General features: G+C 71.7%; 53 protein-coding genes (2 of these 53 running past the window's edge). 26 read left to right on the forward strand and 27 right to left on the reverse strand.

Annotation, left to right across the window (positions count from 1 at the left end; all coding sequences use genetic code 11):
* Window positions 1-954 carry the 3' portion of an acyltransferase family protein gene (locus G3I54_RS23465; RefSeq protein ID WP_164616843.1) on the forward strand. Its footprint begins 126 nt before the window's first position, so 954 of the gene's 1,080 nt are visible here — the last part of the coding sequence; its start codon lies beyond the left edge, outside the window; it ends in the stop codon at window positions 952-954.
* Window positions 955-1,175: 221 nt separating this feature from the next.
* Here the strand turns inward: G3I54_RS23465 and G3I54_RS23470 are convergent, their stop codons facing one another.
* Both G3I54_RS23470 and G3I54_RS23475 read right to left on the reverse strand, forming a co-directional pair.
* A complete protein-coding gene (locus G3I54_RS23470; protein WP_164616844.1) occupies window positions 1,176-2,540 on the reverse strand; it encodes a polysialyltransferase family glycosyltransferase in 1,365 nt (454 codons plus the stop codon).
* Window positions 2,537-3,520, reverse strand: coding sequence for a glycosyltransferase family 2 protein (locus G3I54_RS23475; RefSeq protein WP_164616845.1), 984 nt, complete (start codon window positions 3,518-3,520; stop codon window positions 2,537-2,539). The genes G3I54_RS23470 and G3I54_RS23475 overlap by 4 nt, the downstream gene beginning before the upstream one ends.
* 208 nt (window positions 3,521-3,728) lie before the next feature.
* Here G3I54_RS23475 and G3I54_RS23480 point away from each other — a divergent pair, with 208 nt between their 5' ends.
* From G3I54_RS23480 to G3I54_RS23500, 5 genes are all read left to right on the forward strand, one after another.
* On the forward strand, window positions 3,729-5,111 hold the full coding sequence (locus tag G3I54_RS23480) for a DUF6716 putative glycosyltransferase (RefSeq protein WP_164616846.1): 1,383 nt from the start codon (window positions 3,729-3,731) through the stop codon (window positions 5,109-5,111).
* Window positions 5,112-5,164: 53 nt separating this feature from the next.
* The gene (locus G3I54_RS23485) at window positions 5,165-6,409 is read left to right on the forward strand and encodes an N-acylneuraminate cytidylyltransferase (RefSeq protein WP_164616954.1); all 1,245 of its coding nucleotides are present in this window, start codon (window positions 5,165-5,167) and stop codon (window positions 6,407-6,409) included.
* 12 nt (window positions 6,410-6,421) lie between these two features.
* Window positions 6,422-7,354: an N-acetylneuraminate synthase family protein gene (locus tag G3I54_RS23490; protein ID WP_164616847.1), complete on the forward strand. Its 933-nt coding sequence runs from the start codon at window positions 6,422-6,424 to the stop codon at window positions 7,352-7,354.
* 10 nt (window positions 7,355-7,364) lie between these two features.
* On the forward strand, window positions 7,365-8,396 hold the full coding sequence (locus G3I54_RS23495) for a hypothetical protein (RefSeq protein WP_164616848.1): 1,032 nt from the start codon (window positions 7,365-7,367) through the stop codon (window positions 8,394-8,396).
* A gap of 171 nt (window positions 8,397-8,567) precedes the next feature.
* The gene (locus G3I54_RS23500; protein WP_164616955.1) at window positions 8,568-9,797 is read left to right on the forward strand and encodes an amidohydrolase; all 1,230 of its coding nucleotides are present in this window, start codon (window positions 8,568-8,570) and stop codon (window positions 9,795-9,797) included.
* Between the two features lie 181 nt (window positions 9,798-9,978).
* Here G3I54_RS23500 and G3I54_RS23505 read toward each other — a convergent pair whose 3' ends face one another.
* A complete protein-coding gene (locus G3I54_RS23505) occupies window positions 9,979-10,305 on the reverse strand; it encodes a hypothetical protein (protein ID WP_164616849.1) in 327 nt (108 codons plus the stop codon).
* Window positions 10,306-10,331: 26 nt separating this feature from the next.
* The gene (locus G3I54_RS23510; RefSeq protein WP_164616850.1) at window positions 10,332-10,652 is read right to left on the reverse strand and encodes a hypothetical protein; all 321 of its coding nucleotides are present in this window, start codon (window positions 10,650-10,652) and stop codon (window positions 10,332-10,334) included.
* Between the two features lie 641 nt (window positions 10,653-11,293).
* On the opposite strand from G3I54_RS23510, the gene G3I54_RS23515 reads away from it, so the two are divergent.
* From G3I54_RS23515 to G3I54_RS23545, 7 genes are all read left to right on the forward strand, one after another.
* Complete coding sequence (locus G3I54_RS23515) at window positions 11,294-12,331, forward strand: BMP family ABC transporter substrate-binding protein (RefSeq protein WP_164616851.1); 1,038 nt, start codon at window positions 11,294-11,296, stop codon at window positions 12,329-12,331.
* A gap of 298 nt (window positions 12,332-12,629) precedes the next feature.
* Window positions 12,630-14,225 carry an ABC transporter ATP-binding protein gene (locus G3I54_RS23520; RefSeq protein WP_164616956.1) on the forward strand — a complete coding sequence of 532 codons (1,596 nt, stop codon included), beginning with the start codon at window positions 12,630-12,632 and terminating at the stop codon, window positions 14,223-14,225.
* Window positions 14,222-15,334 carry an ABC transporter permease gene (locus G3I54_RS23525; protein ID WP_164616852.1) on the forward strand — a complete coding sequence of 371 codons (1,113 nt, stop codon included), beginning with the start codon at window positions 14,222-14,224 and terminating at the stop codon, window positions 15,332-15,334. The genes G3I54_RS23520 and G3I54_RS23525 overlap by 4 nt, the downstream gene beginning before the upstream one ends.
* Window positions 15,331-16,620: an ABC transporter permease gene (locus G3I54_RS39700; protein ID WP_164616853.1), complete on the forward strand. Its 1,290-nt coding sequence runs from the start codon at window positions 15,331-15,333 to the stop codon at window positions 16,618-16,620. The genes G3I54_RS23525 and G3I54_RS39700 overlap by 4 nt, the downstream gene beginning before the upstream one ends.
* Window positions 16,617-17,033 (forward strand): cytidine deaminase, encoded by a 417-nt coding sequence (locus G3I54_RS39705; protein ID WP_164616854.1) that lies wholly within the window; start codon window positions 16,617-16,619, stop codon window positions 17,031-17,033. The genes G3I54_RS39700 and G3I54_RS39705 overlap by 4 nt, the downstream gene beginning before the upstream one ends.
* Before the next feature lie 115 nt (window positions 17,034-17,148).
* Entirely contained in the window at window positions 17,149-18,426 is a 1,278-nt protein-coding gene (locus G3I54_RS23540; RefSeq protein ID WP_164616855.1) for a thymidine phosphorylase, read from the forward strand.
* Between the two features lie 104 nt (window positions 18,427-18,530).
* A complete protein-coding gene (locus G3I54_RS23545; RefSeq protein ID WP_164616856.1) occupies window positions 18,531-19,121 on the forward strand; it encodes a Uma2 family endonuclease in 591 nt (196 codons plus the stop codon).
* A gap of 80 nt (window positions 19,122-19,201) precedes the next feature.
* Here the strand turns inward: G3I54_RS23545 and G3I54_RS23550 are convergent, their stop codons facing one another.
* The gene (locus tag G3I54_RS23550) at window positions 19,202-22,486 is read right to left on the reverse strand and encodes a S8 family serine peptidase (RefSeq protein ID WP_164616857.1); all 3,285 of its coding nucleotides are present in this window, start codon (window positions 22,484-22,486) and stop codon (window positions 19,202-19,204) included.
* Between the two features lie 260 nt (window positions 22,487-22,746).
* On the opposite strand from G3I54_RS23550, the gene G3I54_RS23555 reads away from it, so the two are divergent.
* A complete protein-coding gene (locus G3I54_RS23555) occupies window positions 22,747-23,121 on the forward strand; it encodes an STAS domain-containing protein (RefSeq protein WP_164616957.1) in 375 nt (124 codons plus the stop codon).
* 85 nt (window positions 23,122-23,206) lie between these two features.
* Here the strand turns inward: G3I54_RS23555 and G3I54_RS23560 are convergent, their stop codons facing one another.
* The 3 genes from G3I54_RS23560 to G3I54_RS23570 all read right to left on the reverse strand — a co-directional run bounded on the left by G3I54_RS23560 (window position 23,207) and on the right by G3I54_RS23570 (window position 26,564).
* The gene (locus tag G3I54_RS23560; RefSeq protein WP_164616858.1) at window positions 23,207-24,232 is read right to left on the reverse strand and encodes a sigma-70 family RNA polymerase sigma factor; all 1,026 of its coding nucleotides are present in this window, start codon (window positions 24,230-24,232) and stop codon (window positions 23,207-23,209) included.
* 169 nt (window positions 24,233-24,401) lie between these two features.
* Window positions 24,402-25,118 carry a L,D-transpeptidase gene (locus G3I54_RS23565; RefSeq protein ID WP_164616859.1) on the reverse strand — a complete coding sequence of 239 codons (717 nt, stop codon included), beginning with the start codon at window positions 25,116-25,118 and terminating at the stop codon, window positions 24,402-24,404.
* A gap of 135 nt (window positions 25,119-25,253) precedes the next feature.
* Window positions 25,254-26,564 carry an MFS transporter gene (locus tag G3I54_RS23570; protein WP_164616860.1) on the reverse strand — a complete coding sequence of 437 codons (1,311 nt, stop codon included), beginning with the start codon at window positions 26,562-26,564 and terminating at the stop codon, window positions 25,254-25,256.
* A 62-nt stretch (window positions 26,565-26,626) separates the two neighbouring features.
* On the opposite strand from G3I54_RS23570, the gene G3I54_RS23575 reads away from it, so the two are divergent.
* Both G3I54_RS23575 and G3I54_RS23580 read left to right on the forward strand, forming a co-directional pair.
* Complete coding sequence (locus tag G3I54_RS23575; RefSeq protein WP_164616861.1) at window positions 26,627-27,580, forward strand: LysR family transcriptional regulator; 954 nt, start codon at window positions 26,627-26,629, stop codon at window positions 27,578-27,580.
* 98 nt (window positions 27,581-27,678) lie between these two features.
* Window positions 27,679-28,434, forward strand: coding sequence for a hypothetical protein (locus tag G3I54_RS23580; RefSeq protein ID WP_164616862.1), 756 nt, complete (start codon window positions 27,679-27,681; stop codon window positions 28,432-28,434).
* 24 nt (window positions 28,435-28,458) lie between these two features.
* Here the strand turns inward: G3I54_RS23580 and G3I54_RS23585 are convergent, their stop codons facing one another.
* Complete coding sequence (locus G3I54_RS23585; RefSeq protein WP_164616863.1) at window positions 28,459-29,220, reverse strand: dienelactone hydrolase family protein; 762 nt, start codon at window positions 29,218-29,220, stop codon at window positions 28,459-28,461.
* Between the two features lie 103 nt (window positions 29,221-29,323).
* Between G3I54_RS23585 and G3I54_RS23590 the strand changes: the two genes are divergently transcribed.
* A complete protein-coding gene (locus G3I54_RS23590; RefSeq protein ID WP_164616864.1) occupies window positions 29,324-30,478 on the forward strand; it encodes an adenosine deaminase in 1,155 nt (384 codons plus the stop codon).
* A gap of 134 nt (window positions 30,479-30,612) precedes the next feature.
* Complete coding sequence (locus tag G3I54_RS23595) at window positions 30,613-30,915, forward strand: hypothetical protein (protein WP_030084645.1); 303 nt, start codon at window positions 30,613-30,615, stop codon at window positions 30,913-30,915.
* 183 nt (window positions 30,916-31,098) lie between these two features.
* Here G3I54_RS23595 and G3I54_RS23600 read toward each other — a convergent pair whose 3' ends face one another.
* From G3I54_RS23600 to afsQ1, 5 genes are all read right to left on the reverse strand, one after another.
* On the reverse strand, window positions 31,099-31,308 hold the full coding sequence (locus tag G3I54_RS23600) for a PspC domain-containing protein (protein WP_164616865.1): 210 nt from the start codon (window positions 31,306-31,308) through the stop codon (window positions 31,099-31,101).
* Between the two features lie 94 nt (window positions 31,309-31,402).
* Entirely contained in the window at window positions 31,403-31,975 is a 573-nt protein-coding gene (locus G3I54_RS23605) for a VanZ family protein (RefSeq protein WP_164616866.1), read from the reverse strand.
* Window positions 31,976-32,046: 71 nt separating this feature from the next.
* Window positions 32,047-32,685, reverse strand: coding sequence for a hypothetical protein (locus tag G3I54_RS23610; protein WP_164616867.1), 639 nt, complete (start codon window positions 32,683-32,685; stop codon window positions 32,047-32,049).
* Window positions 32,682-34,211: a HAMP domain-containing sensor histidine kinase gene (locus G3I54_RS23615; RefSeq protein WP_164616868.1), complete on the reverse strand. Its 1,530-nt coding sequence runs from the start codon at window positions 34,209-34,211 to the stop codon at window positions 32,682-32,684. Before G3I54_RS23615 ends, G3I54_RS23610 begins: the two co-directional genes overlap by 4 nt.
* Window positions 34,208-34,885 (reverse strand): two-component system response regulator AfsQ1, encoded by a 678-nt coding sequence (afsQ1, locus tag G3I54_RS23620; protein ID WP_006127084.1) that lies wholly within the window; start codon window positions 34,883-34,885, stop codon window positions 34,208-34,210. Before afsQ1 ends, G3I54_RS23615 begins: the two co-directional genes overlap by 4 nt.
* Before the next feature lie 182 nt (window positions 34,886-35,067).
* On the opposite strand from afsQ1, the gene G3I54_RS23625 reads away from it, so the two are divergent.
* A complete protein-coding gene (locus G3I54_RS23625) occupies window positions 35,068-35,874 on the forward strand; it encodes a SigE family RNA polymerase sigma factor (protein WP_164616869.1) in 807 nt (268 codons plus the stop codon).
* 332 nt (window positions 35,875-36,206) lie between these two features.
* On the opposite strand, the gene G3I54_RS23630 is transcribed toward G3I54_RS23625, so the two are convergent.
* Complete coding sequence (locus G3I54_RS23630; RefSeq protein WP_164616870.1) at window positions 36,207-36,917, reverse strand: uridine kinase; 711 nt, start codon at window positions 36,915-36,917, stop codon at window positions 36,207-36,209.
* A 62-nt stretch (window positions 36,918-36,979) separates the two neighbouring features.
* On the opposite strand from G3I54_RS23630, the gene G3I54_RS23635 reads away from it, so the two are divergent.
* A complete protein-coding gene (locus G3I54_RS23635; RefSeq protein WP_103512210.1) occupies window positions 36,980-37,399 on the forward strand; it encodes a hypothetical protein in 420 nt (139 codons plus the stop codon).
* A 78-nt stretch (window positions 37,400-37,477) separates the two neighbouring features.
* Here the strand turns inward: G3I54_RS23635 and G3I54_RS23640 are convergent, their stop codons facing one another.
* From G3I54_RS23640 to deoC, 3 genes are read right to left on the reverse strand one after another with little or no spacing between them, the layout of a single operon-like run.
* On the reverse strand, window positions 37,478-38,395 hold the full coding sequence (locus G3I54_RS23640; protein WP_164616871.1) for an aldehyde dehydrogenase family protein: 918 nt from the start codon (window positions 38,393-38,395) through the stop codon (window positions 37,478-37,480).
* Window positions 38,388-39,824, reverse strand: a complete 1,437-nt coding sequence (locus G3I54_RS23645) for an aldehyde dehydrogenase family protein (RefSeq protein ID WP_164616872.1) — start codon at window positions 39,822-39,824, stop codon at window positions 38,388-38,390. The genes G3I54_RS23640 and G3I54_RS23645 overlap by 8 nt, the downstream gene beginning before the upstream one ends.
* Window positions 39,825-39,829: 5 nt before the next feature.
* A complete protein-coding gene (gene deoC, locus G3I54_RS23650) occupies window positions 39,830-40,777 on the reverse strand; it encodes a deoxyribose-phosphate aldolase (RefSeq protein WP_164616958.1) in 948 nt (315 codons plus the stop codon).
* A 134-nt stretch (window positions 40,778-40,911) separates the two neighbouring features.
* Between deoC and G3I54_RS23655 the strand changes: the two genes are divergently transcribed.
* Complete coding sequence (locus G3I54_RS23655) at window positions 40,912-41,550, forward strand: PH domain-containing protein (RefSeq protein ID WP_164616873.1); 639 nt, start codon at window positions 40,912-40,914, stop codon at window positions 41,548-41,550.
* Window positions 41,551-41,670: 120 nt separating this feature from the next.
* Here the strand turns inward: G3I54_RS23655 and G3I54_RS23660 are convergent, their stop codons facing one another.
* The 3 genes from G3I54_RS23660 to G3I54_RS23670 form a co-directional block, all read right to left on the reverse strand.
* Complete coding sequence (locus G3I54_RS23660; RefSeq protein ID WP_164616874.1) at window positions 41,671-43,311, reverse strand: phospho-sugar mutase; 1,641 nt, start codon at window positions 43,309-43,311, stop codon at window positions 41,671-41,673.
* A 161-nt stretch (window positions 43,312-43,472) separates the two neighbouring features.
* Window positions 43,473-44,297 (reverse strand): purine-nucleoside phosphorylase, encoded by an 825-nt coding sequence (locus tag G3I54_RS23665; protein WP_103512216.1) that lies wholly within the window; start codon window positions 44,295-44,297, stop codon window positions 43,473-43,475.
* A gap of 105 nt (window positions 44,298-44,402) precedes the next feature.
* The gene (locus G3I54_RS23670; protein WP_015610940.1) at window positions 44,403-44,840 is read right to left on the reverse strand and encodes a gamma-glutamylcyclotransferase; all 438 of its coding nucleotides are present in this window, start codon (window positions 44,838-44,840) and stop codon (window positions 44,403-44,405) included.
* A 294-nt stretch (window positions 44,841-45,134) separates the two neighbouring features.
* On the opposite strand from G3I54_RS23670, the gene G3I54_RS23675 reads away from it, so the two are divergent.
* Both G3I54_RS23675 and G3I54_RS23680 read left to right on the forward strand, forming a co-directional pair.
* Window positions 45,135-46,574, forward strand: a complete 1,440-nt coding sequence (locus G3I54_RS23675; protein WP_164616875.1) for an NAD(P)H-quinone dehydrogenase — start codon at window positions 45,135-45,137, stop codon at window positions 46,572-46,574.
* Window positions 46,575-46,760: 186 nt separating this feature from the next.
* A complete protein-coding gene (locus G3I54_RS23680; RefSeq protein WP_164616876.1) occupies window positions 46,761-47,723 on the forward strand; it encodes a DeoR/GlpR family DNA-binding transcription regulator in 963 nt (320 codons plus the stop codon).
* A 105-nt stretch (window positions 47,724-47,828) separates the two neighbouring features.
* Here the strand turns inward: G3I54_RS23680 and G3I54_RS23685 are convergent, their stop codons facing one another.
* On the reverse strand, window positions 47,829-48,425 hold the full coding sequence (locus G3I54_RS23685; protein WP_164616877.1) for a TetR/AcrR family transcriptional regulator: 597 nt from the start codon (window positions 48,423-48,425) through the stop codon (window positions 47,829-47,831).
* A 119-nt stretch (window positions 48,426-48,544) separates the two neighbouring features.
* Complete coding sequence (locus G3I54_RS23690; protein WP_164616878.1) at window positions 48,545-50,299, reverse strand: biotin carboxylase N-terminal domain-containing protein; 1,755 nt, start codon at window positions 50,297-50,299, stop codon at window positions 48,545-48,547.
* A gap of 353 nt (window positions 50,300-50,652) precedes the next feature.
* On the opposite strand from G3I54_RS23690, the gene G3I54_RS23695 reads away from it, so the two are divergent.
* The gene (locus tag G3I54_RS23695; protein WP_164616879.1) at window positions 50,653-51,090 is read left to right on the forward strand and encodes a hypothetical protein; all 438 of its coding nucleotides are present in this window, start codon (window positions 50,653-50,655) and stop codon (window positions 51,088-51,090) included.
* A gap of 23 nt (window positions 51,091-51,113) precedes the next feature.
* On the opposite strand, the gene G3I54_RS23700 is transcribed toward G3I54_RS23695, so the two are convergent.
* From G3I54_RS23700 to G3I54_RS23710, 4 genes are all read right to left on the reverse strand, one after another.
* Window positions 51,114-51,725: a nucleoside triphosphate pyrophosphatase gene (locus tag G3I54_RS23700; protein ID WP_203687070.1), complete on the reverse strand. Its 612-nt coding sequence runs from the start codon at window positions 51,723-51,725 to the stop codon at window positions 51,114-51,116.
* 73 nt (window positions 51,726-51,798) lie between these two features.
* Window positions 51,799-51,927 (reverse strand): hypothetical protein, encoded by a 129-nt coding sequence (locus G3I54_RS40020; protein WP_010058523.1) that lies wholly within the window; start codon window positions 51,925-51,927, stop codon window positions 51,799-51,801.
* A gap of 75 nt (window positions 51,928-52,002) precedes the next feature.
* Complete coding sequence (locus tag G3I54_RS23705; RefSeq protein WP_137232025.1) at window positions 52,003-52,209, reverse strand: acyl-CoA carboxylase epsilon subunit; 207 nt, start codon at window positions 52,207-52,209, stop codon at window positions 52,003-52,005.
* Window positions 52,210-52,238: 29 nt separating this feature from the next.
* Window positions 52,239-53,819, reverse strand: coding sequence for an acyl-CoA carboxylase subunit beta (locus tag G3I54_RS23710; protein WP_030086854.1), 1,581 nt, complete (start codon window positions 53,817-53,819; stop codon window positions 52,239-52,241).
* A 155-nt stretch (window positions 53,820-53,974) separates the two neighbouring features.
* On the opposite strand from G3I54_RS23710, the gene G3I54_RS23715 reads away from it, so the two are divergent.
* The gene (locus G3I54_RS23715; RefSeq protein ID WP_164616881.1) at window positions 53,975-54,883 is read left to right on the forward strand and encodes a biotin--[acetyl-CoA-carboxylase] ligase; all 909 of its coding nucleotides are present in this window, start codon (window positions 53,975-53,977) and stop codon (window positions 54,881-54,883) included.
* A 178-nt stretch (window positions 54,884-55,061) separates the two neighbouring features.
* Window positions 55,062-56,218: the 5' portion of an adenylate/guanylate cyclase domain-containing protein gene (locus G3I54_RS23720; protein WP_164616882.1), read on the forward strand. Its footprint extends 43 nt past the window's final position; only the first 1,157 of its 1,200 coding nucleotides appear in the window; it begins with the start codon at window positions 55,062-55,064; its stop codon lies off the right edge, out of view.

Below are 56,218 nucleotides of genomic sequence, written 5' to 3' on the forward strand. Positions count from 1 at the left end.
CACACCGGCTCGGCGTTCGTGAACACCGTGGGCCGGACGGCGTCGCAGGGGCCCGGCACCTACTGGGCCGGGCTGGTCGCCGACTCCGCGGGCCGCTTCGCCGTGCCGCTCTTCTTCGCCATCGCCGGCTGGGTGGTCCTGGTCGGGGCCCCGCCGAAGGACGGTGCGCGGCTGCGGCGGCGGATCGTGCGGATCGTGGTGCCGCTAGCCGTCTGGACCGCGCTCTACCTGGCCTGGGGCAAGCTGCGCGACACCAACGACGACCCGCTCCGCCGACTCGCCCTGGACTCCGTCTTCGCCTCGGTCCGCCCGGCCTACCACCTCTGGTACCTGTACGCCTACCTCCCCGTGATCATGGTCCTGGGCCTGGTCGTGCTGGTCCGGGCGGGCAGGCGGCCGTGGGGGCTCGGCGCGGTCCTGCTGGTCCTGGCCGCCGCTCCGTCGCTCCTCGGCGACCTGGCCGGGGCCACCGGCCGTGAACTGCCCCGCTTCGGCTGGGCGTTCGCCCCGTACCAGCTGATCTACGCGGTGCTCGGGGCGCTGCTGCTCGCCGCTCCGGCCGGTGCGTTCGGCCGACGGCGGTGGCCCTGGCTGCTGCTCGCGGCGGGCGGGTTCGCGGGAGTGATCGCGTACCAGCACGAGGTGCACTACGCGATCCCGTACGCCCACATCCTGGTGGGCCTGTTCAGCTGCGGAGTCCTGGTCTCGCTGCACGGCCTGCGCGTCCCGGAGCGGATGCGGCCCACGCTGACCCGGCTGGCCGACGCGTCGTTCGGGGCCTACCTCGTGCACGTGCTCGTCCTCGGCGTCCTCGACGACGCCTTCGTCCGGGCGGACCTGAGCGGCCCGGCCGCCGGAGCCCTGGTGATCGGTATGACGGCGACCACGACGGCCCTGTCGTTCGGCGCGGCCATGCTGTGGGGCCGCGCGGGGGCGAGCAAGGTGCTGGGCTGAACGCCCCGCAGACCCCGCCCCGGCCCCCGTGGCGCACCTGGCTCCGCCCGGCCCCGCCGCTCGCCCGGCCCCCGCTGCTCACCTGACTCCCCCCGGGCCCCCGCAGCGCACCTGGCTCCGCGCCCGGCCCCGCCGCTCGCCCGGCTCCCGCAGTGCACCTGACTCCCGCCCGGCCCCTGCCGCTCACCCACCTGCCACCCCACCTGCCACCCCGCCGTGCCTCAGCCCCCGCCGCCCCGCAGCGCCCGGGCCCGCCGGGCCACCCGGCGCAGGGCCGGGTTGCTCCGCAGGAACGCCAGCCGTGCCGGGACCACCCCGGGAAGCGCGAGCGAGGCCAGGCGGCGGCGCTTGAAGTAGCGCCAGGTGCGGCCGTCCAGGTGTGCGGACAGATAGCGCTCGGCGGCCGGGCGCAGATCGGCGCGGACCTTCGGCCGCATCGCGAAGCCGACGGCGGCCAGCAGACCGTCCAACTCCGCCTCGCCGCCCGGCTTCTGCGCGGCGACCGCCTCCGCGTCGTCGAGAGCGGGCAGCACGGCGTCGGCGAGCGTCGCCGGTATCCGCTCGGCGTTCTCGTACGGGGTCAGGCGCTCCAGGAGCAGCCCCGTGCCGACGGTCGCCACCGGGAGGCCGTGGAACCGGGCCGCCCCGAACAGCGCGGCCGAGGTGCAGCCCACCACCAGCGCGGGCCGCAGCCGGTGCAGCAGCACATCGGCCGCGACGGGCCGCGGAGTGTCGAGCACGGTCAGCCCGACGCCCAGCCGGTCCGCCTCGGCGGGCAGCGCCGCCGGGCTCTCCCACGGCGCGTACGGATCCGGCGCGAACACCAGTCGGGTGTGGCCGAGGGCTACGGCCCCGCGCACCATCTCCAGCCGCAGCCGCGCCTCCTCGGCCGCCGGGATCAGCCCGGCCCCGGCGAGATCCTGCCCGAGCAGCAACGCGGGCGCCTCGCCGCCCGGCAGCTCCACAGCCGGCCGGTCCGCTCCGGACAACTCCGTTTCCTCGTGGGCCAGTTCACCCACCACCTTCATGATCGCCTCGGCCGGGACGATCTGCGGCTCCACCCCGTACTCGCCCAGCAGCAGCGGGCGCACCCCGGCCACCAGGTCCGGATGGAGCAGCCGCCGCACCCGGGTGCCGGTCAGCGGGGGGATCTTCTCCCCGGTCGGGCCGTAGCCGCCGGGCCCCTCGGCGTACACATCGACCGGTACCCCGGCGAACACCTGGGTGAGGGCCCGGGCGGGACCTGCGTGCGGGGAGTCCACGACCAGCTCCAGCTCCTCGTCGCCGAGCCCCCAGGCGCGCCGGAAGTGCCGCTCCCACAGCGGGGCGTCGTCGGCGCGGGGCAGCCAGCCGTCCGGGTGGAAGGGGAAGATCGCGTCGTTCCACGAGAGCACCTCGTCGAACCGGGCGCGCAGCCGCTCGAACCCGGCGGTCTCCGAGACGTCGGCACCCGCCTCCGGAGCCGGCCCGGTCCGGGACAGCAGCAGGATCCGGCGGTCGGGCTCGGTGAAGCAGCACGCGTCGATCGCCGCGGCGAGCAGCACCGCCGCGGCGGGCGAGGAGGCGTGGAAGATCCGGATGGTCATGCGGCCGAGGCCCCCTTCGCGGCGGCCGGGCGGCGGCGCAGCCTGCGCACCCGGGTCGCCCGTGTCACGTCCATGGAGTCGAGAGTCTCGTCCAGCAATGTCTGCGGCAGGCGTGCCAGGGCCGCCGCGCCGCGCGACTTCAGTTCGCGGGCCACGGCCGGTTCGAATTTGTCGGGATCACCGAGATGGTGGGCGATGACCGCGCAGTACGTGCGTACGGCCTTCGGCAGAAACAGTTCCGCGTCGCGGTCGGCGGCCGTATCGGCGATCACCTGGTCGAAAGCGCGCAGGAAATCGAGCTGGCGGACGTCGCCGATCTGGGTCAGCGACGTGGCGACGCCACGCCGGTAGAAATGGCCGAGCAGACCGAGGACGGCGAAGGATTCCGCCTCCCGGTGCAGCCGCCAGATCCACGGCCGGTCCTCGGCGGTGCGCAGCCCGTCGGTGAAGTGCAGCAGCCCCCGGTCCAGCAGCCGCCGGTGGTAGAGGCCGGCCCAGGCGAACGCGTAGTCCACCGACGTGGTGCGGTGGGCGGGCAGGATCGCGGCCCGGGGGTCGCTCACCACGCCGTGCGGCCCGTGCGGAACCCGGCGTACGGTCCGTGAACTGCCGTTCACCTGGACGTGGTCGGTGCGCACGAAGTCGCAGCCCAGCGCCTCGGTCCGGGCCAGCAGCCGCTCGTAGTGCCCGGGAGCCAGCCAGTCGTCGCCGTCCAGGAACGCGATGTACTCGCCGCGGGCGGCCTCCAGACCGGTGTTGCGCGCGGTCGCCAGACCGCCGTTCGCCTCGTGCCGCAGCAGCACGGCACCGGGAATCCCGGCGGCGGCCCGGTCCAGCAGTTCCCGTGTCCCGTCGGTCGAACAGTCGTCGACGAGAAGGAATTCGAAGTCCTCGCGGGCGTTGGCCCGCAGGCTTCTGAGGGTGTCGGGCGCGTAGGTCTGCACGTTGAAGAACGGCACGATGACGGAGAGCTTAACCACGCACATCACCTTAGGTGCGGCCCCGGACCCTTCCTTTTCCGCAATGCGCCCAGCAGGTGAACAACGCCCTACGCCCAGGTGAATCGCCTTTTCCGAACCGGGAATTGAGGGCGTATTCGGGGCCGCTCCCCAATCGTCGGCTCGCTGTTAACCATCTGTTGCCATCACGTTGGGCCGCGCATCGAAATGCCTTCCTAACTTCTAGGACGTGCCCCCACGTACCAGCAATGAGGCCGAACCGGCCGAAACCCCCGCCGCACTCCGACCGGCGCTGCGGGTCGCCGTCCTCGCCGACTCCGACACCCGGTGGAAATGGGGCGCGCTCACCGCGCGCCGCCTGACCGCCGAAGCGGACGGTCCGGACGCGCGTCCCGTCGAGGTCAGCGGGCTGCTGCTGCGCGGCCGGGCCACCCCGACGCCCCGCCAGCTCGCGGAGGTCGGCGAGGTCGGGATCGACGCCGAGCGGGTCCGCGAGGTCACCGCCGTCGAGTTCCTGCACACCGTGCGCGAGGAGGGGTACGACCTCGTCGTCCTCGCCCTCGTCGGCGGCGGCGTCCAGGCCATGCTCCACGGCCTCGCCGCCCTCGACCTGCCGCGCCGGCCCGTCGTCGTCACCGGATACGTGGGCGTCGTCTACGAGAAGCTCGCCGACGGGCTGCTGCTCCGCCACGGGGCGGACGTCGTCCTCGCCAACTCGGCCCACGACGCGGGGCGTTTCCGCGCGGTGTACGAGGGGGTGGGCGCCGACGCCTCGGCCGTCACGGAGGCCGCGCTGCCCTTCCTCGGCGGTGCCCCCTACCGCCCCGAAGAGGGCCGCGACACCGTGGTGTTCGCCGCCCAGCCCTCCGTACCGGCCTCCCGCGCCGACCGTACGTACCTGCTCCGCCGGCTCGTCGAGCACGCCCGGCTGCACCCGCGCCGCGAGGTGCTGCTGAAGCTGCGCTCCAAGCCCGGCGAGCACACCACGCACATCGAGGAACTGCCCTACCAGAAGCTCGCACAGAAGCTGCCCGGCGGTCTGCCGCCCAACTTCCGCCTGGTGTACGGGCACATGGGCGAGGTCCTGGACCGCACCGACCTCCTGGTCACCGTCTCCTCGACCGCCGCGCTGGAGTCCCTGCACCGCCGCATCCCGACCGCGATCCTCACCGACCTCGGCGTACGGGAGACCCTCGGCAACCACCACTTCGTCGGCTCCGGGCTCCTCACCTCCTGGGACCGGCTCGACGGCGGGATCCGGCCCCGGCCCGACGGCGAGTGGCTGTCCGGGCAGGGCGTCGCCGCCGACGGCTCGTACGGCACCGCCTACGACACCGCCCGCGCCAAGGTCACCGCCCTCCTCGACGGCGGTCAACTCCCGCCGCTCGCCCCCTACTACACCCCCGCCACCGCCCCCGGATACCTCCCCGGCATCCTCGCCCGCCACCACCTGGCCCCCGACGGCACGCCCCTGCCCGGGGCGGCCGCACCGCAGGAGGCGGGCCGGGTCCGGGGCGCGGTGCGCGAAACCGTCCGCAACGCGGCGCGCGGCGCCTACCGCCAGGGCGTCCAGCGCGTCGCGCCGGTGATCCGCCGGATGGGAGAGCTGTGACCACCCCAGCGGCCTCGACGACCTCAGGAACCGCCATGACACCAGGAGCAGCGATGCAGCCGCCCCCGACCCCGACCGTCCTCGCCGTGATCCCCGCCCGCGGCGGATCCAAGGGCGTCCCCGCCAAGAACCTCGCCGAGGTCGGCGGCATCCCCCTGGTCGCCCGTGCCGTCCGCGCCGCGCTCGGCGCCCCCGAGGTCACCGACGTCGTCGTCACCACCGACGACGGGGCGATCGCCGAGGCCGCCCGGAGCGCCGCCGCCGACCTCCAGGCCGCCCACCGGCTGCACTGCGTCGAGCGCCCCGCCGCCATCGCGGGCGACACGGCGACCAGCGAGGCGGCCGTGCTGCACGCCCTGGACGTCTACGAGGCCGAGCGCGCCCGCACCGTCGACGTGGTCCTCCTCGTCCAGTGCACCAGCCCGTTCGTCTCCCGCGAGGACATCGACGGCGTGGCCAGGGCGGTGGCCCACGAGGGCGCCGATACGGCCGTCACGGTCGCCCCGTTCCACGGCTTCGTCTGGCGCGACGGGCACGCGGTCGAGGAGGGCACGTACGGCGTCAACCACGACAAGTCCGTACGCCCCCGCCGCCAGGACCGCCCCCAGGACTTCCTAGAGACCGGCGCGGCCTACGCGATGGACGCGGCGGGCTTCCGTACCCACCGGCACCGCTTCTTCGCCCACACCGCGCTGGTGCCCACCGACCCGGCGCGGGTGCTGGAGATCGACGACCCGCACGACCTGGCCCGCGCCCGCGCGCTCGCCCCGCTCCTGGACCCCGCCCCGCTGCCCTCCCTCGCGGACGTGGACGCGGTCGTCCTGGACTTCGACGGCACCCAGACCGACGACCGGGTCATGATCGACTCCGAGGGCCGCGAAACGGTCGCCGTGCACCGGGGCGACGGACTCGGCATCGCCGCCCTGCGCAAGGCCGGCGTGCCCCTCCTGATCCTCTCCACCGAACAGAACCCGGTCGTCGCCGCCCGCGCCCGGAAGCTCCAGATCCCCGTCCTGCACGGCATCGACCGCAAGGACGAGGCGCTGAAGCGCTGGTGCGACGAGCACTCCATCGCACCCGACCGGGTCCTCTACGTCGGCAACGACGTCAACGACCTGCCCTGCTTCTCGCTCGCCGGCTGGCCCGTCGCCGTCGCGAGCGCCCATGACTCGGTACGCGCCGCCGCGCGCGCCGTGACGACCACTCCCGGGGGCTACGGCGCCATCCGCGAGATCGCGGCCTGGCTGCTGGGCCCCACCCTCACCACCACCAACACCCCTGCTGTCCCCACCAAGTAAGGAAGCACCACCATGAGCACCTCCCGCCTGCGCACCTTCGGCACCCGCACCGCCGGCCCCGGCAACCCCGTCTACATCACGGGCGAGATCGGCATCAACCACAACGGCGACCTCGACAACGCCATCTCGTTGATCGACGCGGCCGCCGAAGCCGGCTGCGACGCCGTCAAGTTCCAGAAGCGCACCCCGGAGATCTGCACCCCGCGCGACCAGTGGGACATCGAGCGCGACACCCCCTGGGGCCGGATGACGTACATCGACTACCGCCACCGCGTCGAGTTCGGCGAGGCGGAGTACACCGCCATCGCCGAGCACTGCGCCAAGCGCGGCATCGACTGGTTCGCCTCCCCGTGGGACACCGAGGCCGTCGCCTTCCTGGAGAAGTTCGACGTCCCCGCCCACAAGGTGGCCTCCGCCTCGCTCACCGACGACGAGCTGCTGCGCGCCCTGCGCGCCACCGGCCGGACGATCATCCTCTCCACCGGCATGTCGACCCCGAAGCAGATCCGCCACGCGGTCGAGGTCCTGGGCAGCGACAACATCCTGCTCTGCCACGCCACTTCCACGTACCCGGCGAAGGCCGAGGAGCTGAACCTCCGGGTCATCAACACCCTTCAGCAGGAGTACCCGAACGTCCCGATCGGCTACTCCGGCCACGAGACCGGCCTGCAGACCACCCTCGCCGCCGTCGCGCTCGGCGCCACGTTCGTCGAGCGCCACATCACCCTGGACCGCGCCATGTGGGGCTCCGACCAGGCCGCCTCCGTCGAGCCGCAGGGCCTGACCCGCCTGGTCCGCGACATCCGCACCATCGAGCAGTCGCTCGGCGACGGCGTCAAGAAGGTGTACGAGTCCGAGCTCGGCCCGATGAAGAAGCTCCGCCGCGTCGCGGGCGTCGTCGCCGAGACCGAGAACGCGCCGGCCCCCGAGCCGGTCGCGGTCTGAGCGCCGACCGGTGAACCTCGCCTTCGTCGAGAGCCCGGTCCAGCTCCTGAACGTCCTGGAGTGGGTTCACACCCAGGGGGGAGACGATCCGGCCGCCACCACGGTCGTCGTCCTCCCCCCGGTCGACCCGATGTCGCGCGGTCAGCTGCGCCGGATGGCGGAGCTGGCCCGCGACGAGGGCATCGCGGTCCGCTGGCAGGAGGCGCGCGGCGAGTCCGGCGCCCCCCTGAAGGCTTTGCGCGCCCTGGCCGGGCTGGTCCGGCGCGCGGACCACATCGTGATCGGGGACCCGTTCTCCCGGTACGTCCAGCTCCTGCTTACCCTGGTCCGCGCCGATCACCTCACCGTGGTCGACGACGGCACGGCCACCATGGAGTTCGTCGCCCAGCTGGCCCGGGGCGAGCGACTGACCCGCTGGCACCGCCGGGGCCGTACGGGACCGCGCGAACTGGTCCTGGCCCCGGTCACCGCCACGGCCCGCCGCCGCTTCACCCCGACGGCCCGCCACACGGTCGAGGTGTTCACCGCGATGCCGGTCGAGGCTCCGCCCGGCATCGCGGTCACCCCGAACACCTTCGCCTGGACCCGCGCCCGCTTCGGGCCGCCCAGCATCGGCAAGGGCGCGGACCTCGTCGGCACCTCCCTGGTCGAGACGGGCGTCGTCGACCCCGTCCCGTACCAGGAAGCGGTCACGGCCCTGGCCCGCACCCACGGAGCCACCCGCTACTTCGCCCACCGCCGCGAGTCCGCCGAGAAGCTCCACGCCCTGGAAGCCGCCACCGGCCTGGAGATCGTCCGCCCGGACCTCCCGCTGGAACTGATCGCCCGCCGCGGCCCCATCGGCCGCACGATCGTCAGCTTCCCCTCCACGGTCGTCCACACCCTCCCGCTGGCCCTGGCCGGCACGGGCGTGAACGTCGCGGTCTGCGACATCGCCCCGGAATGGCTCCGCGCCACGGCCTCGCCGCGCGCCCAGGGCTTCCTGAGCGGCGTCACGGAGACGGCGCGGGGGGTGCAGCGACTGTCGTCGGTGGCGACCTGAGGACCGTGTCCGCGCAGGCGCGGACCCCGGTGCGGAAGGCGAACGGGTATACCCGCAACCACCCTGCGTCACACGTCCTCACAGGAAATTTGTTCGCCTGAGCGGCTGAAGTTTTGTTGATCTGTGGCCAGTTGAGGGGGCAGGGGGCCTACGCTTCCTAAGGTGAACCAGTTGAAGTCCCGCGCCTCCCGCCCCCACCACCCGGCCGGCCAGCCCGGGGGAGGTGCGCTGCCCGGCAGGCTCTCCGACGAACTCCGTGCCGAGCTGATCGCCTTCCGCCGCGACCTCCACATGCACCCCGAGCTCGGCAACCAGGAGTTCCGCACCACCGCGGCCATCAAGGACCGGCTGGAGAAGGCCGGGCTGAAGCCGAAGGTTCTCGCGGTGGGGACCGGGCTCATGTGCGACGTGGGGGAGTGGGACGGGGTGACGCCGATGCTGGCGTTGCGGGCGGACATCGACGCGCTGCCGATCCCGGACACCAAGGCGGGCGTGCCCTACCGGTCCACCGTTCCCGACCGGGCACACGCCTGCGGGCACGACGTGCACACCACCACCGTGCTCGGGGCGGGCCTCGTGCTCGCCGGGCTCGACCGGCAGGGGCTGCTGCCCAACGCCGTGCGGCTGATCTTCCAGCCCGCCGAGGAGGTCCTGCCCGGCGGTGCGGTCGACGCGATCGAGTCCGGGGTGCTGGAGGGCGTCGGGCGGATCATCGGCGTGCACTGCGACCCGAAGGTGGACGTCGGGCGGATCGGGCTGCGGATCGGAGCCATCACCTCGGCCTGCGACCGGCTGGAGATCACGCTCGACGGCCCCGGCGGACACACCGCCCGGCCGCACCTGACCACCGACCTGGTCACCGCCGCCGCCCGGATCGCCGTCGACGTGCCCGCGCTGCTCGCCCGCCGGGTCGACGCCCGCTCCGGCCTCGCGCTGACCTGGGGCCGCCTGGAGACCGGACACGCCCCCAACGTCATCCCGCAACACGCCGAGCTGTCCGGCACCGTCCGCTGCCTCAACCTGGACGCCTGGCGCGAGGCCCCCGACCTGGTGCACGCCGCCGTGGACGAGGTGGCCGGAATGCACCGGGCCAAGACCGTCATCAACTACGTCCGCGGCGTGCCGCCTGTGGTGAACGACGCCGAGTCCATCGGCCTGCTGGACGCCGCGATGACCGAGCGCCGCGGATCGTATGCGATCGAGGACACCGAGCAGAGCCTGGGCGGCGAGGACTTCTCCTGGTACCTGGAGCAGGTTCCCGGCGCGATGGCCCGCCTCGGCGTCCGCACCCCGGGCGACACGCGCGGGCTCGACCTGCACCGCGGCAACTTCGACGTGGACGAAGAGGCCATCACCGTGGGGGTCGAGCTGTTCACCGCCTCGGCACTGCTGAACGGCTGATCGGGCGGGCCCGGGCCGGGCGGACCGGGTGCGTCGACGAGCGGTGAGGGCGCGCTTTAGTGAAACCGCACCCGCATATTTCCGGGGCGCCTTTCCCGCCGTACGTGAACGGCGAAACCCGGGCCGCGCGTCGGTGTGGTGCGACCGCGTGGCCCGGGCCCGTTTCGGCCTAACCGTTATTTCACATGCGGCTCCGCGTCAGCCCCACCTTGTAGATTCCGACGCTCGGATTGTCGGAGCACTTGGCGGTGGACGTCTTCCCGTTGCCCACACGGCTTCCGTTGACGTGCCACTGGCTACCGCGGGCGTCGATACACGTCACCCTCACCTGCACGCCTTCCAGCGGATACGGGAGCATTCCCGTGCACTTGGCGTACCCCTTGTACGGCGCGGTGCTCGACTTCCATGTGTCGCAGTCGACGCTGGCCGCGCTTGCGGTGGGTGCGGAGACGGCGACGGAGCCGGCGGCGAGGAGAAGCCCCGCGGCGATGCTCATGATCTTCTTCATGGTTCCCCCTGTGAGTGGTGCGGTCGTCAGGCGTTGAAAGAGACTCCGGCGTTGACAACACCCACGTTGGGGTTGTCGGAGCACTTCACGGTCGACGTCTGGGTGTTCTTCTTCCACGGCCCGTAGGCGACCCACTTGCTGCCCCGCGGGTCGACGCAGGTGACCTTCACACGGAACTTATCGAAGGCCGCGATGTTGCTGCAGTAGGCGGACCCGGTGTACGGCGCTCCGTTGGAGACCCAGGTCTTGCAGTTGCCCACCGGTACGGCGGACGCCGTCGGTGCGACGACGCCGGCGCCCACGAGTGCCAGAGCCGCGATCGAGAAGACGGAAAGCGCGCGCTTCATTGATTCCCCCATGTTTGGGCAGCGTCCTGCTCAAAAGGGAAAGGTGCCGCAATGCGGCGAGTGGCGAAAGGGCGCGGCAGAGCGCGAGTCCCCCTGTGGTGAAATGCCTGATTCCGCTGGTCGGCGGATTCCCCGTTCATGCAGTCGGCAGGACCGCTGCCGGTCAAATGCCTGGTCGATTTTTATCAGCGGTAGGTCGACATGGCAAGCATCGGGCAGTCGACGTGACCGGTAAAGGAAAGGTAATTTCGGCTGCTTGTGATGATTACGGGTACTGCTGGAACGCTTCAACCGGAACGCCCGCTACCGCCCGTGTACGCCCACCCCCGAGCCCACCGGCGCACGACTGTCCCGGGCCGGTCGGACCATCACGTCCCGAGCGCGTGGGACCGCCCGTCCGGCCCGCCCCGCGCATGCCCCGTGGATGCCCGGCGGGGCGGGCCGGGCCGTCGTAGGCTGACGGCGTGGACGGTCGTGCTCGCGTCGCCTTCCGAAGGCCGCCGATGTCCCTGGGTCGACCTCGCGCTTCGATCTGGTAACGACTCATGAACTGGGGCTAAACAGATATCTACGCGCGTTACGATCGCCGCGAAACCAGCGCCGGAAGAGGCGCTTTCGGCCAGTCTGAAGGGACCCTCCTCGTGCGCCGGGTATCCAAGATCACCGCCGCGTGTGCTGTCGCCGCGGCCCTCGCGCTCACCGCCACGTCGTGCGGCGAGTCGTCCACCGAGTCCAGTGACTCCGAAGGCAAGCTCAAGGTCGGCATGGCCTACGACGTCGGCGGTCGGGGGGACAACTCCTTCAACGACTCCGCGGCCCGTGGCCTCGACAAGGCCAAGGCCGACCTCGGCGCCGAGACCAAGGAGCTCACCGCCAAGAGCGGCGAGACCCCGGCCGACCGCGAGCAGCGCCTCAGCTCGCTCGCCGAGGGCGGCTACAACCCGGTCATCGGGGTCGGCTTCGCCTACTCGGACGCGATCGCGAAGGTCGCCAAGTCGCACCCGGACACCACGTTCGGTCTGATCGACTCGGTCTCCGACGCCAAGAACGTGGCCTCCATCGTCTTCACCGAGGAGCAGGGCTCCTACCTCGCCGGTGTCGCGGCGGCGCTGAAGTCCAAGGACGGTCAGGTCGGCTTCATCGGCGGCGTCGACCTGCCGCTGATCAAGAAGTTCGCCGCCGGCTTCCAGCAGGGCGTCACGGACACCGACCCGAAGGCCAAGGTGCAGATCCAGTACCTGTCCACGGGCTCGGACCTGTCCGGCTTCGGCAGCCCCGACAAGGGCAAGGCCGCCGCCAAGGGCATGCTCGACAAGGGCGCCGACGTGATCTTCGCCGCCGCGGGCGGCTCCGGCGCCGGTGCGATCGAGGCCGTGGCCGGCAAGAAGGGCGCCTGGTCCATCGGCGTCGACTCCGACCAGGCCAAGGACCCGGCCCTGTCGAAGTACTCCGAGACGATCATGACCTCCGTCGTCAAGAACGTCGACAGCGGTGTCTTCGACCTCATCAAGTCGGTCGACGAGGGCAAGCCGCTGTCCGGCACCCAGTCGTACTCGCTGGCCGAGGACGGTGTCAGCCTGACCACCACGGGTGACCACCTCAGCGACATCCAGGCCAAGATCGACGAGGCGAAGAAGAAGATCGTCGACGGCACCATCAAGGTCAAGACCACGACCTGACCGGTTCGTTGACATCGGGGTCCGGGAGCGCGGCTTCGGCAGCGTCCCCGGGCCCCGATTCACGTACACGCCCCCACCGGAGTGCCCGGTATGCGGGTACGTGTCCGTGGCCCGCTCGCCGACCGGGCGGCCGATCAGTGGCGCTACGCGCGTAGCTTCCGTCGGGCGCGGTATTTTCGCCACCCCACCCGCCACGCTCACCCGCCACCGTCACGTCCCTGCCCGCCCCGTCCTCCGATCGCGGCAACGCCGCCCTCCTCGTCCCTCCGCCCTCCGCTCCTGTCAAGGAGAGTGCGTCATCAAAGCGTCCAGCAGTCCTCATGCCGTAGAGCTCCGCGGCATCACCAAACGATTCCCCGGGGTCGTGGCCAACCACGACATCGACATCACCGTGAGCCGCGGTACCGTGCACGCCCTCGTCGGCGAGAACGGCGCCGGGAAGTCCACCCTGATGAAGATCCTCTACGGCATGCAGAAGCCGGACGAGGGGACCATCACGATCGACGGCGAGCAGGCCGCGTTCAACAACCCCGGCGACGCCATCGACCGCGGGATCGGCATGGTGCACCAGCACTTCATGCTCGCCGACTACCTCACGGTCCTGGAAAACGTCGTCCTCGGCTCCGAGAAGCTGTACGGGATCGGCTCCCGCGCCCGGGCCAAGATCAAGGAGATCTCGGAGGCGTACGGCCTCGGGGTCCGCCCGGACGCCATGGTCGAGGACCTCGGGGTCGCCGACCGGCAGCGGGTGGAGATCCTCAAGGTCCTCTACCGGGGCGCCCGCACCCTGATCCTCGACGAGCCGACCGCCGTGCTCGTGCCGCAGGAGGTCGACGCGCTCTTCGACAACCTGCGCGAGCTCAAGGCCGAAGGCCTCACCGTCATCTTCATCTCGCACAAGCTGGGCGAAGTGCTCTCCGTCGCGGACGAGATCACGGTGATCCGGCGCGGTACGACGGTGGGCACCGCGGACCCCGCGAACACCACGACCAAGCAGCTCGCGGAGCTGATGGTGGGCAGCGAGCTGCCCTCGCCGGAGACCCGCGAGTCGACCGTCACCGACGTTCCGATGCTGACCGTCGAGGACCTCAGGCTCACCGTCACCGACCCGGACGGCGTCGTGCGCGTCGTGCTGGACGGCATCACCTTCACCATCCGCAAGGGCGAAGTGCTCGGCATCGCGGGGGTCGAGGGCAACGGGCAGTCCGAGCTGGTCGACTCCATCATGGGCATGCGCCACCTCGACCACGGCGTCCTCACCCTGGACGGCGCGGACATCTCGCGTACCGCCACCCGCAAGCGGCGCGAGGACGGCATGGCCGTCATCCCCGAGGACCGCCACCGGCACGGCCTGCTGCTGAACGCGCCCCTCTGGGAGAACCGCATCCTCGGGCACGTCACCGAGAAGCCCAACAGCCGCGGCTGGCTGCTGGACAACAAGGCGGCCCGCGCCGACACCGAGCGCATCGTGCGCGAGTACGACGTCCGCACCCCCGGCATCGAGGTCACCGCGGCGTCCCTCTCCGGCGGCAACCAGCAGAAGCTGATCGTCGGCCGGGAGATGAGCCACTCGCCCAAGCTCCTGATCGCCGCCCACCCCACCCGCGGTGTGGACGTCGGCGCGCAGGCGCAGATCTGGGACCAGATCCGTGAGGCCCGCCGCGAAGGGCTCGCCGTCCTGCTGATCTCGGCGGACCTGGACGAGCTGATCGGCCTGTCCGACACCCTGCGGGTCATGTACCGCGGCCGCCTGGTCGCGGACGCCGACCCGGCGACCATCACCCCGGAAGAGCTCGGCTCGGCGATGACCGGCGCGGCCTCGGGGCATCTCGAAGCACCGGACGCCGACGGCGACGCCGGCACCGACCCCCGGGACGGGGGAGAGGACCGATGAAGAAGTTCGACAAGGAGCGGCTGCTCCTGGGCATCGCGGCCCCGGCACTCGCGATCGTGGTCGCGTTCCTGGTGACCGCCCTCGTGCTGGCGGCCACCGGCAAGGAACCGTTCAGCGCCTTCGGCATCATGTTCGACTACGGGCTGAAGGCGGACAGCCAGGTCTACATCCTCAACAAGGGGACGACCTACTACCTCGCGGGTCTCGCGGTGGCCGTCGGCTTCCGGATGAACCTGTTCAACATCGGCGTCGACGGCCAGTACCGCCTGGCGGCCTTCTTCGCCGCCGCCCTCGGCGGCGCGCTGACCCTGCCCGGTGTCCTCCAGATCCCGCTGATCATCCTCACCGCGATGATCGTCGGCGCCATGTGGGCCGGTATCGCCGGTGTCCTCAAGGTCACCCGGGGCGTCAGCGAGGTCGTCTCGACGATCATGCTGAACGCCATCGCGACGGCCATCATCGGCTACCTGCTCCAGCAGGGCCGCCTCGGCCACCTGGACCAGGCCGGAACGAAGATCTCCACCAAGCCGATCCCGGAGTCCTCGCACTTCTTCGAGTTCCCGACCACGCCGACCCCGATCTGGGGCTTCATCGTGATCGCGGTCCTCGCGGGCATCGCCTACTGGTTCGTGCTCTCGCGCACCCGGTTCGGCTTCGACCTGCGGACCGTCGGCCAGTCCGGCTCGGCGGCGCAGGCCAGCGGCGTCAACGTCAAGAAGATGGTCGTCACCTCGATGCTCATCTCCGGCGCGGTGGCCGGCCTCATCGGCATGCCGACGCTGCTCAACGACAGTTACGAGTACAGCGGCGACTTCCCGATCGGCATCGGCTTCACCGGTATCGCCATCGCCCTCCTGGGCCGTAACCACCCCGTGGGCATCGCGCTCGGCGCGCTGCTGTGGGGCTTCCTGGAGCGCGGCACCGGAAAGCTGGAGTTCGAGGGGTACGACAAGGAGATCGTCGGCGTCATCCAGGGCGTCATCGTCCTGTGCGTCGTCATCGCCTACGAGGTCGTCCGCCGCTACGGCATCAAGCGTCAGCAGAGCAGGGTCGGCGAGGAGCTCGCCGCTCAGGCCCGTAACTCCGACCAGCAGGAGGTGTCGGCGTGACCGCCACGGCGACTTCCACTCCGCCGCCCGCGGCCCCCAAGGTCTCCGGCGGCAAGGGCGGCCGAACCCGGTTCTCCCTCCCCGTCATCCTGCTGATCGTCGCGGGCGCGCTCCTGGCGCTCTCCGCGGTGCGCGCCATCACCGGCGCGCAGGACGTCACCTCGGCGGGCCAGATCAGCGCCGCGCTGGCCATGGCCGTGCCGATCGGCCTCGCCGGTCTCGGCGGCCTCTGGTCCGAGCGGGCCGGTGTGGTCAACATCGGCCTCGAAGGCATGATGATCCTGGGCACCTTCTTCGGCGCCTGGGCGGGCTGGCAGACCAACCCCTGGATCGGTGTGCTCGCCGGCGTCGTCGGCGGCATGCTCGGCGGGCTGCTGCACGCCGTCGCCACCGTCACCTTCGGTGTCGACCACATCATCTCCGGTATCGCCATCAACATCCTGGCGCTCGGCTTCACCACCTACTTCGCCAAGCTCTGGTTCAACACCGGTGAGGCGGCGACGAAGGGCGGAAGCCCCAAACAGTCACCGCCCGCCGAGGACATCACCACCGTGACGCTCCCCGGGGTCTCGGACTGGCTGCACTCGGTGGAACAGCACCACTGGTTCTTCGTCTCCGACGTGGCCGGCGTCGTCGGCGGTCTGATCACCAACGTCTCCGTGCTGACGCTGGTGGCCCTGGCGCTCTTCGTGGCCACCTTCTTCATCCTGTGGAAGACGGCCTTCGGTCTGCGGCTGCGCTCGGCCGGCGAGAACCCGGTGGCCGCCGAGTCGCTCGGCGTGAACGTCTACCGCTACAAGTACATCGCGGTGATCGCCTCCGGCGGCCTCGCCGGACTCGGCGGAGCCTTCCTCTCCCTGGTCACCTCGCACATCTACAACGAGGGCCAGACCGGTGGCCGCGGCTACATCGGCCTCGCGGCGATGATCTTCGGCAACTGGCGGCCCGGCGGTCTCGCCATGGGCGCGGGCCTGTTCGGCTTCGCCGACGCGCTCCAGCTCCGCAACGGCGGTGACTCCGTCCACGCGCTGCTGCTGCTCCTCGTGGTGGTCCTGGCCGTCCTGGCGGCCTGGAAGCTCTACCGCAAGAAGTTCGTGCCCGGCGCGATCAGCGGCGCCATCGCCGCGGTGGTCCTGGTCTGGTACCTCGCCACGGACACCGTGCCGACCGAGTTCGTCAGCGCCACGCCGTACATCGTCACGCTGCTCGTGCTCTCGCTCTCCGCACAGCGGCTACGCATGCCGAAGGCGGACGGTATGCGCTACCGCAAGGGCGAGGGCAAGTGACGCCGCCGCCCGCCGCCACCGCCTTCGGCGAGGCCGACTGGGAGGCCCTGCGGGAGGCCGCACGGGACGCCATGTCCCGTGCGTACGCCCCCTACTCGGGCTTCCCGGTCGGGGTCGCCGCCCGGGTGGACGACGGCCGCACGATCACCGGCTGCAATGTGGAGAACGCCAGCTACGGCCTCTCGCTCTGCGCCGAGTGCGGTCTGGTCTCCACGCTCCAGGCCACCGGCGGCGGTCGGCTGACCCACTTCACCTGCGTGGACGGCACCGGGGCGATCCTGGTGCCGTGCGGCAGGTGCCGACAGCTGCTGTACGAGTTCGGCGGGCCGGAACTCCTCCTGGAGACGCCCGACGGGCGGCGCACGCTGGACGAGATGCTGCCGCAGTCGTTCGGCCCGCAGCACCTCGGCTGAACCCGTATCTCCCGGCGGTGGCCCTTCCCTTCCCGGAAGGGCCACCGCTCTTCTCTCTCTATGCGCGTAGAGTCAACGAGGACTCTTGCGTACGCACCCGGCCGGAAGGACTCCCATGGACGCCATCTCCGTCATCCGCACCAAGCGGGACCGAGGCGAGCTGACCCCCGAGCAGATCGACTGGGTCATCGACGCGTACACCCGCGGCGAGGTCGCCGACGAGCAGATGTCCGCCCTCGCCATGGCGATCCTGCTCAACGGGATGAACCGCACCGAGATCGCCCGCTGGACCGCCGCGATGATCGCCTCCGGCGAGCGGATGAACTTCGACGCGCTCTCCCGCCCCACCACCGACAAGCACTCCACCGGCGGCGTCGGCGACAAGATCACCCTGCCGCTCGCCCCGCTGGTCGCCGCCTGCGGCGCGGCCGTGCCGCAGCTCAGCGGCCGGGGCCTCGGCCACACCGGCGGCACCCTGGACAAGCTGGAGTCCATTCCCGGCTGGCGGGCCCACCTCTCCAACGCGGAGATGCTGAACGTCCTCGACACCACCGGCGCGGTCATCTGCGCCGCCGGTGACGGTCTCGCGCCCGCCGACAAGAAGCTGTACGCGCTGCGCGACGTCACCGGCACCGTCGAGGCGATCCCGCTGATCGCCAGCTCGATCATGTCCAAGAAGATCGCCGAGGGCACCGGCGCGCTCGTCCTGGACGTCAAGGTCGGCTCCGGCGCCTTCATGAAGACCATCGAGGACGCCCGCGAACTGGCCTCCACCATGGTCGCGCTCGGCACCGACAGCGGCGTCCGCACGGTCGCGCTGCTCACCGACATGTCCACCCCGCTCGGCCTCACCGCGGGCAACGCCCTGGAGGTCCGCGAGTCGGTCGAGGTGCTGGCCGGCGGCGGCCCGCAGGACGTCATCGACCTGACCCTCGCCCTCGCCCGCGAGATGCTGGACGCGGCGGGCCTCAAGGACGCCGACCCCGAGAAGGCCCTCGCCGACGGCTCCGCGATGGACGTCTGGCGCCGCATGATCTCCGCCCAGGGCGGCGACCCCGACGCCACCCTCCCGACCGCCCGCGAGCAGCACGTGCTGACGGCCCGCTCCTCCGGCGTCCTGACCCGCCTGGACGCCTACGACGTCGGCGTCGCCGCCTGGCGCCTCGGCGCGGGCCGCGCCCGCAAGGAGGACCCGGTGCAGGCGGGCGCGGGCGTCGAGCTGCACGCCAAGCCCGGCGACACCGTCACCGAGGGCCAGCCCCTGATGACGCTGCACACGGACACCCCCGAGAAGTTCGACTACGCCCTCAAGGCACTGCCCGACGCGTACGACATCGCCCCGGCCGGCACCTCGTTCGCACCGCTGCCGGTGGTGCGGGAACGTATCGCCTGACCTGCGGTTTCCTCGTACGGGTGAACGGGACCGGTGGACTGCCGCCGGTCCCGTTCGGCATGCTGGACTCGGCCCGAGGCGACGTACCGACAGAGGAGACCGCCATGGACCCACTCGCCGTCGACCCCGCGCCGGACCCCGGCCAGGACTGGGACGACCTCGTCCGGCTCTGGGAGGAGACGGACGCGCCCGAGGGCTGCAAGGTGGAGATCATCGAGGAGATCGTCACCGTGTCGCCGCCGCCGTCCAGGGACCACAGCAGCACCGCCTCCCTTCTCCAACGCCCCCTCTACACCGTCATCCCGGAGGAGTGGGGGATCTACCAGACCCTCGGCCTCTCCCTCCCGGGCCGGGGCGGAATCTACATCCCGGACCTCGTCGTCGTGGACCGTGCCACCGCCTCCGGGCCGGGCAACACCGTCCCCGCCGAGGAGGCCCGCCTCGTCGTGGAGATCACCTCACGCGCCAACGCCAACCACGACCGCGTCGGCAAGGTCAACGGCTACGCCAAGGCCGGAGTCGAGCTGTTTCTCCTCCTCGACCCCTGGCACTCCGGCCGCCCCACCGCGACGCTCTACGGCGAGCCGGACGGCGGTACGTACCGGGTGCTGGAGACGGTCGAGTACGGGCGGGAGCTGACCCTCCCCGAGCCATTCGGGTTGGTCCTGGACACGGGCGTCTTCCCCATCAGCTGACACGCGGACGGCCCGCCGCACGGAGAGGATCCGTGCGGCGGGCCGTCGTCGTGCGAGGGTGAACTACCCGTCGTGCCCGGTCACTTGCCCAGGTACGCGTTGTAGATCTTCACCGACGAGGTGTTGCCCTTCTTGTCGGTGACCTTGGCGGAGAAGGAGATCGCCTTGCCCTTGGCCGGGTTCTTGACGGTGATCTTGCCCTTCTTGACCGTGACCTTCTTCCAGGTCTTGCCGCCGTTGTAACTGACGTACGTCTTCAGCGACTTCAGGTTCTTGCCCGCGGCCGCGCCGTGCACCTTCACCGGGACCGAGACGGTCTTGCCCGCCTTGACCCGGCCGTCGGCGCCCACGGCCGGGGTGAACCGGACGGTGGAGACGGGCAGCATCGTGAACGCGGTCTTCTTCGAGCGGAACGTCCACGCCGCGTCCACCCGGGTGGAGAGCGGGCTGACCTTCGCGCTGTGCTTGACCGTGGTCGTCAGCTTGTAGTCGGCCGCGCCCGCCGGGACCTTGAAGAATTCGTAGCCGGTCACCGGATCGGCGTTCTGGCCGAGCTTCTTGCCGTTGCGGTAGAGGACGGTCTTGGCCGAGGTGAACACCATCCCGCCCGCGTTGCCCTGACCGTCGGCCAGCAGCGGGAGGGAGCCGATGATCTCGTTGCCCTCACGGACGACGCCGTAGTTCTTGTCGACCAGCGGGCCGAACACCCCGGTGTTCACGGACTTCGTGTACGTCTTGCCCGCCTTGTACGTCGCCTCCTGGCCGACCTGGTAGCTGGCCTCGTACGTCGGCCAGCCGTCCTCGTCGACCGGACCCTGCTGGTCGAAGTCGAAGCTCCAGGCCACCTTGTCCGCGGTGGAGAGGTACAGCGTGCGGGTGCCGGGCAGCTTCTGGTCGATCGCGGTGGCCCAGCTCCCGCCCTGCGTGGGCAGGTACGGGAAGGCGGTGATCGCGCCCTTCTTCTTCGGCGCGGCCGAGCCCATGGCGATCTTCACCTTGGCCAGCTGCCCCGTGGTGAACTTCCGCTCGAAGCCGGTGGCGAGCTGCTTGACCGTGCCGCCGACCGCGATGTCGTACTCGGTCGACGCGCCCTTGCTCCAGGTACCCGACCAGTGCTGGGCGAGCGAACCGTCGGTGATCTTCGGGCCGACGTGGAGCGTACGGAGGCCGGCCGGCGAATCCATCACCCAGCCGAAGGAGACCGCCTCGTTCGCCGCCTCCACCGCGTAGTCCGGTGAGAACAGCTCACCCTTCGCCTTCGCGTCCGGCACGGTGAACTTCAACGGCTTCGCCTTGCGGGCGTCAAACGTCAGCGAGGTGTTCTTGGTGACCGCGACCTTGGGCTGCGCGATCCAGTCGGCGCCCTTGGTGACGTCGTCCGGGTCCTTGTACACCGTGGAGTTGGCCGCGTATGTGCCCTTGGGCACCCGGATCTTCGCCGTGCCGTCGACGACCCGCGGGCTCAGGAACGGGTTGCCGGACTCCGCGCCGAAGCGGAAGAGCGTGCTGTCCACGTAGACGGCCGGGCGGCCGTCCCGCCCGATGTGCTTGATGGAGACGTCGTAGCTCTCCACCTCGCGCTCGACCGCGGCGGCCGTGCGCACGGTCTGCCCGCCGCCGGTGGCCACCAGGTAGGCGGAGTACGTGCCGTCGGCGGTGCCGCCGAGCCGGGTGTCGGCGGTCAGCGTGACCTCCGCCGTGCCGCCCGCCGGAACGGTGACCTTGTCCGCGCCGAGCGTGAAGAAGCCGGCCGGAGCGGGCTTGCCCTTCGGGTTGGTGCCCGTCGCCTTCAGATCGAGGGTGACGTCGCTCGTGCCGAGGTTGCGGTACGTGACTTTCTCGGTGACCGGCTTGTCGTCGGCGTGCGGCCACTGCTGCACCCCGAAGCTCACCGAGACTGGTTCGGCGATCACGCTCTGGGCGATCGCACGGTCCACCGCGATCCGGCCGGAACCCTGCTGGAACGGGTTGTACGCACCGGGCTTCGTCGACGCGGTCAGCGCGCCCTTCAGCTCGGTGTACGTCCAGTCGGGGTGCTGCTGCTTGAGCAGGGCGGCCGCGCCCGCGACATGCGGCGTGGCCATCGACGTACCCGAGATGGTGGCGTAACCGGCGGGCTTCTCGCCCACCTCCCGGGCGATCAGCGAACCGGGCGGGATGGCCGCCGTGGTGTCCACGCCGGGAGCCGTCACATCCGGCTTGATCGCACCGTCACCGATCCGCGGACCACGGCTGGAGAAGTCCGCCAGCAGGTCCTTGTCGTCGACCGCGCCCACGGTCAGCGCGGCGTCCGCGCTGCCGGGCGAGCCGACGGTGCCCGCACCGTCGCCCTCGTTGCCCGCGGCGATCGCGAACAGGACGCCCTTCTCGGCCGACAGCTTGTCGACCGCAGCCTCCAGCGGGTCCACCTCCGGGGTGTCGGACCCGCCGAGGCTCAGGTTGACGATGTCGGCGCCCTGGGCGACCGCCCACTCCATTCCGGCCAGGATGCCGGAGTCCTCGCCGAACCCGTCGTCGTCGAGCACTTTGCCCGCGAGCAGCTTGGCGTCCGGGGCCACGCCCTTGAACTTCCCGCCCGACTTGGCGCCGGTGCCCGCCGCGATCGACGCGACGTGCGTACCGTGGCCGACCCGGTCCTTGGTGTCCTTGGCGGCGCTGAAGTTCTTCTCCGCCAGGATCTGACCCTTGAGGTCGGGGTGGGTGGCGTCCGTCCCGGTGTCCAGGACCGCGATCTTCACGCCCTTCCCGGTGAACCCGGCCTTCCAGGCCGCCGGAACGCCGATCTGCGGGACGCTCTTGTCGAGGCTCGCCCGGCGCACCCCGTCCAGCCAGACCCGGTCGATGCCGGCCGCGGTGGTGACCCGCTCACCGTCCGCGCCCCGGTCGGTGAGCGCCTTCCAGATGTCCGGCGCGTCGGCGGTCGGCGTGGTCACCGACTCGGCGTTCAGCGAGGTGAGACTCCGGCCGACCTCGGTGGAGCCCGCGTCGCGGACCTGCGCCTTCGCGGCGGCGGCCTGCTTGCCCCGGTATCCGACGATCAGCTTCAGACCGTCCCGCTGGGCCCGGAGGTTCTCCGGACGGCTCAGCTCGGTGACGTCGAACAGCCGGCGGTCGAGCTTGCCGGAGACGATCAGCCGATGGGCGTCGGCCGGGACGACGAGGGTGTGGCCCTTGCTGCTCATCCGCTGGACCGGGATGTTCTCCCGGCCCTTCGCGGGCCGGAAGGCGACCGGCTTGCCCTGGGCGTCGATGGTGACCCGGTCACCGGTGACAAGCGTCAGCTGACGCGACTCCCGGTCCTGGGCCTTGGCCCGGGTGCCGGACGCCCCCTTCGGATCCGGCTGGGCGACGGCGGTCTGGGTCATACCCGCCGCCAGTGCCACGGCCACCGCCGCGGCGACCGCCGGTATGCACGCGTTCCTCACGTGTCTGCGCAACTCTCCCCCTGGAGAACTCGATGGTTCCTCAACCCGCCGGTCCGCAGAGACGCAGGAATGACGGCTGCGGCCGTCGGTTCACCGAACTAGAGGGAAAGTTGGGGGGATTGGTTCACAGAAGGAACACAGGAATTCCGGAGTTGACGCAAAACAGCCCCTCCGTGGCGGGCGTCGCGCACCGGGCTCCGATGAATTTCGCCCGCCGCTGCGGTCTGCCTGGTGTGGATGCCGAATATCCGATCGTCCTGACCGTGACCGGGCGGGTCAGCCGTGCCGTCGTACCCGACCTCTGCGCCGAGCTGGAGCGTGCTCTGGCCGGCCCCCGCGGAGCCGCGCTCGCCCCGGGCGCGGCGGTGGACTGCGACGTGGGCGGAGTGATCAGGCCCGATCTGACCCTCGTCGAGGCGGTGGCCCGGCTGGCCCTCGTCGCCCGCCGGTCCGGCCGCACCCTGCGGCTGTGCCGCGTACCGCCCGAACTCCGGTCACTGCTGGACCTGGTGGGGCTGGCCGATGTGGTGGCCCTGGAGGAGGGCCCAGGGGAACGGGTGCCGGACGCGCGCTGACCGCGGAGGAGCGCTGCCGGAGTGCGCCGACGTACGGGCCCGGCGGCTGCCGGACCCGTACGGGCGTACCTACGGCCGACGACTGCTACGCGTCCGCCGGCAGCCGGTCCGGCAGGCCGAACAGCGGGAACCAGCGCGGGACGTCCAGGAAGCAGTGCATCCCCGTGATCGCCCCGTCCTGGACGTCGATGACCTGGACCGCCCACGGCACGAACCCGGTGCCGTCCTCGGCGGGCTTGTAGTGCGCGAAGGCGGGGGAGCCGTTGGCCGAGACGGGCACCAGCTTGGAGCCCGCGCAGGCCGCGCCGATGGTGGTCATGAAGCCCGTGATGTCGCCGGTGCCCCGGAGCCACAGGTCGAACGGCGGCATCGTCATCACCGCGTCCTCGTGGAGCAGCGCGGTCAGAGCCGCCATGTCATAGCCCTCGAACGCCTTCACATAGCGCTCCAGGAGCTTCTGCTGCTCCTCGTCGAGCGGGTCCGCCGCATCGCCCGGGCGGCTCTCCGTCTCGGTCAGCGTGGCGCGGGCCCGCTGGAGCGCGCTGTTGACCGAGGCGACGGAGGTCTCCAGCAGCTCGGCGACCTCCGCGGCCTTCCAGGCGAGCACCTCGCGCAGGATCAGCACGGCCCGCTGCTTGGGCGGCAGGTGCTGGAGGGCGGCGACGAACGCCAGGCGCACCGACTCGCGCGCCACGGCCGCCTCCGCCGGGTCCTGGAGCGACGGCAGGATCCGGCCGTCGGGCATCGGCTCCAGCCAGACGTTCTCCGGGCGGGGGCTCAGCGCGGCCTGGGCGAGCGGGGTCGGCCCGGTCAGATCGACCGGGCGGGCCCGCTTGTTGCCCGCGTTCAGCATGTCCAGGCAGACGTTGGTGGCGATCCGGTAGAGCCAGGAACGCAGCGAGGAGCGGCCCTCGAACTTGTCGAAGTTGCGCCAGGCGCGGACGAGGGTGTCCTGCACCGCATCCTCGGCCTCGAAGGCGGATCCGAGCATCCGGTAGCAGTAGCCGGTCAGCTCGACCCGGTGCCCCTCAAGACGGCTGTCGATCCCGGCATCGCCGCCCTCGCCGCCCGCCGCCGCTCCCGCGTCCGTCGTCGTGGTCAGGTCGCTCATCGCTCCACCCCTGTCGCGCGCAGCCGCGCTGTGGCATCCGTCACCCGGTACGTCGGAAGCTACCGCAGGCCACTGACAGTCGGGGGCGGAAAACGAACAAGGGGTACCGGCCGCCGTGGCTCCGGCCACGATCCGTCCGGCACCCCTCGGGATGCGCTCAGCGCCTCGCTCAGGTCCCGGGCTTGCGCCCGTACACGTACACGTCGTCGCCGTTCTTCAGCAGTTTCCAGTATGCCTTCGCGTCGGCGGGGCGCATGTTGACGCAGCCGCCGGAGCCCGGCGGGTTGTACATGGACTTGGTGACCGAGTGGAACGCCTGGCCGCCGTCGAAGAACTGGGAGTACGGCATCCAGACCTTGTAGATGGTCGACCAGTGCTTGATGTTGCGCCAGTAGATCTTCTTGGCCCCGGTCCGGGTCTCCGCGCCGTCCCGGCCGGTCCGCACCGGCACCGGCCCGTACGTCAGCTTCTTGCCGTCCTGGATCCAGCTCAGCTGCCGGGTCAGGTCGACACAGGCGATGCGTCCCTTGTCGGTGGGGCACTTCTTCGCCTTGTTGGGATTCTTCCCGGCCGCTTTCTGGGCGAGCATCGTGTTCATCGTGCGCCAGGTGAGCGGACCGGCGTAGCCGATGGTCGGGGTGATCCCGTGCTTCTTCTGGAACTTCTGGATCGCCTTGCAGTCGGCCGTCGACTGCTTGCCGTCCACGGGCCGCTTCAGGAACTTCTCGACCTGCTTCTGGTGCGGTCCCACCGACTTCGTGCAGGACGCCGCGTGGGCGGCGGTGCCGGTGCCCAGGACCAGGGCCGGGGCGGCCACCAGTCCGGCGACGGACAGTGCCACCCCGCGCCGCAACCGTCTTACGGGTATCTTCGCCGTGACTCCCATGCGCGCCAACTCCCCTTCGCCCACAGTGCGTTGTTGGTTACGCCTGGTAGACGTGCGAAGGGGAGCGGTGGTTGCGCGCCGGAATGTCTCGGTTGTGCTTCAGCGGCCGGCGGAGCGGGTCAGGGGGTCAGCGGTTCAGCGGGTGGCCGGGACGAGCGCCCGCCGCTCCGCACGCGCCACCCGGGTCCCGTACAGGGTGATCGAGACGACGCCGAGGACCGCGAGCAGACCGAGCGCCACCGTCGCCGTCCAGCCGCCCGCGTGGAAGGCGACCGCGCCCAGCGTGCCGCCCGCGCTGGAGCCCAGGTAGTACGCCGACTGGTAGAGCGCCGAGGCCTGCGCCCGGCCCGTCGTGGCCGTCCGGCTCACCGAGGACGAGGCGACCGCGTGCCCGGCGAAGAAGCCGGCCGTGATCAGCACCAGGCCCAGCAGTACGGCGGCCAGCTGGTCCGCGAGCGACAGCAGCAGCCCGGCGGTCGTGGTGGAGACCGCCAGATAGAGCGCGCCCCGGCGGCCGAGGCGGGCCACCAGCCGTCCGGCGGCGGCGGAGGAGACCGTCCCCACGAGGTAGACGAGGAAGATCGACCCGATGACGCCCTGCGGCAGGCTGAACGGCTCCTCGACCAGCCGGTAGCCGATCACCGTGTAGACCGCGCCGAACACCGTCATGAACAGCGCGCCGATCGCGTACAACCGCACCAGCAGCGGATCGGCCAGATGACCGGCGACGGTCTTCGCGAGCGCCTTCGGGTTCAGCGAACCGGGACGGAAGTTCTTCGCCTTCGGGATCAGGAAGTGGAACACGACGGTGCACGCCAGCGCGAGCAGCCCGACCGCCGCGAGCGCGGCGCGCCAGCCCCAGGCCTGGGCGACCCAGCCGGTGAGGATGCGGCCGCTCATGCCGCCGATGCTGTTGCCCGCGACGAACAGCCCGATCGCGGCGATCAGCGCCTTGGGCCGCACCTCCTCCGCCAGATACGCCATCGCGGAGGCCGGCAGTCCGGCGAGCGCCGCACCCTGGACGGCGCGCAGCGCGATCAGCGCGCCCATCGACGGGGCGAACGGCACCAGCAGCCCGACCAGCACCGCGACGGCCAGCGAGGCCGTCATCATCTGCCGCCGCCCGAACCGCTCCGAGAGCGCGCTCAGCGGCAGCACGAACAGGGCCAGCGCCCCGGTCGCCGCCGAGACCGTCCAGCTCGCCTGCCCGGCGGTCGCGTCGAACGACGCGGAGACGGCGGGCAGCAGCGCCTGGGTGGAGTAGAGGAGGGCGAAGGCCGCGACACCGGCGGCGAAGAGGGCGAAGCTCATCCGGCGGTAGCCGGGGCGGCCGGGCTCCAGACGCTCATGGGTGGCGGCGTCGGGCGCGGCGGTGGTGGTGACGGGGGACGACGGGGCAGAGGCATCCACGGCGACGGTGGATGCCCCGGTACTGGCGGGAGGCATACGTCGAAAGTAGAGCGAGACGTTTCATGCGTCCAATGCATGAAACTGCCATAATCGATCCCATGGTGCATGAACGCAGCTCAGGGCCTCGGCTGTCACCGAGTAGTTACGAAGAAGACATCCGGGCCGTGCTCGCGCCCCGCCTCGCGTACTTCGAGGCGGTCGCCCGCCACGAGCATGTGACCCGCGCCGCACACGAGCTCGGCGTTCCGCAGTCCACGCTCTCGCGCGCCATGGTCCGGCTCGAAACGGACCTGGGCGTCGCCCTGTTCGCCCGCAAGGGCCGCACCGTCTCGCTCACCCCGGCGGGCCGCACCTTCCTCGGCTCGGCGGAACGGGCCCTGGCCGAGGTGGAGAAGGCCGCCGACTCGGTCCGGGCGGACGCCGACCCGACGGCGGGCCGGGTCTCCTTCGGCTTCCTGCACACCATGGGCTCGGAGACCGTGCCCGCCCTGATCCGAGCCTTCCGGGTCGACCACCCCAAGGTCCGCTTCCAGCTCGTGCAGAACTACGGCGAGGCGATGATCGAGCGGCTGCGCGCGGGCGGCCTCGACCTCTGCCTCACCTCACCCGTTCCCGACGCCCCCGACCTGGTCGCCCGCCGCCTCGACGAACAGCGGCTGCGCCTGGTGGTCCCCGACGACCACCGCCTCGCCTCCCGCCGCCGGATCCGCCTCGCGGAGGCCGCCGACGAGACGTTCGTGACGCTGGAGCCGGGTTACGGGCTGCGCCGGATCACCGACGACCTCTGCGCGGAGGCGGGCTTCACCCCACGGGTCGCCTTCGAGGGCGAGGAGGCGGAGACCCTGCGCGGACTGGTCGCCGCCGGGCTCGGGGTGGCCCTGCTGCCGCCGCCCGCGGTCGCCCGCCCCGGCGTCGTCGAACTGACGGTCACCGCACCGCGCGCGGCCCGCGAGATCGGCGTCGCCTGGCTGGACGGACACCCCGACACCCCGCCGGTCGCCGCCTTCAAGCGCTTCCTGCTCTCACGCCGGGGGAACCTGCTGCCGGACTGAGGGGAACAGCCGGGCCGAGGGGAGCAGCCGGACTGAGGGGAGCCGGGGGCGAGGGGAACAGCCGGGGCCGAGGGGAACAGGTGCGCGAGAATGGCCCGGTGAACCGCGCCTCCCCTCCCTATCCGCACCCGCATCCGCAGTCGCCCGGACTCCCGAGCCTGAAGGGCGTCGTCTTCGCGTCCGTCGTCGGCTCGGTGATGGTGCTCGCCGCCGCCGTCCTGTTCGCGCTGCTGCCCGGGTCGCTCTCCGAGGCCGCCGACTTCCGGGCCGCACGGCCGTGTTCGGAGGTCGCCGCGCCCGAGAGCGGCGACTGCCTCTCCGAGTGGCCCGCCACCGTCGTCTCCACCTCGACCGGCCGGTCGAACAAGGCCGTCACCAACTGGGTCACGCTCGACGGCGAGGCCGAGGAACCGCCGTTCAGGGTACGGATGCGGGGCCACGGGCCCGTCTGGGAGAAGCTGGCGCCCGGGGACCGGGTCACCGTGCTGTCCTGGCGCGACGTGGTGTGGGCGGTGGAAGCGGGGGAGCTGCGCCAGGACACGACCGCCGGGCCGGGCCGCGACGCGACCGTCCGACTGGCCATGGGGCTCGCCCTGTTGATCGTCGGCGGCGTCTTCCTGCGGGGAGCCGGGTGGCTGCACCGCCGCCGTGCCACCCGCGCCACGGACACCCCCACCGCACAGGTCGTCGTGGTGATGGCGGCGACCCTGCTGGCGGCCGGCATCGCCGTCACCGCGGCCACCGCCACGGACACCCTCTGGCTCGTCCTGCTGGTCGCCGCCGTCGGCTGCGCGGCCGCCTGGACGGCCACGGCGCTGCTGCTCCGGGGGCTCGTGCGGCGGCGGCAGGCCTGAGCCCACCCCGATCCGGCACCCGTATCAGTGCCGCAGCGACCGCCCGAACCCGGCGGCCAGCGGCATCCGCAGGCCCAGCGGCGGCGGTGCGGCGAGCGCGTCCGCGACCGGGCGGGCGTAGGACCGGGCGAAGAGCGAGCCGCGGACGAAGTCGGCGGCCAGCGCCACCACTTCGGAGCGGTGCTGGCGCAACGCGTGCCCGTCCGAGTGCACCTCGAAGCGACAGGTGTCCCGGTTGGACTTCTTCGCCCGCTCGGCCAGCCGGTAGGACAGCTCCGGGTCGGTGCGCTCGTCGTTGGTGCCGTGCACGATCAGCACCCGCCGCCCCATCAGCTGCTTCACCGGCTCCGGTCCGTCCGCCGTCCGCTCCGGCAGCCACGGGGCCATCGCCAGCACCGAGGTGACCGCGCCGTGCCCGGCGGCCCGCAGCGCCGCCCGTCCGCCCATCCCGTGCCCGACCAGGCAGACGGGCACATCGCCGTACCGCCGCTGTACCTCGTCGGCGGCCCACGCGGCGTCCTCGGCGGGATGCGCGTCGTCCGCGTTCCAGCCGCGGCAGCGGTAGCGCAGCACATGCACCGCGAGCCCGTCGCCCACCCCGGCACGGGCCAGGGAACGGGCGAACGGCAGCTGTACCGCGTACGACAGGGTGGAGGGGCGGCGGCGTGAGTCGGCCTCGCCGTCCGGGAGCAGCAGAACCACGCCGCTGACCTCGTCCGTTGCTCCGGCCGTCTGTACGGCCCGTCCCAGCCTGGCTTCGGGCAGGGGAAGTGCGCGCTGTGCCATGACAGAACAGTGTCAGAAGGCGAGGTGTACTCCACCCGACTTCGCGGTCACTGTTACGCATCGACACGAGGCGCTCTACGCGCGTAGGCGCTAGAGTGCCAAGATGACGAGCCAGACCCCGAATGTCCCTGATTCCGACCAGATCCGGCGCGCCCCCAAGGTGCTGCTCCACGACCACCTCGACGGCGGCCTGCGGCCGGGCACCATCGTCGAGCTGGCCCGCGCGCAGGGTTACGACTCCCTCCCCGAGACCGAGGCCGACAAGCTCGGCATCTGGTTCCGCGAGGCCGCCGACTCCGGCTCGCTGGAGCGCTACCTGGAGACGTTCGCCCACACCTGCGCCGTCATGCAGACCCGTGAGGCGCTGTTCCGGGTGGCCGCCGAGTGCGCCGAGGACCTCGCCGAGGACGGTGTCGTCTACGCCGAGATCCGTTACGCCCCCGAGCAGCATCTGGAAGGCGGCCTGACCCTCGAAGAGGTCGTCGAGGCCGTCAACGAGGGCTTCCGCGAGGGCGAGCGCATCGCCCGGGCCAACGGCCACCGCATCCGCGTCGGCGCCCTCCTCACCGCGATGCGGCACGCCGCCCGCGCCCTGGAGATCGCCGAACTCGCCAACAGCTACCGCGACCAGGGCGTCGTCGGCTTCGACATCGCGGGCGCCGAGGCCGGGTTCCCGCCCACCCGCCACCTCGACGCGTTCGAGTACCTCAAGCGCGAGAACAACCACTTCACGATCCACGCGGGCGAGGCCTTCGGTCTGCCGTCGATCTGGCAGGCCCTCCAGTGGTGCGGCGCCGACCGGCTCGGCCACGGAGTGCGGATCATCGACGACATCGAGGTCGCCGAGGACGGCTCGGTCACCCTCGGCCGCCTCGCCTCCTACGTACGCGACAAGCGCGTCCCGCTGGAGATGTGCCCGACCTCCAACCTCCAGACCGGCGCGGCCACCTCGTACGCCGAGCACCCCATCGGGCTGCTGCGCAAGCTGCACTTCCGGATCACCGTGAACACGGACAACCGGCTGATGAGCGGGACGAGCATGAGCGGAGAATTCGAGCGGCTGACCGAGGCCTTCGGATACACGCTCGACGACATGCAGTGGTTCACAGTCAATGCGATGAAATCAGCATTCATTCCTTTCGACGAACGTCTCGCGATGATCAATGACGTCGTCAAGCCCGGATACGCCGAGCTGAAGTCGGAGTGGCTTTTCCGTCAGACCGCTGTGACCAGTGGTTCTGCGGCCTCCGGAGGCTGAGGGACGCGACACGTGAAAGGGCCGGGAGGAGAAATCCCGGCCCTTTTCCGCGTGTCGCGATGTTTGCGGAGTGAGCTGCGGGATGGCTAGCTTGCAGAGCCGCTCACATCCCCTTCCCCAAGGATGAATTCTCCATGAAGAAGTCTGCTGCCAAGACTCTCGGTGTCGCCGCTCTCGGCGCCGCTTTCGCCGCTGCCGCCGCCGGCAGCGCCTCCGCCGCCCCCTCGCTGCCGCTGGACACCGCGGCCGGGGCGCTCCCCGTCTCGACGATGGCGCTCGACACCGTCGCCAAGGCGGCCCAGAACGCGCCGGTCCAGGACACCGTCGGCAAGGTCCTCGGCGGCGACGCCACCGACGCGGCCGCCCCGGTCACCGGCCTGCTCGGCGGACTGCCCACCCAGGGCCTCTCCGCCAACGGGATCCCGCTCGGCGGCTGATCCGGCCGAACAGGCCGATCCGGCCCAACAGGCTGAACCGGCCGTACAGGCCGATCCGGCCGTACAGGCCGATCAGCCCCGAGCGCCGGGCCTCCGGCGCCACCCGCACATGCCAGTGGGGCGCACACCCTGATCCAGGGTGTGCGCCCCACTGTGCGTATCCGCTCCCCGTGTCGCTGCGCGTCACCAGGCCGTCGCGGAGGAGGCGGACTTCTCCGAGGGCAGCAGCGCCCACAGCGCCAGGTAGAGCAGGAACTGCGGACCGGGCAGCAGGCAGGAGACGACGAAGATGACGCGCATCGTGCTCGTGGAGATACCGAAGCGCCGGGCGAGGCCCGCGCAGACTCCACCGATCATGCGGCCTTCGCGGGGGCGGACAAGTGCGGCAGCCATGGCGGGCTCCTTCGCGAACCGTAGCGGCGGGAGCAGCTTTCCCTGCTCCCCGATGTATCCATGGTGCCGCCGCGAAGGGGGACAAAGCATCGCTCTACGGTGCGAGGCCGACCCCGGTAATCGTCGGGGTCGGCCCCCCAGGGGCCTCGTCCCTGAGACGGGTCTCGTGACGGAAGTAGGGCAGATCCCGCACCCCGGGAAGTCCCGCGCGGCGCAGCCGCGCCCGGCAGACCGGCACGACCAGCAGATGGGCCAGCACCACCCCGGTGGTGTTCAACAGCAGCGAGTCGATGTCGACGACCTGACCGGGCACCCCGGTCTGGCCCAGCTCGATGGCCAGCGAGATCAGCGCCCCGGCGGTGACCGTACGCAGCAACGAGACCCAGGGCGAGACGAAGATCCGCCCCCCGGCCATCGGCAGCAGCACCCCGAGCGGGGCCAGCAGCAACAGCGCACCGCCGATCCGGCGGGTCGCCTCGGCCGGTCCCAGCGCGAGATCCGCCCTGATCCCGGCGAGCGGCTCGAAATTCGCCGCCGTGATCCAGGGAACGTCCAGCGGGCGCAGCGTCAGCCACCCGACGAACAGCAGATGCGCGACAAGGAGAGTGACGCCCGCCGCGCGGAAGTGGATGACGGTCTGGCCGTCCGAACTGTGACGCACGCCCACCAAGACGCCATGACCGGCAGGATCGGTTCCGTACCGCCGCGGCCGCGTACGAACAGCGCTCCCGGTCCGCGTCAGTCCAGCCGGAGCGCGTCCGGGGTGGCCAGGTCGCCCGGCCGGGTCTTCGTCTGCGAGGTGCACAGATAGCCGCGCGGCGGGTAGTCCCCGGGCCCGCCCAGCACCACCGAGCCGTCCCGGACCAGCGTCTCGCTCTCCGCGTACGTGCACACCAGCTGGGCCAGCGCCTCCGCCGACAGGTCCTCCGGCTGACTGCTCAGCCGCAGGGCGCCCGCCGGGTCGCCGTCCTTGGCCGGATCCACCCGCAGCCCCGCCGGAACCGCGGTGGTGAACCCGGCCCGCCGCTCGCTCGCGGGCGGCGCCTGCTGGACCTCCTTCAGCAGCGCGCGGGCGACCGCGATCCGGTCGGTGCCGACCGCGTCCGCCGTCACCGGACGGTCCACGGTGACCAGCTGCGAGGCGCACACCAGATACACCTCGGCGGTCACACTGTCCGGCGACCGGGTGGTCACGTCGGAGGGCGACAGCCGGCACGGCACCCGGGAGGGCGCGGCCCCCGCGTCCACCGGCACCGAGGTCGTACGGATCCCGCACCCGGAGGCCAGCGCCGCGGCCGCCAGCAGGACGGCCAGCGGGACGGCCGTGCGCCGCCGCAGCGGGCTCCGCCTCCGGTACGTCACATCGCCGCGCTTCACGTCGCCCCGTCCTCGTCCGCGGCCCCCGCGCCCGCCTCGTCGTTCCGTGCGAGCTTCTCGGCGTCGCGCGGCAGCCGCAGTTCGAAGACCGCACCGCCGTCCGGGGAGTTCGCCGCCGTGATGTCACCGCCGTGGATGTGCGCGTTCTCCATGGCGATGGAGAGGCCGAGCCCGCTGCCCTCCGACCGCGGCCGGGAGGCGCTGGCCTTGTAGAACCGGTCGAAGACGTGCGGCAGCACGTCCTCGGGGATGCCCGGACCGTGGTCCCGTACCTCGATGACCAGCTCCTCGCCCTCGGTCCGCACCCGGACGCCCACCGGCGAACCCCCGTGCTTGAGGGCGTTGCCGATCAGATTGGCCAGGATCACATCCAGCCGGCGCGGGTCGAGCCGGACCATCATGCCGCGCTCCGCGTCCAGGTCCACCGCGTCCAGCCAGGCCCGCGCGTCGATGCACGCGGTCACCTGGTCGGCGACGTCGACGGTGTCCAGCACCAGCCGGGCCGTGCCCGCGTCGAAGCGGGTCACCTCCATCAGGTTCTCCACCAGGTCGTTCAGCCGCCGGGTCTCGCTGACCACCAGATGCACGGCGGGCGCGATCATCGGATCGAGGGTGTCCGCCTCGTCCTCCAGCACCTCCGCCACCGCGGTGATCGCGGTCAGCGGGGTGCGCAGCTCGTGCGACATGTCGGCGACGAACCGGCGGCTCGCCTCCTCCCGCGCGCTCATGTCCGCGACCTTCTTCTCCAGCGAGCTCGCCGTTCTGTTGAACGTACGGGAGAGATCGGCGAGTTCGTCCGTGCCGGAGACGGTGAGCCGGGTGTCGAGCTTGCCCTCGCCGAGCTTGCGGGCCGCGTCGCCGAGCCGCTGCACCGGGCGCAGCACCGTCGTCGCGGCGGCCTGCGCGAGCAGCGCCGAGCCGACCAGCGCCAGGGCGGTGGCGATCCCCAGCGACCAGGCCAGCGAGTTGAGGTCCTGCCGCTCCTGGTCCAGGGACTTGAGCATGTAGCCGGTCGGGCCGCCGCCGATGATCCGCGTACCGGCGACCAGATACGGCGTGCCCGCGATGCTCGTCCGCTGCCAGAACAGGTGGTACTCGTGCTCGTTGCTCGACGTCAGCGGCTGCTTGCGGGCCACCTGCTCGCGCAGCGAGTCCGGTACGTCGGACAGCGTGAAGGTGTCCAGGTCGGAGTAGCCCACGATCGGCTTGCCGCGCTCCCGCTCGGCCTCCAGCAGCACGCTGTAGCCTGGGCTGCTGGACGCCATCTCCCCGGCGGCCCGCTGAAGATCGTCCTTGGTGGGACGCGTCGGCAGCCCCGCCGCGGTGTCCTGCATCTGCCGGCGGAAGTCGTCGAGCGCGGTGTCCTGGGTACGGGTCAGCACGGCCTCGCGGTTGAGCCAGTACGCGATCCCCGACGCGGACACCGCGGCCGTCAGCGCCACCAGCGCGAAGACCACGACGAGCCGCAGCCGCAGACTGGTCCAGCGCAGCCCGGCGCGCAGGGACCGCTTGGCGGTTTCGGTCACTGAGGCGAGTCCAGCCGATAGCCCACGCCCCGCACCGTACGGATCAGGGTCGGCGAGGACGGCACGTCCTCCACCTTCGCGCGCAGCCGCTGCACACAGGCGTCCACCAGACGGGAGTCGCCCAGGTAGTCGTGCTCCCACACCAGGCGCAGCAACTGCTGCCGGGACAGGGCCTGGCCGGGCCGGCGGCTCAGCTCCAGCAGGAGCCGCAGCTCGGTCGGCGTGAGCTGCAGGTCCTCCCCGTCCTTGGTGACGGTCATGGCGGAGCGGTCGATCACCACGTTGCCGAAGGTCGCCGAGTCGGTCGACTCGCGCTCCCCGCGGCGCAGCACCGCCCGGATCCGGGCGTCCAGCACCCGGCCCTGGACAGGTTTCACCACATAGTCGTCCGCGCCGGACTCCAGTCCCACCACGACGTCGATGTCGTCGCTGCGCGCGGTCAGCAGAATGATCGGCAGTTGGTCGGTGCGGCGGATCCGCCGGCACACCTCGAAACCGTCGATCCCGGGCAGCATCACATCCAGCACGACCAGGTCGGGCCGCTGCTCGCGCAGCAGCTCCAGGCCGTCCTCTCCCGTCGCCGCGGTGGCCACACGGTGGCCCTGGCGTGACAACGAGAGTTCGAGGGCCGTGCGGATGGCGTCGTCGTCCTCGATCAGCAACAGGAAAGGCACGAGCGTCATTCTGGCCCATGGTGGCGCTTCAGTTCGACCTGTGGCCCGGTCCGATTGTCCGGGCACGGCCGCAACCGCCCCTGTGACAGGCCTGTGACAGTCGGGGGACAGCGCCATGAAACTGCCCCGGCAAGCTCTTGGTCAGCAAGGAACGAACGGACTCCACCGATAGGGGGCGCGAGATGAACGCACTGCACAGCACCAGCTCAAGCGCAGTTGTCACGCGTCTCCACGACGTCGGCCGGAGCATGGAGAAGTCCGGTGCAGCGGGGGGTACCTCCCTGCTCGAGCGCAGCCGAGAGCTTGGGGGAGTACGGGGGTGTGTTCGGAGCACCGGGCGTCAGCACCAGACGGCTGCGGAGCAGGTGCGCATGCCGTACATGGCGGTGGTCGACGCACCCAAGGGGGCGGCGAGCGCGTACGGGGAGGCCACGGGGGATCGCGGAACCCGGACGGAGAACGCGGACGCCGAATCGGCGTTCACGGCCTACGTCCAGGAGCGACGGGCCTCCCTGTACGCGACCGCCTACCACCTGACCGGCGACCGGTTCGAGGCCGAGGACCTGCTGCAGAGCGCCCTCTTCTCGACCTACCGGGCGTGGGACCGGATCAGCGACAAGGCGGCGGTCGGCGGCTATCTGCGCCGCACCATGACCAATCTGCACATCAGCGCCTGGCGCAGGCGCAAGCTCAACGAATACCCGACCGAGGAACTGCCGGAGACGGTGGGCGACACGGACGCGATGCGCGGCACGGAGCTGCGGGCGGTGCTGTGGCAGGCACTCGCCCGGCTGCCCGAACTCCAGCGCACGATGCTGGTCCTGCGGTACTACGAGGGCCGCACCGACCCGGAGATCGCGTCGATCCTCGACATCAGTGTCGGCACGGTGAAGTCCAGCATCTGGCGCTCCCTGCGCCGGCTGCGCGAGGACGAGGTCCTCAGCTTCGGACGTGACGAGCAGGAGTCCTTCGGCGAGCTGGTGGCCTGAGGCTGGGCCCTCCGCTTCGGGGGAGGCGGGGGCCACGGGGGAAGTACGGGGGAGCAGTAAAAACGGGGACCGAGGGGACCCGGGGGAACACGGGGGAAACACAGCGGGGTCGTACAGGCCGGGGGGGCCTGTACGACCCCGCTGGTCATTCCGGTCCGCACATCCAGCCCCTCCGGCGTCCACCTTCCAGCGCCTCCGGGGCCGCACATCCAGCCCCTCCGGAGTTCCCTTTCCAGCCCCTCCGGCGTTTGAGGAGCGGGGTCCGGGGCGGAGCCCCGGTTACGGGAAGGGGCGGGGCGGGGAGAAGGCCCGCCGCAGGCACACCCCCCGGGCTACGACGCCCGCGCCGCAGGAGCCCGCCGACACCGCCCCGCCGCAGCCGCGGCGAACCGCCCCAACGCCTCCTCCTTGCCACAGGGATACGCCCCCAGGGCCGTCTGACGGGCCACGATGCGCCGCTCGGCCCGCATCAGCCGCCAGCCGCGCCGCAGCAGGAACGGCACCGACTTGCGGCCCTCGCGCAGATCGCGCACCAGCCGGCGGCGGAACGTCGTGGACGGGCGGCCGCGCAGGCACAGCGCGTCCGCCAGCAGGCCCAGTTCCTGGCAGCGCTGCACGATGTCCGCCGCGAAGATGCCCTCCGCCACGAACAGCGGCGACCGCTCGATGTGGAAGGTCTCGTGGTCCGTACGGGAGCTGGTGGCGATGTCGTACACCGGAACGTCCGTACGGCCGCACCGGCACAGCTCGGCGATGGCGGCCACCGCCGCGTCCGCGTCCCAGGACGCGACGGAGTCCCAGTCGATGTCCGTGGAGCCGGGCACCCGGGGCAGCGTCGGGTCGCCCGTCTCCTTGTAGAAGTCGTCGAGGCGCAGCACCGGAAGGCCGGTGCGGGCGGCCAGGACGGACTTGCCGGAGCCGGAGGGGCCCGCGAGCAGCACGACGCGGGTCGGGATCGGGAGGGAACGGGAACTCACAGAACAGAAGTGTGAGGCATTGACCCGCGCAGGGGACCCCTCGGGCCTCCTGTTGGTATCCAGCATCACACCTCAACTACTCTGCGCGTACGGACGATTACCCGACCAGGCTCGATCAGGTGGAAAACATGGCACTTCATGCACGTAAGCCCGAACGTCGCGCCCTGCTGCGCGCCGGTCTGACCTTCACCGCGCTGGGGGCCGCCCTGGGGGCCGGTGCGGGCGCCGCGCAGGCCGTCCAGCTGCCGGCCGCGGCCGAGGTCCCGGAGCAGGGCGTCTCCGCCCTCCAGGCGGTCGGTGAGACGGCCGGGCCCGCGGTGACCAGCGCGCTCGGGACCTCGCTGGCCAGCAGCGTCGCCCCGATCACCGACCTTCAGCTGGACCCGCTGGCGGGCACCGGGGTGGATCCGCTCGACAACGCCGTGGGCACCCAGATCGCCGACTTCAAGCCGGTTACCACGGCGATCGTCACCGACCCGATCACCAGCGGCGGCGCGCTGAGCGATCTGCCCGTGGTGGGGTCGGTGACCAAGCTCGTCACCGGCTGACGCACGCGGACACGGCGAACGGGGCCGCCCCGGGGTGGGAGGGCGGCCCCGTCCGGGCACCTGGTGGGCGGTCCGTACTCAGTACGAGGAGCCCGCGGCTCCCAGCGCGCCCGTCGGGTGCCACACCGTCTTGGTCTCCAGGAAGGCCGTCAGGCGGTGCGTGCCGGGGGAGGCCGACCAGTCGGCGGAGTCCGACGCGCCGTCCGCGTCCACAGGCTGTGGACGCAGGACGCGCTTCAGGTTGTCCGCCGCGGCGATCTCCAGCTCCTTGGCCAGCGCGGTGTCCGCGCCGGTGAGGTCGATCGCGTTGACGTCCTGGTGGGCGGCGAGCGGGGCCGCCAGCTCCGCCGTGCCGCCGGACAGGATGTTGACCACGCCGCCGGGAACGTCCGAGGTGGCCAGTACCTCGCCCAGCGACAGCGCGGGCAGCGGGGCGTCCGCCGAGGCGATGACGACCGCCGTGTTGCCGGTCGCGATGACCGGGGCGATCACCGAGACCAGGCCGAGGAACGACGACTTCTGCGGTGCCAGGACCGCGACGACGCCCGTCGGCTCCGGGGTGGAGAGGTTGAAGAACGGGCCCGCGACCGGGTTGGCCCCGCCCGCGATCTGGCCGATCTTGTCGGTCCATCCCGCGTACCAGACCCAGCGGTCGATCGCCGTGTCCACCACGGCCGCCGCCTTGGACTTCGACAGCCCCTCGGACGCGGCCACCTCGCGGACGAACTGGTCCTTGCGGCCCTCCAGCATCTCCGCGACGCGGTAGAGGACCTGGCCGCGGTTGTACGCGGTCGCGCCCGACCAGCCGCCGAACGCCTTGCGCGCGGCCACGACCGCGTCGCGCGCGTCCTTGCGGGAGGACTGCGGCGCGTTGGCGAGCCACTGGCCCTTGGAGTCCGTCACCTCGTACACCCGGCCGCTCTCGGAGCGGGGGAACTTGCCCCCGACGTACAGCTTGTAGGTCTTGAAGACGCCAAGTCGGTTGTTCTCAGACATCGAGGTACGCCTCCAGGCCGTGGCGGCCGCCCTCGCGGCCGAAGCCCGACTCCTTGTAGCCGCCGAACGGCGACGTCGGGTCGAACTTGTTGAACGTGTTGGCCCAGACGACGCCCGCGCGGAGCTTGTTCGCCACCGCGAGGATGCGGGAGCCCTTCTCCGTCCAGATGCCGGCCGAGAGGCCGTACTGACTGTTGTTGGCCTTGGCGACCGCCTCGTCCGGGGTGCGGAACGAGAGCACCGAGAGCACCGGGCCGAAGATCTCGTCACGGGCCACCGTGTGGGCCTGGGTGACGTTCGTGAAGAGCGTCGGCGCGAACCAGTAGCCCGACGACGGCAGTTCGCACGGCGCGCTCCAGCGCTCGGCGCCCTCCGCCTCGCCGGTCTCCACCAGGGAGGTGATCCGGGCCAGCTGCTCGGCGGAGTTGATCGCGCCGATGTCGGTGTTCTTGTCCAGCGGGTCGCCGAGCCGGAGGGTCGAGAGCCGGCGCTTCAGCGCGTCCAGCACCTCGTCCTGGACCGACTCCTGGACCAGCAGCCGGGAGCCCGCGCAGCAGACCTGGCCCTGGTTGAAGAAGATGCCGGTGACGATGCCCTCGACGGCCTGGTCGATCGGGGCGTCGTCGAACACGATGTTCGCGCCCTTGCCGCCCAGCTCCAGGGTGACCTTCTTGTCCGTGCCCGCGACGGAGCGCGCGATGGCCTTGCCGACGGCGGTCGAACCGGTGAAGGCGACCTTGTTGACGTCCGGGTGCGTGACGAGGGCCTCGCCCGCGTCCCCGTATCCGGTGAGGATGTTGACGACACCCTTGGGCAGCCCGGCTTGGCGGCAGATGTCCGCGAAGAAGAGCGCGGAGAGCGGCGTCGTCTCGGCGGGCTTCAGCACCACCGTGTTGCCCGTGGCGAGCGCCGGGGCGATCTTCCACGCGAGCATCAGCAGCGGGAAGTTCCACGGGATGACCTGGCCCGCCACGCCCAGCGGCCGGGGGTTCGTCCCGTAGCCCGCGTGGTCCAGCTTGTCGGCCCAGCCCGCGTAGTAGAAGAAGTGCGCGGCGACCAGCGGGAGGTCCGCGTCGCGGGTCTCCTTGATCGGCTTGCCGTTGTCGAGGGTTTCGAGAACGGCGAGCTCGCGGCTGCGCTCCTGGATGATCCGGGCGATCCGGAACAGGTACTTCGCGCGCTCGGAGCCGGGCAGCGCCGACCACTTCTCGAACGCCTTACGTGCTGCCTTCACGGCCCGGTCCACGTCCGCCGCGCCCGCCTGGGCCACCTCGGAGAGGACTTCCTCGCTGCTCGGCGAGATCGTCTTGAAGACCTTGCCGTCGGCGGCCTCGGTGAACTCGCCGTCGATGAACAGCCCGTAGGACGGGGCGATGTCGACGACGGAACGGGACTCCGGCGCCGGTGCGTACTCGAATGCGGATGCCATGGCTATCAGTCCACCGTCACGTAATCGGGGCCGGAGTAACGGCCGGTGCTGAGCTTCTGGCGCTGCATCAGCAGGTCGTTGAGCAGGCTGGACGCGCCGAACCGGAACCAGTGCCGGTCCAGCCAGTCCTCGCCCGCCGTCTCGTTCACCAGGACGAGGAACTTGACCGCGTCCTTGGTGGTGCGGATGCCGCCGGCCGGCTTCACACCGATCTGTACGCCGGTCTGCGCCCGGAAGTCGCGCACGGCCTCCAGCATCAGCAGCGTGTTGGCCGGGGTGGCGTTGGTGGCCACCTTGCCGGTCGAGGTCTTGATGAAGTCCGCGCCCGCGAGCATCCCGATCCAGGAGGCCCGGCGGATGTTGTCGTACGTGGACAGCTCGCCGGTCTCGAAGATCACCTTGAGGCGGGCGGCCCCGCACTCCGCCTTCACGGCGAGGATCTCCTCGTACACCTTCAGGAACCGGCCGGAGAGGAACGCCCCCCGGTCGATCACCATGTCGATCTCGTCGGCCCCGGCCGCCACGGCGTCGCGGACGTCCGCGAGCTTGACGTCCAGCGCGGCACGGCCCGCCGGGAAGGCGGTCGCCACGGACGCCACCTTCACTCCGGAGCCGGCCAGGGCGGCGGCGGCGGTGGCCGCCATGTCGGGGTAGACGCAGACGGCCGCGGTGCGCGGGGTCGTGCGGTCGGTGGGGTCGGGGTTGACGGCCTTGGCGGCGAGAGCCCGGACCTTGCCCGGGGTGTCCGCGCCTTCCAGCGTCGTCAGGTCGATCATCGAGATGGCGAGATCGATGGCGTACGCCTTGGCCGTCGTCTTGATCGAACGGGTTCCGAGGGAGGCGGCGCGCGCTTCGAGGCCGACGGCGTCGACGCCGGGCAGCCCGAACAGGAAGCGGCGCAGCGCACTGTCGGACGCCGTCGCGTCGGAAAATGCGGGAGCAGTGGTGGGCATGGTCACCAGAGGAGCATATCTACGCGCGTAGCGACCTGTACAGGGGGCCGGGCCATCCGTGCGATCCGCCTCCCCTCGGCCGCCGCGGCCCACCGCTCCGCCGCCCTCCGCGCCCGTCAGGCAGAATCGGCCCCATGACGAGCCCCACACCTCCCGCGGAGCAGCCGCCCGCGACCCGGACCTACCGTTCCGTCGCCGCACTGGTCTGCGGTTCGCTGCTGCTTGTGCTGATCGCCTGGATGGCCGGGGACGCCATGATCCGGGGCGAGGGCCGGGTGCCGTGGCTCGCGGTGGCCGCGCTGCTCCTCGTGGTGCCGCTGGTCGTGGCGTTCACCCTGCGGCCCGCCGTCTTCGCGGACGACGAGCGCATCCGGATCCGCAACCCGTTCCGGACGATCCAGCTCCCCTGGACCGAGGTCGCCGACGTACGCGCCTCGTACTCCTCCGAGCTGCTCGCCCAGGACGGCACGAAGTACCAGCTGTGGGCGATCCCCGTCTCGCTGCGCGCCCGCAAGCGCGCGGCCCGCACCGCCGCCCGCGCGGCGCACGACGACCCCTACGGCCGTACGTCGGTCAGCGCCGACGTCCGCGACTCCGCCGCGCGCACCGCGTCCGCCGACCAGACCGTCCGCGACCTGCGGGACATCGCGGAGCGGGCCGGTGACACGACCGCCGAGGGCGCGGACCGGGGCTCCGTGCGCTGGGCGTACGAGGTGATCGCCCCGGCCGTCGCCGGAGCCGTCCTGCTCGTGGTGGTCGGGGCGATCGGCTGAGGCCGCCGCCACCGAACGCCGAAAGGGCCGGCGCCCCTCCTGGGGGCGCCGGCCCTTTCGTGCTGGGCGGCGCGTCCGCTGCGTGCGACGCGCCGCCTCATGTCCGATCGACGCGGTCCGTCAGATGCCCGCCGCCGCAGCGAGGTCCCGCTTGATCCCGTCCAGCAGCTCCGCGCCCCGGGCCCGCGCGGCAGGCAGCCCGGCCGGGTCCGCCACCGGAACGACGACTTCCAGGTAGCACTTCAGCTTCGGCTCGGTGCCGCTCGGGCGGACGATCACCCGGGCGCCCTCCAGGTGGTAGCGCAGCCCGTCGGTGGGCGGCAGCCGGTCCGTGCCCCGCGACAGGTCCTCGGCCGAGGTGACGGCGAGGCCGGCCAGCGCGGTCGGCGGCTGCTCACGGAGCCGGGCCATGGCGTCCGCGATGACCGACAGGTCCTCCACCCGCACCGAGAGCTGGTCGGTGGCGTGCAGCCCGTGGGCCAGGGCCAGGTCGTCCAGCAGGTCCAGCAGCGTACGGCCCTGCTCCTTGAGTACGGAGGCGAGCTCGGCGACGAGCAGGGCGGCGGTGATGCCGTCCTTGTCGCGGACGCCCTCGGGGTCGACGCAGTAACCGAGCGCCTCCTCGTAGCCGTACCGCAGGCCGTCCACCCGGGCGATCCACTTGAAGCCGGTCAGCGTCTCCTCGTAACCGAGGCCCGCCTTCTCGGCGATCCGGCCGAGCAGCGAGGACGACACGATCGACTCGGCGAACACGCCGGTGGCGCCCCGCTCCACCAGGTGCGCGGCGAGCAGCGCGCCCACCTCGTCGCCGCGCAGCATCCGCCAGCCGCCCTCCGTGGCGGTGTCGGGCACGGCGACGGCGCAGCGGTCCGCGTCCGGGTCGTTGGCGATGATCAGGTCCGGCGCGGCCCGGCGCGCGGTGGCGAACGCGAGATCCATCGCGCCGGGCTCCTCCGGGTTCGGGAAGGCCACGGTGGGGAACGCGGGGTCCGGCTCGGCCTGCTCGGTGACGAGCACCGGCGCGGGGAACCCGGCCCGCGCGAACGCGGCGGTCAGCACGGACGTGCCGACGCCGTGCATCGCGGTGTAGACCGTGCGCGCGGTACGGGGGCTGTCGGCGGCCAGGACCGCGTCCGTACGGGCGAGGTAGGCCTCCAGCACCTCCTCGCCGAGGGTCTGCCAGCCGTCCTCGGGGCGGACCACGCCCGCCAGCGGGCCGACCGCGGCGATGGCTGCCGCGATCTCGCCGTCGGCCGGGGGCACGATCTGCGAGCCGTCGCCGAGGTAGACCTTGTAGCCGTTGTCGCGCGGCGGGTTGTGGCTGGCGGTGACCTCGACCCCGGCGACGGCCCCCAGATGCCGTATGGCGTACGCCAGTACGGGGGTGGGGAGCGGGCGGGGGAGCACGGCGGCGCGGAGCCCGGCGCCGGTCATCACGGCGGCGGTGTCACGCGCGAAGTCCGCCGACTTGTACCGGGCGTCGTAGCCGATGACGACGAGCCCGCCCTCCTCGCCCTGGGCCTTCAGATAGGCGGCGAGGCCGGCCGCCGCCCGGATCACCACGGACCGGTTCATCCGCATCGGCCCGGCCCCGAGCTCCCCGCGCAGCCCGGCGGTGCCGAACTGGAGCGTGCCCGCGAAACGGGCGGCGAGCTCCTGGACGTCACCCGCCTCGATGATCGCGCCCAGCTCCGCGCGCGTCTCGGGGTCGGGGTCCTCGGCCAGCCAGGTCCTGGCCTGCGCGATGAGGTCGTGCTGCACGGGGTCCGCCTTTCGGGGTGTGCGGAAGGGGGTACGGGGGCGGGGGTACGGGGGTGGTGGGGTGCGGGCGGTCCGGGGCGAGGCCGGGGCTCCGCCCCGGACCCCGGTCCTCAAACGCCGGACGGGCTGACATGCCCCGCCCGGACCGGCTGCGGCAGGACCTAGATGCGCTCCAGCACCCTCGCCAGCAGTGCGCCCATCCGGGTCGCCGAGTCGCGGCCGGCCTGGAGGACCTCCTCGTGGTTGAGGGGTTCTCCGGACAGGCCCGCCGCCAGGTTGGTGACGAGCGAGAGGCCGAGTACCTCGGCGCCCGCCTCGCGGGCAGCGATGGCCTCCAGGACCGTGGACATGCCCACCAGGTCGCCGCCCATGACCCGGACCATGTTGATCTCGGCCGGGGTCTCGTAGTGCGGGCCGGGGAACTGGACGTACACGCCCTCTTCGAGGGAGTCGTCGATCTCCTTGCACAGCGCGCGCAGCCGCGGGGAGTACAGGTCGGTCAGGTCGACGAAGTTGGCGCCGATGATCGGGGAGGCGGCCGTCAGGTTGATGTGGTCGCTGATCAGGACCGGCTGCCCCGGGCGCATGCCCTCGCGCAGACCGCCGCAGCCGTTCGTCAGGACGACGGTCTTGCAGCCCGCGGCCACCGCCGTACGGACCCCGTGGGCGACGGCGGCGACGCCCCGGCCCTCGTAGTAGTGCGTGCGGCCGAGGAAGACCAGCGCGCGCTTCTCGCCGATCTTGTACGAGCGGACCGTGCCGCCGTGGCCCTCGACGGCGGGCGCCGGGAAGCCGGGCAGCTCAGTCACGGGGAACTCGGCCTCCGGGACGCCGAGCGCTTCGCCCGCGGGCGCCCAGCCGGAGCCCATGACCAGGGCGACGTCATGGGTCTCGGCGCCGGTCAGCTCGCGCAGACGGGCGGCGGCCCCGGCAGCGGCTGCCTGCGGGTCGCCCTGGATGTTGTCCGGAATAACAGATGCGTTCACGCGGATGAGCGTAACCGCTGAATCCCTACGCGCGTAGATGTACCGGTGCAAAGACTCGCCGGGTGGCTTTGTGGCTTCGCACGAAAGCCGCCGCGCGGACCGCGCTCAGCAGGGGCGCTTGCGCAGGCCCATCACGTAGTCGTGGGGGGCGCCGGCGGACTCGGCGGCGTCGGCGATCTCACCGAGATAGCGCGCCGAGGGCAGCCCGCCCTCGTAGCCGTTCAGCACGTACATCCAGGCCGGCTCCTCGCCGTCCAGGGTGTGCACCCGCACCCGCATGCGCCGGTATATGTCGAGCCCGACGCCCTCCCAGCGGTCCATGGAGTCCTCGTCCATCGGCGCCAGGTCGTACAGCGCGACGAAGACCTGGGAGCGCGGCGCCTCCACCACGGTGGCCAGCGCCCCCTCCCAGCCCATCTGCTCCCCGCCGAAGGTCAGCCGCCAGCCGTTGAGCCAGCCGGTGCTGCGCATCGGGGAATGCGGGGCGCGGCGGGTCATCAGCCGCGCGTCGAGGTTGCCGGCGTACGCGGCGTAGAGCGACATGGGACCGAGGGTACGGGAGGTGGGCGCGGGAGCGGCGGTTCCTGTGACGAAGGCCCCGGTCGGGGGAGTACGGGGAGCGGCGCGGCACCGGCTCCGGCGGCCCGTCCCCGTACGCCGGAAGCTTTGGTTCCCGTACGGCGGACGCCCTCTTTCCCGTATGGAGGGCCCCGGGGCGAAGCACTTTGGCGCGTGCGGGACAATGGAGTACGTACTGCATTCCCCCGGGGCGATCCCCCGGACCCCCGGCCGGGGCGGCAGACGGCCGCGGGTTACACAACGCGAGGCGGACTTTTCGTGACCCGGATCGTGATCATCGGCGGCGGCCCCGGCGGCTACGAGGCGGCCCTGGTGGGCGCCCAGCTCGGCGCGGAGGTGACCGTCGTCGACTGCGACGGTCTGGGCGGGGCCTCGGTCCTCACCGACTGCGTGCCCTCGAAGACCCTGATCGCGACGGCCGAGGTGATGACCACCTTCGACTCCTCCTACGAGGAGCTCGGCATCATCGTCGCCGACGACACCCCGCACATGGAACAGGCGGCCAGGGTCGTCGGCGTGGACCTCGGCAAGGTCAACCGCCGGGTCAAGCGCCTCGCGCTCGCCCAGTCCCACGACATCACCGCCTCCGTCACCCGGGCCGGCGCCCGCGTGATGCGCGGCCGGGGCCGGCTCGACGGGCTCCAGGCGGCCGACGGGTCCCGCCAGGTCGTCGTCACCGCCGCCGACGGCACCGAGGAGCGGCTCACCGCCGACGCCGTGCTGATCGCGACCGGCGGCCACCCGCGCGAGATCCCGGACGCGCAGCCGGACGGCGAGCGCATCCTGAACTGGACCCAGGTCTACGACCTCGACGAGCTGCCCGAGGAGCTCATCGTCGTCGGATCCGGTGTCACCGGCGCCGAGTTCGCCGGGGCCTACCAGGCGCTCGGCTCGCGCGTCACCCTCGTCTCCTCCCGTGACCGGGTGCTGCCCGGCGAGGACCCGGACGCCGCCGCCGTCCTGGAGGACGTCTTCCGCCGCCGCGGCATGAACGTCATGGCCCGGTCCCGCGCCCAGTCCGCCAAGCGCGTCGGCGACCGGGTCGAGGTGACGCTGGCCGACGGCCGGGTCATCACCGGTTCGCACTGCCTGATGGCGGTCGGCGCGATCCCGAACACCGCGGGCATGGGCCTGGAGGAGGCCGGCGTACGGCTCAAGGACTCCGGGCACGTCCTCACCGACCGGGTCTCGCGCACCAGCGCCCCCGGCGTCTACGCGGCCGGCGACGTCACCGGGATCTTCGCGCTGGCCTCGGTCGCCGCGATGCAGGGCCGGATCGCGATGTACCACTTCCTCGGCGACGCGGTCGCCCCGCTGAACCTCAAGGCCGTCTCCGCCAACGTCTTCACCGACCCGGAGATCGCCACCGTCGGCTACAGCCAGGCCGAGGTCGACGCGGGCAAGATCGAGGCCCGGGTCGTCAAGCTGCCGCTGCTGCGCAACCCGCGCGCCAAGATGCAGGGCATCCGCGACGGCTTCGTCAAGATCTTCTGCCGTCCCGGTACGGGGATCGTGGTCGGCGGCTGCGTCGTCGCACCGCGCGCCAGCGAGCTGATCCACCCCATCTCGATCGCGGTCGACAACAACCTGACGGTGGAGCAGATCGCAAACGCTTTCACCGTGTACCCGTCCCTGTCCGGATCGATCGCAGAAGTGGCCCGGCAGTTGCACACCCGCAAGCTCACGGGCGAGGGCTGAGCACCCGGGAAACCCGACATTCCCCGGCAACCCCCGGCAGTCCGGACGGTGCTGTGACCGCCTGACGATCACCGCCGAACAACAAAGGGGCCTCCTATACCACTTGGAGGCTCCTTTGAAGTACAACTTCTGTTATTCGGCGCAAACTGCTGAAAACTCACCGACGGCCAGGTTACTGTCAGTTTCGTGTTCGCTGCAGAACGTCGTCAGTTGATCCTCGAAATGGTGCGCGCCAACGGGGCGGTATCGCTCCGTGAGCTCGCCCGCGTCGTCCAGACCTCCGAAGTGACCGTACGGCGGGACGTGCGGGCACTGGAGGCAGAAGGACTCCTCGACCGCCGGCACGGCGGTGCGGTCTTGCCGGGCGGTTTTACGCGGGAGTCCGGCTTTCCGCAGAAATCCCATCTCTCCACCGCGGAGAAGACAGCTATCGCCGACCTGGCCGCAGGTCTCGTCGGCGAGGGCGAGGCCATCGTGGTCGGCGCCGGTACGACCACGCAGGAGCTGGCCCGACGGCTCGCGCGGGTCCCCGGTCTGACCGTCGTCACCAACTCCCTGTTGGTGGCCCAGGCGTTGGCCCACGCCAACCGGGTCGAAGTCGTCATGACCGGCGGCACCCTGCGCGGGAGCAACTACGCGCTGGTGGGCAGCGGGGCCGAGCAGTCCCTCCAGGGGCTGCGGGTCTCCCGGGCCTTCCTCTCCGGGAGCGGCCTCACGGCGGAGCGTGGCCTGTCCACCTCCAACATGCTCTCGGCCAGCGTCGACCGGGCTCTCGTGCAGGCCGCCGCCGAGGTGGTCGTCCTGGCGGACCACACCAAGCTCGGCTCGGACACCATGTTCCAGACGGTGCCCACGGAGCTGATCACCCGCCTGGTGACGGACGAGCCCCCGATCCACGACGAGCGGGCCGCCGCCGAGCTCCAGTCCCTGGCGGACCAGGGCGTGGAGATCACGGTGGCCGGTCCGGATGCGGACGCGTCCGGCGGGGCCGGCCCCCCACCGGGGAGCCGGCCCCGCCGGGACATGCCACTGCCCGGCCAGCGGCGCACGCAGAACGGCGGCCTCGGCCCGCAGTTGCGCAGCGCCTCCGCCCTGGCGGATGTGCCGGGCGAGCGGGGAGCGCGGGTGGCTGACCTGCGGCGGCGGTAGGCCTGCCCGTGTCGGGGGCGCTGCCCCCCCCCGAACCCCCGCTCGCATTTCAGCCCCTCCGGCGTTTGAGGAGCGGGGTCCGGGGCGGAGCCCTGAAAGGCCCCGCTACTTCAGCCCGCGCAGCGTCAGCCGCAGCAGCCGCTCCGCCAACTCCGGGTCGTCCGGCGACTGCTCGGCCGCCAACGCGATCGCGTTGGTGAGCTGAAGCAGATCGTCGATCGAGACGTCGCCCCGCACCGACCCGCTCTCCTGGGCCCGGCGCAGCAGCCCCGCGCCCGCCTCCCGCAGCGGCAGATGGCACTGCACGAGCGCCGAGGTCTCGTCGCGCGAGGCGGACATCAGGCCGTGCGCCAGGCCGCGGTACTCACCCGCATGAGTGACGATCGCGCCCAGCCACTCCACCAGCGCCCGGCACGGGGCCTCCGCCGCCGCCAGTTCCCGCGAGCGGTCCAGGAGTGAGCCCAGGGCGTCCTGGAAGACCGCGTTCATCAGGGCGTCCCGGTTCGGGAAGTGCCGGTAGAGGGTGCCGATGCCCACGCCCGCCCGCCGGGCGATGTCCTCCAGCGAGGCGTCCGTGCCGTGCTCGGCGAAGGACCTGCGCGCCTCGCCCACCAACCGGTCGTGGTTCCGGCGCGCGTCCGCGCGCATCGGCCGGGCCGGCGGCTGCGCCGTGCTCGTCTCCATCGGGATCGCCCCTGCCATGGCTTCCGCCCCTCCCTCGGTCCTCAGGACCTTCGTGGGTTCCAGGATGCCACTGTGACGAAGGGGCCCGGCCCGCGTCTCAGGACGCGGGCCGGGCCCCTTCGCAGCGTGCTGGGCGGTCAGTCCTTGATCTCGCAGATCAGGGCGCCGGAGGAGACGGATGCGCCGACCTCCGCGGTGAGGCCCTTGACGGTCCCGGAGCGGTGCGCGTTCAGCGGCTGCTCCATCTTCATGGCCTCCAGGACGACGACGAGGTCGCCCTCCTTGACCTCCTGGCCCTCCTCCACCGCGATCTTGACGATGGTGCCCTGCATGGGCGAGGCGAGCGAGTCGCCGGAGGCGGCCGAGCCGGCCTTCTTCGCGGCACGGCGCTTGGGCTTCGCACCGGCGGCGAGACCGGTCCGCGCCAGCGACATGCCCAGCGAGGACGGCAGCGAGACCTCCAGGCGCTTGCCGCCGACCTCGACGACGACGGTCTCCCGTCCGGCCTCGTCCTCCGCGTCCGCGTCGGCGGGCGCGGCGAAGGGCTTGATGTCGTTGACGAACTCGGTCTCGATCCACCGGGTGTGCACGGTGAACGGGTCCGCGGTGAAGGCGGGGTCGGCCACGACGGCCCGGTGGAACGGGATCGCGGTGGCCATGCCCTCGACCTGGAACTCCGCCAGCGCGCGGGCGGCGCGCTGGAGCGCCTGCTCACGCGTCGCACCGGTCACGATCAGCTTGGCGAGGAGCGAGTCCCACGCCGGGCCGATGACCGAGCCCGACTCGACGCCCGCGTCCAGGCGGACACCGGGGCCGGTCGGCGGGGCGAACACGGTGACCGTGCCGGGGGCGGGGAGGAAGCCGCGGCCCGGGTCCTCGCCGTTGATCCGGAACTCGAAGGAGTGACCCCGCACCGCCGGGTCGTCGTAGCCCAGCTCCTCGCCGTCCGCGATACGGAACATCTCGCGTACGAGGTCGATGCCGGTGACCTCTTCGGTGACCGGGTGCTCGACCTGGAGGCGGGTGTTGACCTCCAGGAAGGAGATCGTGCCGTCGACGCCGACGAGGAACTCGACCGTGCCCGCGCCGACGTAGCCGGCTTCCTTCAGGATCGCCTTCGACGCCGCGTACAGCTCGTCGTTCTGCGCCTGGGTCAGGAAGGGGGCCGGGGCCTCCTCCACCAGCTTCTGGTGGCGGCGCTGGAGCGAACAGTCACGGGTGGAGACGACGACCACGTTGCCGTGGGAGTCGGCCAGGCACTGGGTCTCCACGTGGCGGGGCTTGTCGAGGTAGCGCTCGACGAAGCACTCGCCCCGGCCGAACGCGGCGACGGCCTCGCGGACCGCGGAGTCGTACAGCTCCGGGATCTCCTCCAGCGTGCGGGCGACCTTCAGTCCGCGCCCGCCGCCGCCGAAGGCCGCCTTGATCGCGATCGGCAGCCCGTTCTGCTCGGCGAACGCGACGACCTCCGCGGACCCGGAGACCGGGTCGGGGGTGCCGGCCACCAGCGGGGCGCCGGCGCGCTGGGCGATGTGCCGGGCGGCGACCTTGTCACCGAGGTCGCGGATGGCCTGCGGCGGCGGGCCGATCCAGGTCAGCCCGGCGTCCAGGACGGCCTGGGCGAACTCCGCGTTCTCCGACAGGAATCCGTAACCGGGGTGGATCGCGTCCGCCCCCGAGTCGGCCGCGGCCTGCAGCACCTTGGCCATGTCCAGATAGCTGGCGGCCGGGGTGTCACCGCCCAGAGCGAACGCCTCGTCGGCGGCCCGGACGTGCAGAGCGTCCCGGTCCGGTTCGGCGTAGACCGCGACACTCGCGATCCCCGCGTCCCGGCACGCCCGAGCAACGCGGACAGCGATTTCGCCACGGTTGGCGATGAGCACCTTGCGCACGATGACTCCCTCCTCGAAACAAGCTGAGTTTAGGGACTACCGACACGGCCGTACGACCCGTCCCCAATGGTGAGCTTGCCCACACGGAGTGTGATCCGAGGCTTGCCCCAGTAGTGAAATCCCTTGTGGCACCACGGTACGCCGGGATCCTCAACCGCACAGTAACCACCCGGTGTGGTGCAGGTCTCTGTCCTTAAGGTCAACGCCTCACGGCGTTTCTTTGTGGACTCCCTACGAACGGCCGCCGGATTCTTTGCCCGCCGCCCGGGCTCGTCCAACCTCTTGTCCGGAGGTATACCCATGAGTAGGGTCCGCGCTACGCACGTACCAGAGGTAACAGGGGTGGGACGCTGATGCGCAGACCGGTGGCGATCGTGACGGCGCTCGTGCTGTTCGGGGAGGCGGTGGGCATCGTGCTCATCAATGCCGTCCTGGCCACGGTCGCCGAGAACCAGAACATGTCGCTCGCCGGCCTGGACCCGGACGCCATGTCCACCGGCACCTGGGTGATGGGCGGCGTCTCCGGACTGCTGCTGGTCCTGTGCGGGCTGATAGCGCTGATCGCCGGGATACGCGACCGCGCTCCGGGACGCGCCGGACGGATCGTCCTGATCGGCTGCGCCGTCGTGCACGGCGTCCTCGGCGCGGTCACCGTGGGCCTGGTGGGCTGGGGCGCCTTCGCGTTCATGATGCTGGTGCTGGCCCTGCTGGTGTTCACCCTGCTGGCGTACGGGCCCGAGACCCGGGCCGACGACAAGGCGGGCGGGGAGACGGCCCCGGCGGCGGCCTGAGCCGCCGCCCGGCGGCTTCGGCCTCAGACCCACAGCTCCGTGACGGAGACGTCCAGCTCGCCCAGCAGCCGGCGCAGCAGCGGCAGCGAGAGCCCGATGACATTGCCGTGGTCGCCCTCGATGGAGTCGACGAACGGCGCCGAGCGCCCGTCCAGAGTGAACGCCCCCGCGACATGGAGCGGTTCGCCCGAGGCCACGTAGGCGGCGACCTCGGCGTCGCTCGGCTCGCCGAACCGTACGACCGTGGACGCCGTCGCCGACGCCGTACGGCCGGTGGCGGTGTCGATCACGCTGTGCCCGGTCTGCAGCACTCCCGCCCGGCCGCGCATCGACTTCCAGCGGGCGGTCGCCTCCTCGGCGTCGGCCGGCTTGCCGAGCGCCTCGCCGTCCAGCTCCAGCACCGAGTCGCAGCCGATGACCAGGGCGCCCGCCGCCTCGGGGCGCTCCGCGACCGCGGCGGCCTTGGCCCGGGCCAGGACGAGCGCCAGCTCGGCGGGGGTCGGTGCGCTCAGGGCGTCCTCGTCCACACCGCTGACGATCACCTCGGGGGCGAACCCGGCCTGGCGCAGCAGACCGAGGCGGGCGGGGGAGGCGGAGGCGAGCACGAGACGGCGCTGATCAGTCATGCGGGCCATCGTAGAAGGGGCCGGAAGGGCCGTGGACCCCGCAGGGCCCGGTGGGCGTACCGCCGGGGCCGCCGCGCGCGTATCAGTGGATGCCGAGCACGAACATCGCCACCAGCATCGCCAGCGCCAGCAGGACGCCCGCTCTGCGCATCATCGCCTGGGCGTCGCGCAGTTCCTTCGGCGGCTTGTTCTCGGGGTCGGACCACAGCATGCCTCCGATCCTGCTGCGCCGGGCGCCGCCGCGCCTGAGTACGGGTACTCAAGAGTCCGCGGCGCCCGGTTCCGCTCAGGCCGGCCAGTACGTCCGGGCCCAGGCGCGGGGGCCCGGACGCGGGCGGTCCGTGCGGGCGATGCGCCCCGGGTCGGACCACTGCTCGGGCGGCAGCGGCGCGCCGGACGACACGGCGGACGCCGCCGCGGCGCGCGCCCGGACCACCGCCAGTGCGGCGGCCAGCTCCTCCGGGGTGGGGTTGCCCCGTACGACCTTGATCATGGGCAGGCCTCTCTGGGAAGTGCCGACGGCTACAGCGGGATGTTGCCGTGCTTCTTCGGGGGAAGGGATTCCCGCTTCGTACGGAGTTGACGCAGGCCCTTGACGATGTGGGCCCGGGTGTCGGACGGCATGATCACCGCGTCGACGTAACCGCGCTCGGCCGCCACGTACGGGTTGAGCAGCGCGTCCTCGTAGTCCGTCATCAGCTCGGCACGGGTCGCGTCCGGGTCCTCGGCGGCGGCGATGGTGCGGCGGTGCAGGATGTTCACCGCGCCCTGCGCCCCCATGACGGCGATCTGCGCGGTCGGCCAGGCCACGTTCAGATCGGCGCCCAGGTGCTTGGAGCCCATCACGTCGTACGCCCCGCCGAACGCCTTGCGGGTGATGACGGTGATCAGCGGGACCGTCGCTTCCGCGTAGGCGTAGATCAGCTTCGCGCCGCGCCGGATGATGCCGCCGTACTCCTGGTCCACGCCCGGCAGGAAGCCCGGCACGTCCACGAAGGTGATGACGGGAACGTTGAACGCGTCGCAGGTGCGGACGAAACGGGCCGCCTTCTCGCTGGCGTTGATGTCCAGGCAGCCGGCGAACTGCATCGGCTGGTTGGCGACGATGCCGACCGGGTGGCCCTCGACCCGGCCGAAGCCGGTGATGATGTTCGGCGCGAACAGGGCCTGGGTCTCCAGGAATTCGGCGTCGTCCAGGACGTGCTCGATCGCGGTGTGCATGTCGTACGGCTGGTTCGCCGAGTCCGGGATGAGCGTGTCCAGCTCGCGGTCCTCGTCGGTGGTGGCGAGGTCCGCCTCCTCCGGGAAGGCCGGGGCCTCGGAGAGGTTGTTCGAAGGCAGGTACGACAGCAGCGACTTGACGTACTCGATGGCGTCCTTCTCGTCGCCCGCCATGTGGTGGGCCACCCCGGAAGTGGTGTTGTGCGTACGGGCGCCGCCCAGCTCCTCGAAGCCGACGTCCTCGCCGGTGACCGTCTTGATGACGTCGGGGCCGGTGATGAACATGTGCGAGGTCTGGTCGACCATCACCGTGAAGTCGGTGATCGCGGGGGAGTAGACCGCGCCGCCCGCGCACGGGCCGACGATCAGCGAGATCTGCGGGATCACCCCGGAGGCGTGCACATTGCGGCGGAAGATCTCGGCGAACAGGCCGAGCGCCACGACGCCTTCCTGGATCCGCGCGCCGCCGCCGTCGTTGATGCCGATGACCGGACAGCCGGTCTTCAGCGCGAAGTCCATGACCTTGACGATCTTCTCGCCGTAGACCTCGCCGAGCGAACCGCCGAAGATCGTGAAGTCCTGCGAGTACACGCAGACCGGGCGGCCGTCGACGGTGCCGTAACCGGTGACGACACCGTCCCCGTACGGGCGGTTCTTCTCGATGCCGAAATTGGTGGAGCGGTGCCGGGCGAACTCGTCGAGCTCCACGAAGGAGCCCTCGTCCAGCAGCAGCTCGACCCGCTCACGGGCCGTCAGCTTGCCCTTGGCGTGCTGCTTCTCGACCGCGCGGGCCGAACCGGCGTGCGTCGCTTCGTCGATGCGGCGTGTCAGGTCCGCGAGCTTGCCCGCGGTGGTGTGGATGTCGCTTAGCGGCTCGGACATCGGGGGGCGGCTCCCTGCCTGGTCACGGGGACGACGTCTGGCACCGGTCACGGGGGGACGGCCAGCCGTCAGTCCGGCTCTGGCTACTGACTCGTAGGGTATCGGCGCGCCTCCGGAAAGGCAGTGCGTCCTTTGCCACACCTAGGCTGGGTTGCATGACACCACCGGATGCGCCACACAACCGCTGGTCGGACCTGGACCGGCCGCCCCTCAACGTGACCGCGCTGCGCCGCGGACTGCTCCGGCCGGACGCGCTGTGGACGTCGCTGGAGGTCGTGGAGTCCACCGGGTCCACCAACACCGACCTGGCAGGACGGGCCCGTACCGGGGCGGCGGGCGAGGGCACCGTACTGGTCGCCGAGGAGCAGACGGCCGGGCGCGGACGGCTGGAGCGGACCTGGACCGCACCGCCGCGCTCCGGGCTGTTCTTCTCCGTGTACCTGGAGCCCGGCGACATCCCCGTGGAGCGGTGGGGATGGGTGCCGTTGCTGGCCGGGGTCGCCGCCGCGACCGGGCTCGCGAAGTCGGCGGGTGTCGACATGTCGCTGAAGTGGCCCAACGATCTGCTCGTGACGATCCCCAAGGGCTCCGACAAGCTCCGTCCAGGGGAGACCCCACCGGGGGAGGAGCGCAAGACCGGCGGCATCCTCGGCGAGTTCGCCGGGGACGGCATCGTCGTCGGCCTCGGCGTCAACGTCTCGCTGCGCGCCGACGAGCTGCCCGCCCCCACCGCCGGATCCCTGGCGCTCGCCGGAGCCGTCTCCACCGACCGCGAGACCCTGCTGCGCGCCGTCCTGCGCTCGCTGGAGGACTGGTACGGCCGGTGGAAGGCGGCCGACGGCGACGCGGCCGCGAGCGGGCTCCAGGCCGCCTACGCGGCGGGCTGCGCGACCCTGGACCGGACCGTGCGGGCCGAGCTGCCGGGCGGGAAGTCGCTGGTCGGCGAGGCGGTCGCGATCGACGGCGACGGGCGGCTCGTCCTGTCCACCGAGGGCGGGCTCCAGCAGCCGGTGTCGGCCGGGGACATCGTCCATCTGCGGGGCGCGGCGGGCGGCCTGACCTGAGGCGGGTTGCCGCCCCGATGGGCGTATCGGCGGATACCGCGTATGCGTGAGTTGTCACGCGCGACGCACCGACGGCGGGCAACCAAGGACGTGAGCTGGGGCACACCTGCCGTATCGTTGAGGCGATCCAGCGACAGATCGGCAGGGCAGTGCGCAGGGAACGGGCAGGAGGCGGCTGGTGACCGTCGGCGACACGACGTCCGGCGCGGGTGAGGAGCCCGGGTCGGACTCCTCGGTCCACGCCACACCCCACCACGAGGTCGACCACACGGTGGAACCGACCGACGACCCCCTCGCCATCCGCCTCGAAGCGCTGATCCTGGGGGCCGACCGGCGCTACACGCCCTTCCAGGCGGCCCGCACCGCCGGGGTCTCCATGGACCTGGCCTCCCGGTTCTGGCGGGCCATGGGCTTCGCCGACATCGGCCAGGCCAAGGCGCTCACCGAGGCCGATGTGCTCGCCCTGCGGCGGCTCGCCGGTCTCGTCGAGGCCGGGCTGCTCAGCGAGCCGATGGCGATCCAGGTCGCCCGCTCCACCGGGCAGACCACCGCCCGGCTGGCCGAATGGCAGATCGACTCGTTCCTGGAGGGGCTGACCGAGCCGCCCGAGCCCGGCATGACCCGCACCGAGGTCACGTATCCGCTGGTCGAGCTGCTGCTACCGGAGCTCCAGGAGTTCCTCGTCTATGTGTGGCGGCGCCAGCTGGCCGCCGCCACCGGCCGGGTCGTGCAGGCCGCAGACGACGAGGAGATGGTCGACCGGCGGCTCGCCGTCGGCTTCGCGGACCTGGTCGGCTTCACCCGGCTGACCCGGCGCCTGGAGGAGGAGGAGCTCGGCGAGCTGGTCGAGTCCTTCGAGACGACCGCCGCCGACCTGGTCGCCGCGCACGGCGGCCGGCTCATCAAGACCCTCGGCGACGAGGTGCTCTTCGCCGCCGACGACGCGGGCACGGCCGCCGAGATAGCGCTCCGGCTGATCGAGGCGATGTCCCAGGACGAGACGATGCCCGCCCTGCGCGTCGGCATCGCCTTCGGCACGGTCACCACCCGGATGGGCGATGTCTTCGGCACCACGGTGAACCTCGCCAGCCGGCTCACCTCGATAGCTCCGAAGGACGCCGTCCTGGTCGACGGGGCGTTCGCCAAGGAGCTGGTCCGGCACGGCGACGCCCCGGAGTCCGAGGCGCAGGCCGCCGAGGCCGTCGCGGCCGCCGCCGAACGGGCCCGGCTCGCCGAGAAGGAGGGCCGCGAGCCCGACGACGAGCCGCCGCTGCCCACGTACCGCTTCGGGCTCCAGCCGATGTGGCAGCGCCCGGTGCGCGGGCTCGGCGTGGT

The sequence above is a fragment of the Streptomyces sp. SID14515 genome (assembly GCF_010548505.1).
Classification (GTDB): Bacteria; Actinomycetota; Actinomycetes; order Streptomycetales; family Streptomycetaceae; genus Streptomyces; species Streptomyces caviscabies.

Excerpts from the sequence above, each read along its gene's own strand:
- G3I54_RS23670 (WP_015610940.1), bottom strand. The coding sequence starts at position 44,840 with ATGTCGCTCTACGCCGCGTACGCCGGCAACCTCGACGCGCGGCTGATG.
- G3I54_RS23600 (WP_164616865.1), bottom strand. The coding sequence starts at position 31,308 with ATGGCTGCCGCACTTGTCCGCCCCCGCGAAGGCCGCATGATCGGTGGA.
- G3I54_RS23595 (WP_030084645.1), top strand. The coding sequence starts at position 30,613 with ATGAAGAAGTCTGCTGCCAAGACTCTCGGTGTCGCCGCTCTCGGCGCC.
- G3I54_RS23545 (WP_164616856.1), top strand. The coding sequence starts at position 18,531 with ATGGACCCACTCGCCGTCGACCCCGCGCCGGACCCCGGCCAGGACTGG.
- G3I54_RS23705 (WP_137232025.1), bottom strand. The coding sequence starts at position 52,209 with ATGATCAAGGTCGTACGGGGCAACCCCACCCCGGAGGAGCTGGCCGCC.
- G3I54_RS23575 (WP_164616861.1), top strand. The coding sequence starts at position 26,627 with ATGGTGCATGAACGCAGCTCAGGGCCTCGGCTGTCACCGAGTAGTTAC.
- deoC (WP_164616958.1), bottom strand. The coding sequence starts at position 40,777 with ATGCCCACCACTGCTCCCGCATTTTCCGACGCGACGGCGTCCGACAGT.
- G3I54_RS23625 (WP_164616869.1), top strand. The coding sequence starts at position 35,068 with ATGAACGCACTGCACAGCACCAGCTCAAGCGCAGTTGTCACGCGTCTC.
- G3I54_RS23565 (WP_164616859.1), bottom strand. The coding sequence starts at position 25,118 with ATGGGAGTCACGGCGAAGATACCCGTAAGACGGTTGCGGCGCGGGGTG.
- G3I54_RS40020 (WP_010058523.1), bottom strand. The coding sequence starts at position 51,927 with ATGCTGTGGTCCGACCCCGAGAACAAGCCGCCGAAGGAACTGCGCGAC.
- G3I54_RS23570 (WP_164616860.1), bottom strand. The coding sequence starts at position 26,564 with ATGCCTCCCGCCAGTACCGGGGCATCCACCGTCGCCGTGGATGCCTCT.
- G3I54_RS23490 (WP_164616847.1), top strand. The coding sequence starts at position 6,422 with ATGAGCACCTCCCGCCTGCGCACCTTCGGCACCCGCACCGCCGGCCCC.
- G3I54_RS23540 (WP_164616855.1), top strand. The coding sequence starts at position 17,149 with ATGGACGCCATCTCCGTCATCCGCACCAAGCGGGACCGAGGCGAGCTG.
- G3I54_RS23485 (WP_164616954.1), top strand. The coding sequence starts at position 5,165 with ATGCAGCCGCCCCCGACCCCGACCGTCCTCGCCGTGATCCCCGCCCGC.
- G3I54_RS23555 (WP_164616957.1), top strand. The coding sequence starts at position 22,747 with ATGAATTTCGCCCGCCGCTGCGGTCTGCCTGGTGTGGATGCCGAATAT.
- G3I54_RS23525 (WP_164616852.1), top strand. The coding sequence starts at position 14,222 with ATGAAGAAGTTCGACAAGGAGCGGCTGCTCCTGGGCATCGCGGCCCCG.
- G3I54_RS23560 (WP_164616858.1), bottom strand. The coding sequence starts at position 24,232 with ATGAGCGACCTGACCACGACGACGGACGCGGGAGCGGCGGCGGGCGGC.
- G3I54_RS23700 (WP_203687070.1), bottom strand. The coding sequence starts at position 51,725 with ATGGCCCGCATGACTGATCAGCGCCGTCTCGTGCTCGCCTCCGCCTCC.
- G3I54_RS23710 (WP_030086854.1), bottom strand. The coding sequence starts at position 53,819 with ATGTCCGAGCCGCTAAGCGACATCCACACCACCGCGGGCAAGCTCGCG.
- G3I54_RS23645 (WP_164616872.1), bottom strand. The coding sequence starts at position 39,824 with ATGGCATCCGCATTCGAGTACGCACCGGCGCCGGAGTCCCGTTCCGTC.
- G3I54_RS23695 (WP_164616879.1), top strand. The coding sequence starts at position 50,653 with ATGCGCAGACCGGTGGCGATCGTGACGGCGCTCGTGCTGTTCGGGGAG.
- G3I54_RS23655 (WP_164616873.1), top strand. The coding sequence starts at position 40,912 with ATGACGAGCCCCACACCTCCCGCGGAGCAGCCGCCCGCGACCCGGACC.
- G3I54_RS23635 (WP_103512210.1), top strand. The coding sequence starts at position 36,980 with ATGGCACTTCATGCACGTAAGCCCGAACGTCGCGCCCTGCTGCGCGCC.
- G3I54_RS23510 (WP_164616850.1), bottom strand. The coding sequence starts at position 10,652 with ATGAAGCGCGCGCTTTCCGTCTTCTCGATCGCGGCTCTGGCACTCGTG.
- G3I54_RS23585 (WP_164616863.1), bottom strand. The coding sequence starts at position 29,220 with ATGGCACAGCGCGCACTTCCCCTGCCCGAAGCCAGGCTGGGACGGGCC.
- G3I54_RS23640 (WP_164616871.1), bottom strand. The coding sequence starts at position 38,395 with ATGTCTGAGAACAACCGACTTGGCGTCTTCAAGACCTACAAGCTGTAC.
- G3I54_RS23590 (WP_164616864.1), top strand. The coding sequence starts at position 29,324 with ATGACGAGCCAGACCCCGAATGTCCCTGATTCCGACCAGATCCGGCGC.
- G3I54_RS23685 (WP_164616877.1), bottom strand. The coding sequence starts at position 48,425 with ATGGCAGGGGCGATCCCGATGGAGACGAGCACGGCGCAGCCGCCGGCC.
- G3I54_RS23505 (WP_164616849.1), bottom strand. The coding sequence starts at position 10,305 with ATGAAGAAGATCATGAGCATCGCCGCGGGGCTTCTCCTCGCCGCCGGC.
- G3I54_RS23470 (WP_164616844.1), bottom strand. The coding sequence starts at position 2,540 with ATGACCATCCGGATCTTCCACGCCTCCTCGCCCGCCGCGGCGGTGCTG.
- G3I54_RS23630 (WP_164616870.1), bottom strand. The coding sequence starts at position 36,917 with ATGCTGGATACCAACAGGAGGCCCGAGGGGTCCCCTGCGCGGGTCAAT.
- G3I54_RS23550 (WP_164616857.1), bottom strand. The coding sequence starts at position 22,486 with ATGACCCAGACCGCCGTCGCCCAGCCGGATCCGAAGGGGGCGTCCGGC.
- G3I54_RS23715 (WP_164616881.1), top strand. The coding sequence starts at position 53,975 with ATGACACCACCGGATGCGCCACACAACCGCTGGTCGGACCTGGACCGG.